Origin of the sequence: Streptomyces sp. NPDC001851 (assembly GCF_040297165.1) — a bacterium.
GTDB lineage: Bacteria > Actinomycetota > Actinomycetes > Streptomycetales > Streptomycetaceae > Streptomyces.
In genome coordinates, this window is the sequence record NZ_JBEOYR010000012.1 from 172386 (window position 1) to 230056 (window position 57671).

Sequence of the window (57671 nt, forward strand, 5' to 3'; positions counted from 1 at the left end):
AGCGACGTTCCGGCGCCCCGGCGAACCGCAGCAGCCCGAAGACCACGCCGGCCACACAGGAACCGGCCGCGTACAGCGCCAGCACGACACTCGCGGCGCCCTTGTGGCCGCGCTCGTCGGCGAAGGCGACGGTGACCACGTCCACGGAGCCGAAGATCGCGCCGGTCGCGGCGAAGGTCGCCACCAGGACCTGGAGCCCGCCCGAGCGCAGGGCCGTACCACCGCCGTGCTTCTCGCGCGGGTGCGGCTCCGGCTCCGTGGCGCGCTGGGCGGTGAGCCAGAAGACACCGGCGGCCAGGAAGCAGGCGGCGAGCAGCGGCCCGGCCTCCGGGAACCAGGCCGTGGACAGCCCGATGGAGATGATCGGGCCGAAGATGAAGCAGACCTCGTCGACGACCGACTCGAACGAGTACGCGGTGTGCAGCTTGTCGGTGCCCCGGTACAGCGCCGCCCAACGGGACCGGATCATCGCGCCCAGGCTCGGCACCGAACCGATCCCGGCCGCGCACACGAACAGCACCCAGTCCGGCCCCTTCAGGTGCGCGGCGAGCAGCAGCCCGGCCGCCGCCGAGAGCGCCACCAGGGTGGCCGGGCGCAGCACCCGGCGCTGCCCGTGCCGGTCGACCAGCCGGGAGATCTGCGGGCCGATCACCGCGGCGGACAGCGCCATGGTGGCCGACAGCGCGCCCGCGAGCCCGTACCGCCCGGTCAGCTGGGAGATCATCGTGACCACGCCGATGCCCATCATCGACAGCGGCATCCGGCCGAGGAGTCCCGCGGCGGAGAACGCCTTGGTGCCGGGTTCGGCGAACAGGGCGCTGTAGGGGCTGGGCACGTGGTCTCCGAAGCGGCTCGGTAAGGCGCGAATGCGGCGGATACAGATTACGAGTTAGGGGACCCTAATTGCACCTCGTTTGACCGCGGGAAAAACCGGCATAAACCGACTGGAACCCGACTCGTCACCCTGCTGTTGCCCGGCTGTCAGTACCGGGTGGCAGGATCGAGACATGCCAGACGCGCTCGATGCCACCCCGTACGACGCCCTGCTCCTGCTCTCCTTCGGCGGCCCCGAAGGCCCGGACGACGTGGTCCCGTTCCTGGAGAACGTCACGCGCGGGCGTGGCATCCCGAACGAACGCCTGAAGGAAGTCGGGCAGCACTACTTCCTGTTCGGCGGGGTCAGCCCCATCAACGCCCAGAACCGCGCCCTGCTGGACGCCCTGCGCAAGGACTTCGCCGAGCACGGCCTGGATCTGCCGGTCTACTGGGGCAACCGCAACTGGGCGCCGTATCTGACCGACACCCTGCGCGAGATGGTGGCCGACGGCCGCCGCCGCATCCTGGTGCTCACCACCAGCGCCTACGCCTCCTACTCGGGCTGCCGCCAGTACCGCGAGAACCTCGCCGACGCGCTGGCCGCCCTCCAGGCCGAGGGCCTGGAGCTGCCCAGGATCGACAAGCTGCGGCACTACTTCAACCACCCCGGCTTCGTCGAGCCCATGACCGACGGCGTGCTGCGCTCCCTCGAAGACCTCCCCGAGGAGGTCCGCGCAGGCGCCCACATCGCCTTCACCACGCACTCCATCCCGACCGCCGCCGCCGACACCTCCGGGCCCGTCGAGGCCCACGGCGAGGGCGGCGCCTACGTCGAGCAGCACCTGGACGTGGCCCAGCTGATCGCCGACGCCGTCCGCGAGCGCACGGGTGTGGACCACCCCTGGCGGCTGGTCTACCAGTCCCGGTCCGGCGCCCCGCACATCCCGTGGCTGGAGCCGGACATCTGCGACCACCTGGAGGAGCAGCACGCGGCGGGCGTCCCGGCCGTCGTGATGGCCCCGATCGGCTTCGTCTCCGACCACATGGAGGTCCTGTACGACCTCGACACCGAGGCCACGGCCACGGCCGGGGAACTGGGCCTGCCGGTGCGCCGCTCGGCCACCGTGGGCGCCGACCCGCGGTTCGCCGCCGCCGTCCGCGAGCTGATCACCGAGCGCGCCGCCGTCGAGCGCGGCCGGCAGGTCACCCCCTGCGCCCTGGGCGCCCTCGGCGCGAGCCACGACATCTGCCCGGTCGGCTGCTGCCCGTCCCGTACCCCCCGCCCGGCCGCCGCCGGCGCCGACAGCCCCTACGCGTGAGGAGCCCCGTGACCGACGCCCTGCACCGGGAACTGCTGGAGCTGGCCCAGGAGGCCGCCCGCCGGGCCGGAGAGCTGCTGCGCGACGGCCGCCCGGCCGATCTGGCCGTGGCGCGGACCAAGTCCAGCCCGATCGACGTCGTCACCGAGATGGACATCGCCGCGGAGAAGCTGATCACCGGTCTGATCTCCGGCCGGCGCCCCGACGACGGCTTCCTCGGCGAGGAGGGCGCCTCCAGCGACGGCACCAGCGGCATCCGCTGGGTGATCGACCCGCTCGACGGGACGGTGAACTACCTGTACGGGCTGCCGACCTGGGCGGTGTCCATCGCGGCCGAGCAGGACGGCGAGACGGTCGCCGGGGTCGTCGCGGCCCCGATGCGCGGCGAGACGTACCACGCCGTGCGCGGGGGCGGAGCATGGGCGACCGGCGCGTGGGAGGGCGAGCGGGCGCTCGCCTGCCGTCCCGCGCCCCCACTGGACCAGGCGCTCGTCTCCACCGGCTTCAACTACGTCACCGAGGTCCGCGCGCACCAGGCCGAGGTCGCCGGCCGGCTCGTCCCGCTGCTGCGGGACATCCGGCGCAGCGGCTCGGCGGCCGTCGATCTGTGCGATGTGGCCTGCGGCCGGCTTGACGGGTACTACGAGCGAGGGCTGAACGCGTGGGACTTCGCGGCGGGTGACCTGATCGCCCGCGAGGCCGGTGCCCTGGTCGGCGGGCGGCCGGGGGAGCGTCCTTCGCGGGACCTGACCGTCGCCGGCTCACCGGGCGTCTTCGAGCCGCTGCAGGGCCTGCTGGAGGACTTCGGGGCGTGGCACGACTGACCGGGAGCTGACGCCCCCGGACACGCAAAGGGGCCCCGGCGCTGGATTCGCCGGGGCCCCTTCTTGCGCTTTCGGGCCGATCAGACGCGTGACGCGCCGACCTCCACACCGTGTTCGGCGGCGAGGCGTCGCAGGTCGTCGAGCTCAGCCTGCTCCACTTCGACGAGGAAGTCGTCACCCTCGTCACGAGCCCGCGACAGGTCGGACTCGGTCGCCCTTATGCGCTGCAGAAGTCCTGCGGTGAAAGCGTCCATGCTGCGCCCCCTCGTCCTGGGTCGTGGGTCGGTGGCACGGGGGTGTGCCGGTTGGGAAAGGGGCGATCACGTCTCTCGCGGGTGCCCAGCGCTGCCCTGCCGGGCGGCGACGGTGCCGGACACCCGCGCCCGCTCTGCGAAGCGGGTCGCGGAGTACCGCATGGTGCTGCGGCACATGCAGAGCGTGATCGCGGGGTGTAAAGCCGTCCTCCCCCCGCTCCCCCGCCCGGAAACCTCAACCGGGGGAGAAAATCTCGTATTCCCGCCCTCGGCGCCGGTCTGCGTCGTCCGCAACCCGCCTTACAGCCGACTTACGGCCGAAAAGGGCAGGATGGAGGTCACACCCCACGAACACCCCTGCCCGCACGCGCCCACGGTGCGCCGTGCGGGTGGACAGAGGAAGGACTTGCGACGTGCGCGTACTCGTCGTCGAGGACGAGCAGCTGCTCGCCGATGCGGTGGCCACCGGACTGCGCCGGGAGGCCATGGCCGTCGACGTCGTGTACGACGGTGCGGCCGCCCTGGAGCGCATCGGCGTCAACGACTACGACGTGGTCGTCCTCGACCGCGACCTCCCGCTCGTGCACGGCGACGACGTCTGCCGCAAGATCGTGGAGCTGGGCATGCCCACGCGCGTGCTCATGCTCACCGCCGCCGGTGACGTCAGCGACCGGGTCGAGGGCCTGGAGATCGGCGCCGACGACTATCTGCCCAAGCCGTTCGCGTTCAGCGAGCTCATCGCGCGCGTGCGCGCCCTCGGCCGCCGTACGAGCGTGCCGCTGCCGCCGGTCCTGGAGCGCGCCGGCATCAAGCTCGACCCCAACCGCCGCGAGGTGTTCCGCGAGGGCAGGGAGATCCAGCTCGCGCCCAAGGAGTTCGCGGTGCTGGAGGTGCTCATGCGCAGCGAGGGCGCGGTCGTCTCGGCCGAGCAGCTGCTGGAGAAGGCCTGGGACGAGAACACCGACCCGTTCACCAACGTGGTGCGGGTCACCGTGATGACCCTGCGCCGCAAGCTCGGCGAGCCGCCGGTCATCGTCACCGTCCCCGGCTCCGGCTACCGGATCTGATCCGCCATGGCCGCCACCCCCGCACCGCCCCAGGCGCCGCCCAAGCCCACCTGGGACCCCAGGAGACCGCAGCCGCCCTTCCCGTGGCTGCGCCCGACCATCCGGATACGCCTCACGCTGCTGTACGGCGGCATGTTCCTGATCGCCGGCATCCTGCTGCTGTCCATCATCTATCTGCTGGCCGCACAGGCGATCAGCACCGGCAACCAGCCGCTGTTCAAGATCGTCAGCGGTTCGCAGATCCGGGTCTCCAGCGACAACTGCCCCGCGATCACCGCGATCAACTCCAGCCCGCTGCCGCTGTCCGACTTCAACGACGCGATCGCGCACTGCGTGGACCAGCAGCGCCAGACGGCCCTGGACGATCTGCTCAGCCGCTCGCTGCTGGCCCTGCTCGGCCTCGCCGTGATCGCGTTCGCGTTCGGTTACGCGATGGCCGGCCGCGTGCTGTCCCCGCTCGGCCGGATCACCCGCACCGCCCGCCAGGTGGCCGGATCCGATCTGTCCCGCCGGATCGAGCTGGACGGCCCGGACGACGAGCTGAAGGAGCTGGCGGACACCTTCGACGACATGCTGGAGCGGCTGCAGCGGGCCTTCACCGCCCAGCAGCGCTTCGTCGGCAACGCCTCGCACGAGCTGCGCACCCCGCTCGCGATCAACAGAACGCTGCTGGAGGTCCATCTGTCGGACCCGAACGCCCCGGTGGAGCTGCAGCAGCTCGGCAAGACGCTGCTGGCGACCAACGAGCGCAGCGAACAGCTGGTCGAGGGCCTGCTGCTGCTCGCCCGCAGCGACAACCAGATCGTCGAGCGGAAGCCCGTCGACCTGGCCGAGGTCGCCGCCCAGGCCATCGACCAGGTGCACGCCGAGGCCGACGCCAAGGGCGTCAAGATCCGCGGCGAGCGCAGGCCCGCCGTGGTGCAGGGCAACGGCGTGCTGCTGGAGCGGATCGCGCTCAACCTGGTGCAGAACGCCGTTCGGTACAACGTGCCCGAGGACGCTTGGGTCGAGGTGAACACCGAGGTCGAGCACGGACAGGCGGTGCTGACCGTCACGAACACCGGCCCGGTGGTGCCGGCGTACGAGATCGACAACCTCTTCGAGCCCTTCCGGCGGCTCCGCACCGAGCGCACGGGCAGCGACAAGGGCGTCGGCCTCGGTCTGTCCATCGTCCGGTCGGTGGCGCGCGCGCACGGTGGCCACATCGTGGCGCAGCCCCGTGAGGGCGGCGGCCTGGTGATGCGGGTCACCCTGCCGCTGTGATCCGGACCGACACACGCGGGGGATGTTCGCTTTGCGCGGAATTTTCGGGGCGCCGAACGGGGTTCACATTGTGTGATCAATCACATGGGAGGATTTCCGGTCATGTACGTTCCGTGATCATGACACATGGCAGAAAGCCGGGAAAGTCCTGGTTTTCAGGGCTCTTGATCACGGGAAGTACACGGTGAGGCGCCTTTGAGGTGCGGCATTCCAACCGTGTACGGTCCTCACCGCCAGCCAAGCCGATCACTCTTGAGGGGTCGGGTTGGGTGTCGATTGAGTAACAGACCTTGATGTGAGGCAAAATCTCCGCCTCAGGTCGGGCACAAGTCCGGCCTCTCACGCGTTACGTGCGCTGGAGACACCGCAGACACCCAGAGGGGGAGAGCGATATGGCAACCGATTACGACACTCCACGCAAGACCGACGACGACGTCGACTCGGACAGCCTTGAAGAACTGAAGGCCCGGCGGAACGACAAGTCCACCTCGTCGGTGGACGTCGACGAGTTCGAGGCCGCCGAAGGCCTCGAACTGCCCGGCGCCGACCTTTCGAACGAGGAACTGGCCGTCCGGGTGCTGCCGAAGCAGCAGGACGAGTTCACCTGCATGAGCTGCTTCCTGGTGCACCACCGCAGCCAGCTGGCCCGTGAGAAGAACGGTCAGCCGATCTGCCGCGACTGCGACTGAGGTCGGGTCGGCCGTGACTGGCTCGACCCCTCCACGGAAGCGCCGCTTCCCCCTCGGGAAAGCGGACGAAGGGCCGTCCGACGGCCCGCACGGCGCGCGTGACGACGAGTGGGGCTCACCCGACGAGGTGGCCCCGCTCGCACCGGCGACCGACCGGGCGGACCACCCGGCGCCGGTGCGGCAGCCCGCGCCCGTCGCACGGCGACGGGCCGCGGTGATGGGTGACAAGGCCCGGGAGCTGGCCCGGGAAGGGGCCCGCAGGGGCGGCAGCCGCGCTCGCGCGGGACTGGCGTACCTCGCGGACCGGATCATCGAGATCGCCCCGCGTATCCCCGTACGCGACCTCGCGACCCTGCGTCGGCAGTTCCCGGAGCTCGGCCCCGAAGGGCTCGCCGACAAGCTCGTGGCGGGCGCGGCGGCCGGCACCTCGGCGATCGGGGCCGGGATCGGAGCGGCGGCGATGCTGCCGGTGCCGCCGGCCATGCCGACCGAGCTGGCCGCGGAGATCACCGGGGTCGCCGCGATCGAGCTGAAGCTCATCGCCGAACTGCACGAGGTCTACGGCGTACGGCCGCCGGGGAACCTCAGGACCCGCAGTACCGCGTATCTCTCCTCCTGGTCGGAGGAGCGCGGCATCGACGTGGCGAAGCCGTCGACGTACGACGCGGCCCTCGGCGGCCGTATGAAGCGCGAACTGCGCCAGCAGATCATGAAGCGGATGGTCCGTGACCTGCCCCACCTCATGCCGTTCATGGTGGGCGCGGCGGTCGGGGCGGTCCTGAACCGCAGGGACACCAGGAGACTCGCCACCCGCGTCCGGGCCGACCTGCGCAAGATCCAGGTCCCCTGGGACGACCTGCCGGAGCTTCCCGCACTGGAGCAGCCGGCGGACCCGCTGAAGCTGCGCGATCTCCCGGAAGAGCTCTAGCGGAAGAGCCCTGGCGGAAGAGTCCTAGGGCCTGTCTGACAATTCCCGTCTGCCGCGCGACGCCATGCACGCTCCCCCGCTGCCTCAAGGGCGCGGGAGGTGCCCCCACTCGCCGCACCGGCCCCAGACCCAAGTACGTCCAGTACGCGGGTCTGGGCCCGGCACTCCTCCAGCCTTCGGCCGGGGGGACCCCCAGAGCACGCACCTGACCCCGCGCGGCCGCCCTTCGGGCGACGACGCGAATTGTCAGACAGGCCCTAGGCGTGGGCCTTCCGGGCCGCCTCGATCGCCGCCGCCAGCTTCTCCGGCTCCCGCGTCGACAGGTACAGGTACGGCGTCGGGTCCTCCGGGTCGGTGACCTCGACGCGCAGCGCCCCGGGGATGTAGGCGCGCAGCAGCAGGAAGGCACGGGTGTCGGCCTTGTACGTCCGCCAGGCGCGGGCCTCCTCGGCGTCCAGCACCTCCGACTCGCCCAGCGCCGACACCGGGATCTTCGCCTCGCCCGCGATCAGCGAGTCGCCCACCACACGGATCCGCGGGGAGCCGTACGCGCTGGCCACCACCGCCGCGGCCGCCGTACCGCCGACCAGACCGCCGAGCAGCGGCAGGGTGCCGAACGGGAGCAGGACCAGGGCGAACGAGACACCCACGAGAAAGCTGATCAGCCACCACGACCGGGGGGCGGTGAGGCGTTCTTCGTAGGGGGTGGCGGAGAGCTGCATGGGGCCAAGCTTGGCACGGGATCCTGATACGGCGGACGCGCGGGTAAGGTCTGCGGCTGTGAGTGGTAGTTCCGCAAGCCTTCAGCCTCCCGCCGACGTGGTGAAACCGGTACGGCACCCCGACGCGCCCGCGGCCGGGGAACTCCTCGGTGCCCACTACGAACACTGTTTCGGGTGCGGCCCCGGTCAGCCGCACGGCCTGCACCTGGAGGCACGTGCCGGCGACGGTGTCTCGCTGACCGCCGAGTTCACCGTCCAGCCCGCCCACCAGGGCGCCCCCGGCCTCGCGCACGGCGGCGTGCTGGCCACGGCCCTGGACGAGACCCTCGGCTCGCTGAACTGGCTGCTGCGGACCATCGCCGTCACCGGCCGGCTGGAGACCGACTTCGTACGGCCGGTCCCGGTCGGCACCACGCTGTACCTGGAGGCCGAGGTCACCGCCGTCGCCGGACGGAAGATCTACTCCACCGCCACCGGACGCCTCGGCGGCCCCGACGGGCCCGTCGCCGTCCGCGCCGACGCCCTCTTCATCGAGGTCAAGGTCGACCACTTCATCGACCACGGCCGCGAGGAGGAGATCCAGGCCGCCATGAGCGACCCCGACCAGCTCCGGCGCGCCCGCGCCTTCGAGGTGAACCCGTGAGCCGCGATCCCCTGAACGTGCTGCTCCGGCGTATCGATCCGGACGTACCGCTTCCGGCGTACGAGCACCCGGGCGACGCCGGCGCCGATCTGCGCACCACCGAGCCGTGCGAGCTTGGGCCGGGGGAGCGGGCCGTGCTGCCCACGGGCGTGTCGATCGCCCTGCCCGAGGGGTACGCGGCCTTCGTGCATCCGCGCTCCGGCCTCGCCGCCCGCTGCGGTGTCGCCCTCGTGAATGCCCCGGGGACGGTTGATGCCGGGTACCGTGGGGAGATCAAGGTGATCGTGGTGAACCTCGATCCGCGCGCGAGCGTGCGGTTCGAGCGCTTCGACCGGATTGCCCAACTGGTCGTCCAGCAGGTCGAGAGGGTCCGCTTCCAGGAGGTGGCGGAACTTCCCGGCTCGGCGCGGGCCGAAGGGGGCTTCGGGTCCACCGGTGGCCATGCCGCGGTGGGCGGCGAGAGCGGCGCAAGCGGTCAGGCCGCCGAGGGCGGTCCGACGGGTGGGAATCGATACGCTTCGGTCGTATCCGACCGGGAAGGACAGTGACGTGTTCGGACGTCGCAAGAAGAAGGGTGCCGCCGAGGACGCGGCCGGCGAGGCCGAGCAGGTCGTCGACAACGTCGACACCGAGGCGGACGAGGAAGTCGAGGCCGGGCGCGAGCGCGTCCGGCTGGAGCCCGGGCCGCGGCCCGACGGGCCATGGGACAGCGACGAGGTGCGCGACCCGGGTGAGGGCCGTGTGGACCTCGGCGGGCTGTTCATCCCGGGCGTCGACGGCATGGAGCTGCGCGTCGAGGTCGCCGGTGACGCGATCGTCGCCGCGACCGTCGTGCTGCGCGACAGCGCCATCCAGCTCCAGGCCTTCGCCGCGCCCAAGCGCGAGGGCATCTGGGGCGAGGTCCGCGAGGAGATCGCGGGCGGCATCACCCAGCAGGGCGGCATCGTCGACGAGGTCGAGGGACCGCTGGGGTGGGAGCTGCGGGCGCAGGTGCCGGTGCAGCTGCCGGACGGCACGGGTGGTTTCCAGGTCGTACGGTTCGTCGGTGTGGACGGTCCGCGGTGGTTCCTGCGCGGTGTGATCTCCGGGCAGGGCGCGGTGCAGCCGCAGGCCGCGGGGCTGCTGGAGCAGATCTTCCGGGACACGGTCGTGGTCCGCGGTGAGGGGCCGATGGCACCCCGCGACCCGATCGTCCTCAAGCTGCCGAACGATGCCCAGATGGTGCCCGAGGGCGTTCAGCAGGAGGAGTCCTCGCGGTTCTCCGGGGGGATGGGACAGCTGCAGCGGGGTCCGGAGATCACCGAGGTCCGCTGACGGCTTCAGCAGCGGTACACGGGCCGTGCCCCTTGAGGGTGCGGCCCGTCTTTGCGCGGTCGCGCCATCAGGGTTGCGTCAAAGTTGCCCCGGGCCCGCCTCCCTGTCCCGTTTGCCGTGATTGCTGGCCGTAAGGTCGACGCTGCGTAGGCAGCAGTCACCGGAAGACAATGGAGCCATGGCACGCGGCAAGCTTCGGATCTACCTCGGCGCGGCACCGGGTGTGGGCAAGACCTACGCCATGCTCTCCGAGGCCCACCGCCGCGTGGAGCGGGGCACCGACTGTGTCGTGGGCTTCGTCGAGCACCACGGCAGGCCGCGCACCGAGGTGATGCTGCACGGCCTGGAACAGGTGCCGCGCAGGCAGCTGGAGTACCGGGACGCCGTCTTCGGCGAGATGGACGTCGACGCCGTGCTGCGCCGGGCGCCCGCCGTCGCCCTGGTCGACGAACTCGCCCACACCAACATCCCGGGCTCCCGCAACGCCAAGCGCTGGCAGGACGTCGAGGAACTGCTCGCCGCCGGCATCGACGTCGTCTCCACCGTCAACATCCAGCACCTGGAGTCACTCGGCGACGTCGTGGAGTCGATCACCGGCGTGCGGCAGCGCGAGACCGTCCCGGACGAGGTGGTACGGCGCGCCGACCAGATCGAGCTGGTCGACATGTCGCCCCAGGCCCTGCGCCGGCGCATGGCGCACGGCAACATCTACCAGCCGGACAAGGTCGACGCGGCCCTGTCCAACTACTTCCGGCCCGGCAACCTCACCGCCCTGCGCGAGCTGGCGCTGCTGTGGGTGGCCGACCGGGTCGACGAGTACCTGAACGAGTACCGCAGCGAACACCGGGTCTCCCGGATCTGGGGGTCGCGCGAGCGGATCGTGGTCGGGCTGACCGGCGGCCCCGAGGGCCGCACCCTGATCCGCCGGGCCGCGCGGCTCGCCGAGAAGGGTGCCGGCGGCGAGGTGCTCGCCGTCTACATAGCCCGCAGCGACGGCCTGACCTCGGCCTCACCGAAGGAGCTGGCCGTCCAGCGCACCCTCGTGGAGGACCTGGGCGGAACGTTCCACCATGTGGTCGGCGACGACATACCGGCCGCGCTGCTGGCCTTCGCGCGCGGCGTCAACGCCACCCAGATCGTGCTGGGCTCCTCGCGCCGCAAGGTCTGGCAGTACGTCTTCGGACCCGGCGTCGGCGCCACGGTCGCCCGGGACTCGGGCCCCGACCTCGACGTCCACATCGTCACCCACGAGGAGGTCGCCAAGGGCCGCGGACTGCCCGTGGCCCGGGGCGCACGGCTCGGGCGGGCCCGGATCATCTGGGGCTGGGCGGTGGGTCTGGTGGGGCCGGCCGTCCTCGCGGTGCTGCTGAACACGATCGAGCTCGGCCTCGCCAACGACATGCTGCTGTTCCTGGCCGTCACCGTCGCGGCGGCGCTGCTCGGCGGCCTGCTGCCCGCGCTGGCCTCGGCGGCCTTCGGCTCGCTGCTGCTGAACTACTTCTACACCCCGCCGCTGCACCGGCTGACCATCGCCGATCCCAAGAACATCGTCGCCATCGCGATCTTCTTCGGGGTCGGCATGTCGGTCGCCTCGGTGGTCGACCTCGCGGCCCGGCGCACCCACCAGGCCGCCCGGCTGCGCGCCGAGTCGGAGATCCTCTCCTTCCTCGCCGGGAACGTGCTGCGCGGCGAGACCAGCCTGGAGGAACTGCTGGAGCGGGTCCGGGAGACCTTCGCGATGGAGTCGGCCGCGCTGCTGGAACGGGCGGGCGACGTCGAGCCGTGGACGTGCGCCGGGCGCGCCGGATTCGGGCGGGCGCTGGAGCGGCCCGAGGACGCCGACGTCGACATGCCCGTCGGCGACCACATGGCGCTCGCGCTCACCGGCCGGGTGCTGCCCGCCGAGGACCGCCGGGTGCTCGCCGCCTTCGCCGCGCAGGCCGCCGTCGTCCTGGACCGCAGGCGGCTGCAGGAGGAGGCCGACCAGGCCCGCACCCTCGCCGAGGGCAACCGCATCCGCACCGCCCTGCTGGCCGCCGTCAGCCACGACCTGCGCACGCCCCTGGCCGGCATCAAGGCCGCGGTGTCGAGTCTGCGCTCCGACGACGTGGCCTGGTCCGAGGAGGACCGGGCGGAGCTGCTGAAGGGCATCGAGGAGGGCGCCGACCGGCTCGACCACCTCGTCGGCAACCTCCTCGACATGTCCCGTCTGCAGACCGGTACGGTCACCCCGCTGATCCGCGAGATCGACGTGGACGAGGTCGTCCCGATGGCCCTGGGGGGCGTGCCCGAGGACAGCGTCGAGCTGGACGTGCCCGAGACCCTGCCGATGGTCGAGGTCGACCCCGGGCTGCTGGAGCGGTCCGTGGCCAACCTGGTCGAGAACGCCGTCAAGTACAGCACGCGCGGGCGGCCGGTGCTGGTCTCCGCGAGCGCCATAGCGGACCGGGTGGAGGTGCGGGTGGTGGACCGCGGGCCGGGCGTCCCGGACGAGGCCAAGGACCGTATCTTCGAGCCCTTCCAGCGGTACGGTGACGCCCCGCGCGGCGCCGGGGTCGGGCTCGGTCTCGCGGTCGCCCGGGGCTTCGCGGAGGCCATGGGCGGCACCCTCAACGCCGAGGACACGCCGGGCGGGGGCCTCACCATGGTGCTCAGCCTCCGCGCGGCAGGATCGCGTCCCGAGTCCCCCGGAGCGGGCCGGGACCTCGCAGAACCAGAAAGGCAGACGACTCTATGACCCGGGTGCTCGTGGTCGACGACGAGCCGCAGATCGTGCGCGCCCTCGTGATCAACCTCAAGGCGCGCAAGTACGAGGTCGACGCGGCCCCCGACGGCCGTACGGCCCTCGAACTCGCCGCCTCGCGCCACCCCGACGTGGTCGTGCTCGACCTGGGTCTGCCCGACCTGGACGGCGTCGAGGTGATCAAGGGCCTGCGCGGCTGGACCCGCGTGCCGATCCTGGTGCTGTCCGCCCGGCACTCCTCCGACGAGAAGGTCGAGGCGCTGGACGCGGGCGCCGACGACTACGTCACCAAGCCCTTCGGCATGGACGAGCTGCTGGCCCGGCTGCGGGCCGCCGTGCGCCGGGCCGAGCCGGTCGGACCCGGCGAGGACGACCTGACGACCGTGGAGACCGAGGGCTTCACCGTCGACCTGGCCGCCAAGAAGGTCAATCGCGCCGGCAAGGACGTCCGGCTCACCCCGACCGAGTGGCACCTGCTGGAGGTGCTGGTCCGCAACACCGGGCGCCTGGTCAGCCAGAAGCAGCTGCTGCAGGAGGTGTGGGGGCCGTCGTACGGGACCGAGACGAACTACCTGCGCGTCTACATGGCCCAGCTGCGCAGGAAGCTGGAGACGGACCCGTCGCACCCGAAGCACTTCATCACGGAGCCGGGGATGGGGTACCGGTTCGAGAAGTGAGCCGGGGCGCGGAGTGAGCTGGGCTACGGTGCCGTCGGCGGGCCCCGGTACGCTTCAGGTATGAGTGCTGTTCCTCGTTCCGAAAAGCCGGCCGGCCGGTTCCGGCGCATGCTCGACCGGCTTTCGTCCTCGCAGGAGGACCTGGAGTCGGAGGAGCTGCGGGAAGACGCCGAGACGGCGGGCTGTACGAAGATCGGTGACTGCCACGACCGGCAGATCGTCACCGTAACTGGTACCTTGCGCACGGTTACCTTGCGACCGCGCGCCGGGGTCCCGGCCCTGGAGGCCGAGCTGTTCGACGGCTCCGCCGCGCTGGACGTGGTGTGGCTCGGCAGGCGTTCCATCGTGGGCATAGAACCGGGACGCAAGCTGATCGCATCGGGCCGGATCTCGATGAGCCGGGGCCGCCGGGTGCTCTTCAACCCGAAGTACGAACTGCGACCCCTCGGACGGGAGTAGCCGGTGACGTCCCTCGACAAGCCGACCGAAAGCACCGACCAGAATCCCCCCGACGAGCCCGGCGACGCCCGCGCGGTGACCGAGGCCGCGTTGTTCGAGGCGTTCGGCGGTGTCCGCGGCATGGTCGAGACGGTCGTGCCGGGCCTGCTCTTCGTCGCGATCTTCACGGTCGACAAGGACCTGCATGTGTCGGCGATCGCGGCGCTGGTCGTCTCCCTGGTCCTGGTCGTGGTCCGGCTCGTGATGAAGGACACCGTCAAGCACGCCTTCAGCGGTGTGTTCGGCGTGGCCTTCGGTGTGGTCTTCGCGATGTTCACCGGCAACGCCAAGGACTTCTACCTGCCCGGCATGCTCTACACGCTGGGCCTGGCGCTGGCGTACATCGTCACGACCCTCGCCGGGGTGCCGCTGATCGGCCTCATCCTCGGCCCGGTCTTCAAGGAGAACCTCTCCTGGCGCACCCGCAACCCCGGCCGCAAGAAGGCCTACGCGAAGGCCAGTTGGGCCTGGGGCCTGATCCTGCTCGCCAAGTGCGCGATCCTCTTCCCGCTCTACTGGTGGTCCGACACCGCCAGGCTGGGCTGGGTCCTGGTCGCCCTGAAGATCCCGCCGTTCCTGCTGGCGGTCTGGCTGACCTGGGTCTTCCTCGCGAAGGCGCCGGCCCCCATCGACGTGTTCGCGGAGATGGAGGCGGAGGAGAAGGCGGCCGAGGAGAGGAAGGCCGCCGCCGAGGCCGCCGCCGAGGCAGCCGGCGAGGCAGCCGGCGAGGCCGCGGGCGGCAGGCACCGCCGAGAGGCGTAGACGGCCGTCGTACGACGAAGAAGGGCGCCCTTGCTGCCAAGGGCGCCCTTCTCGCGGTGACCGGTCAGGCGTCCCCGCGCCGCACCGACAGCAGCTCCTCAAGCTGCTCCTCGCGGGCCTGGGCGGCCACGAAGAGGAGCTCGTCGCCCGCCTCCAGGGAGTCCTCCTTGGACGGGGTGAGCACACGGGTACCGCGGATGATCGTGACCAGGGAGGTGTCCTCCGGCCACTCGACGTCGCCGACCTGGGTGCCGGCCAGGGCCGACTCCTCGGGCAGGGTCAGCTCGACGAGGTTGGCGTCGCCGTGGCTGAAGCGGAGCAGGCGGACCAGGTCGCCGACTGAGACCGCCTCCTCGACCAGGGCGGACATCAGGCGCGGGGTGGAGACGGCCACGTCCACACCCCAGGCCTCGTTGAACAGCCACTCGTTCTTCGGATTGTTGACACGGGCGACGACGCGCGGGACGCCGTACTCCGTCTTGGCGAGCAGCGACACGACCAGGTTGACCTTGTCGTCGCCGGTCGCGGCGATGACGACGTTGCAGCGCTGCAGCGCCGCCTCGTCCAGGGACGTGATCTCGCAGGCGTCGGCCAGCAGCCACTCCGCCTGGGGCACCCGCTCCACCGAGATGGCGGTCGGGGCCTTGTCGATCAGCAGGACCTCGTGGCCGTTCTCCAGCAGCTCGCCCGCGATCGAGCGGCCGACGGCGCCGGCTCCGGCAATGGCGACCCTCATCAGTGACCGCTCTCCTCTTCCGGGCCCTGGGCGAACGCCGCCTCGACCTTGTCGACCTCGTCCGTCCGCATCATCACGTGCACGAGGTCGCCCTCCTGCAGCACCGTCTGCGAGGACGGCAGGATCGCCTCGCCCAGGCGGGTCAGGAACGCCACCCGGACGCCCGTCTCCTCCTGCAGCTTGCTGATCTTGTGACCGACCCACTTCGCGGAGGCGTGCACCTCCGCGAGCTGGACGCCACCGGTGGGGTCGCGCCACAGCGGCTCCGCGCCCGAGGGCAGCAGGCGGCGCAGCATCTGGTCGGCGGTCCAGCGGACCGTCGCCACGGTGGGGATGCCCAGGCGCTGGTAGACCTCGGCGCGGCGCGGGTCGTAGATGCGCGCGGCCACGTTCTCCACGCCGAACATCTCGCGGGCCACGCGCGCGGAGATGATGTTGGAGTTGTCACCGCTGGAGACGGCGGCGAAGGCGCCGGCCTCCTCGATGCCCGCCTCGCGCAGCGTGTCCTGGTCGAAGCCGACCCCGGTGACCCTGCGGCCCCCGAACCCCGGGCCCAGCCGGCGGAAGGCGGTGGGGTCCTGGTCGATCACGGCGACCGTGTGGCCCTGCTGCTCCAGGGTCTGGGCCAGAGCGGAACCCACTCGTCCGCAGCCCATGATGACAATGTGCATCGCCTCACACCGCACTTTCGGCAGGCCGTCCGACCTGTCCCAACGTCGTTTTCATGTTCCTCTCTCGGCTCGGCAGGCGCTACCTTGCGGGCCGTTCGCGGCCCACCAGGCAACATCATGCCGGGGAATGCCGCCGTCATCCGCCCGTGGGAGACACCTGTCACAGACGTGTGAGGTGTGACCAGTGGTTGCGGTGGTTACATTTGAAGACAGCAATGATCGTGGACAACGTTGCCGTATCTCGGGGGAATCGTGACGGAACGGGGCGAGCCGAGGGCCGCGCGGAGCACGGGATTACTGGATCCGGAGGACATCGAGGTCTACATCTCGCTGCTGCCCCGGCTGCCCGGGCCGGCCGACGGAGCGCCGCCGGAAGCGGTGCGCAGGCTGGTCAGGAGCGGGCTGCTGCACGAGAGCGGCGAGGCCGGTGAGGGCCGCGACCGCGTCACCTACGCGGCCGCGAACCCCGCCCTCGTCTGCGGCCGGCGGGCGAAGGGCATCCTCGACGAGGCACAGGAGATGATCCTGCGCCTGCTGCGCAACCAGGAGACACTGGCCCCGGCGGTGGACGCCTACCTGAGCCAGCGGGACCCGGGCGGGTACAAGGTGCACTCGGGGATGCCCCACATCAACGCCGCCATCGAAATGGCCACCCGCGAGTGCCGCGAGGAGATCCTCACCTCCCAGCCGGGCGGACCGCGCTCCGCCGAGGTCCTGGCCACCGCACTGCCGCCGACGCTCGACATGCTCAGGCGCGGCGCCCGGATGAAGACGATCTACCAGCACAACGCGCGCTCCGGCCCCGCCACGCAGGCGTACGTACGGGCCATCGAGGAGCACGGCGCGGAAGTGCGCACCCTGGACGAGAACTTCGACCGGCTGATCATCTTCGACCGCAAGGTGGCCTTCATCCCGGGCACCGAGGACCGCTCGGTGGCCGTCGAGGTGCGCATCCCGGCGGTCGTCTCCTTCCTCGCGGTGGTCTTCGAACGGTCCTGGCTGCGCGCCGTCCCCTTCACCCCGCCGGGCCGGGACCGGGCGACGGCGCGCATCACCGACGAGATGGAGCTGGCGATCCTGCGGCATGTGGTCGCCGGCGACAAGGACGCCGTGACCGCCCAGCAGCTCGGGATCAGCGTCCGGCGCTGCCAGACCTACATCGCCCGGCTCTCGGACCGGCTCGGCAGCCGCAGCCGGGCACAGCTCGGCTACCTGATCGCCAAGTCGGGCCTGCTGGAGGCGAACGTGCCGGACGAGCCCCCGAAGGACCCGGAGCACACCCCGGTTCACGCCGCCTCGCTGTCCACCGTCGGCTGACCCGCCCGCGCCCGTGCCGCGTACACCGCGTAGAGCACCACCACCCCGGCCCCGAGCACCAGGCACGCCGTCCACAGCGTGTCCCCGCCATAGGCCTGACGCACCGTCATGCCCAGCGGCGCGCCGAGCACCAGGCCGAGGTTCCACACGAACTGGTACGCGCCCTGGTAGGCCCCCGCCCGGCCCTCGGGCGCGTGCCGGACCAGGAACGCCGACGCCTGCGGCACCAGCAGGATCTCGCCCAGCGTCCACACGGTGAGCGCGGCGGCGTACGACCACGCGGCCCCGGCCACGGCGTTGGCGCCGAACCCGAGCGCCACGAGCAGTCCGGCGAGGACGAACTGGGCGTCCATGCCGATCCGTCCGGCCAGCCGGGACACGACGGGCTGCAGGACGATGATCAGCAGCCCGTTGAGGGAGACGACCAGGCCGTAGGCGTGCGGGCTCAGCCCGTGCGCCGCCATCTCCAGCGGCAGCGTCGACTGCTTCTGCAGGTAGATCAGGGCCAGGCAGAAGGACAGGCACAGGAAGCGCGCCACGGGTCCGGAACGGAAGGGGGACAGCAGGCCGCGTACGGCACCGCGGCCGTCCGGGCCGTCCGGGCCGCCCGGCCCCCGCCCGGGCAGGCGCAGCGCCACCGCGCTGTAGCACAGGGCGGTCGTGATGTTGAGCACGATCAGCCAGCCGGCACCGCGTTCGAGCAGGACGCCGGAGACCGCGGGCGAGATCGCGGCGCCGATGTTGGAGGCCCAGTAGAGCAGTCCGAAGGCGCGCACATGGCCCGACGCGGGCAGCGCCCGGGCGACCACGACCGCACCGGCCGGCTTGTGCAGCGTGGACGCGCAGCCGGACAGCAGCACGACCGCGGCCAGGACAGCGGCGCGACGGGTGCCGGCCAGGGCGAGGGAGGCGGCCAGCGAGACCGCCTGCGAGCACAGCACCGCCGCCCGGGGCCCGATCCGGTCGGCCAGCGCACCCCCCGCGAGCGACCCCGCCACGGATCCCGCACCCCACAGGCCGACCAGCACCCCGATGGTGCCGGCGGACAGCCCCGCCGCGGCGGCCAGGTACAGGGAGAGGAACGCCGGGACGAGGATGCCCAGCCGGTTCAGCAGCGTTCCGGCGAACAGCAGCCGGAACACGGGCGGGAGCGGCCGCCGTACGACGGCCGCTCCCGGGTGCGGTGCCCTCACGCCGACTCCAGCTCCTGCCAGTCGGCCAGCCGCTGCAGCGAGAAGATGTCCTTCACGGAGGCGATGCGGTCCTCCAGTTCGGTGGTCGCGCCCCGGTCGAGGATGGTGCCGTAGGTCTCGCGCAGCGCCCGGATGGTGGCGCGCAGGCCCTGGTTGGCGTAGATCACCGTGGACACGCCGGCCTTGACTGCGTCGTCGATGTGCCAGTCGGGGTACGTGGTCGGGACGACCACCACCGGCGCGCGGTCCCGCCACTCGGCGAGGAAGGCGAGCACCTGCTCGTTGGTCGGCCTCTTGGAGTGCACCAGCACGGCGTCGGCGCCCGCGTCGACGTAGGCGTGGCAGCGCTCCAGGGCGACCTCGACGCCGAGCCCGTCGATCAGCGCCTCGGTGCGGGCGATGACGAAGAAGTCCTCGGTGCGCCGGGCCTGCTTGGCCACGCGGAGCTTGGAGCAGAACGTCTCGGTGTCCACGAGGGTGTGGGAGGTGGCGACGAAGCTGTTCATCTTCGGGAACTGCTTGTCCTCGATGGCGACCGCGGTGATGCCGGCCGCCTCGTACTCGCGGACCATGTGCGCCACGTTCAGGTTGTTGCCGTAGCCGGTGTCGACGTCGGCGACGACGGGGATGCCGATGGCCTTCTGGGTGTTCGCCGCGGCCTGGAGGTACTCGGTCATCGTCAGCACGCTGGCGTCCGGCAGGCAGCGCGCCGCGGACACCTCCAGGCTGGACGCCCAGACGGCGTCGAAGCCGGCGGACTCGGCGAGCCGGCCGCCCAGCGCGTCATGCGCGCCGGCGACCCGCACCGCGCCCCCGGCGGCACGGCGTGCGGCGAGGACCGAGCGGAAGGAGGGATGGCGGGGGGATTCGAGCATGGCGGTGCTCCTCGGTGTGCGGGGGTCGGTGTGCGGGTGGTGGGGGAGAACAGGACGTCAGGCCCGGGCGGTGGTCACCGTCACGGTGTCCGCCGCCGCCCGCGCCCGCCGCAGCGCCTCCGGGCCGGTCGGGGCGACGGCGACCACGTGCCCGTAGCGGGCGGTGTTGTTGGGCAGGGGCCGCACCCGGGCGCCGGGCTCGACGTAGACGCCGACGTCCAGGACCCCGGGCAGCCGGGCCGCCTCGTCGGCGCCCGTGACCGCCGTGACCACGCCCTCGACCGCGGGGAGGAAGGCGATGGCGGCGGCCCGGTGGTGCCCGGGCGCGGGCAGCGGGTCCGCGTCCCCGGGAGCCAGGTACATCGCGACCAGCTCGGCGGGGATGTCCACGCCCGTGGCGAGCGCCACGAGCCGGGTGATCCGGTCGCCCGCGGGACGGCAGTTGATCTCGATGAGGCGCGGGCCGCCGGCGGCCAGCCGCAGTTCGACGTGGGCGGCGCCGAAGTCGAAGCCGACGGCGCGCAGCGCGGCGGCGGCCACGTCCGCGCACGCCTCGTCGAGGCCGGAGCCGAGCGCGGCCGGCACCTGGTGGCCGGTCTCGCAGAAGTACGGCAGCTCGCCCAGCTCCTTGCGGGTGACGGCCAGCACGGACACCTCGCCGCCGCGCACCAGCGCCTCGACGCTGACCTCGGGTCCGTCGACGTACTCCTCGACGAGCGCCGCCGGGATCTTGCGCTGGCCGCGCTCGTTGTGGGTCTCCTTCAGCAGCAGCCGCACATGGTCGGCGGCCTCGTCCGCGTCGCGGCACAGGCGTACGCCGTTGCTGCCGCCGTCGTCGAGCGGCTTGACCACGCAGGGGTACGCGAGGTCCGCGCCGTACACCTCCTCCGGCCTCTCGACACGGGCGAACCCCGGCACCGGCACGCCCGCGTCCGCGCACAGCCGGCGGGTGAGTGACTTGTCGCGGGCCGCGCGGACCCCCGCGGGGCCGGGGCCGGGCAGTCCGAGCGTGCGCGAGGCCTCGGCGCCGCTGATCATGTGCCACTCGCCGACGGCCACGATCGCGTCCGCCGGGTGCGCCAGGCCCCGTACGGCGGCCACGACGGCGGCCGGATCGTTGGTCTCGCAGGTGACGACCTCGTCGACCGGACCGAGGTCCAGGCGTTCATGGCCCGGAGCCAGGTACAGCGACAGATCACGGGTGAGGAAGGTGACCCGGTGGCCGGCGCGGCGCGCGGCGGCGATGGCCTCGTACCCGCTGCCGGTGAGGTTGCTCTCCAGGAAGACGACGTGCCGGCCGCTCACCGCGCCGCCCCGGCAGCCGCCGGTTCCACCACGAACAGGTCCTCGCTCAGAGCCGTCAACCGGTCCAGGTCCGCCAGCAGCAGCTCGGGCGAGCCGGCGCGCAGCTCGATCCGCAGCGGGGATGCGGCACCCTCGTGGCGGGGCTGGACCAGGTCGCCGGGGTGTTTGTACACATCGACCTGGGCGGTGGCGGGCAGCGCGCGGATCCGGTCCAGGCCGTGATAGGCGACCAGCGTCCCGGCCCGCTCCGGGTACGGGGTGACGACCGCGGCGGCCCCGTCGCGCACCGGCTCCACGTCCGGTGCCACGCCGCGCAGCACGTCCCGGTAGCCGGCGATCAGATTGATGCCGTACGCCTCGCGCAGCAGCGGGGCACGGTTGGCGCCGGGGCGGCCGGCCGCCTCGATCAGCCGGGGCCCGTCGGGGCCGTGCACGAACTCGACATGGGCGAGACCGCGCCGGATGCCGAGGGCACGGACCGCGTCGGCGGCCAGGGCGCGCATCCGGTCGCGTTCGCCGGGCGTGAGGCGGGTGGCGGTGACGCGGGCGAAGTGATGGAAGTCGGTGCCGCCCAGGTCGGTGCCGGTGACGACGTCCACGACGGGTGTCGTCCACACCTGTTCGCCGAGCACCAGGCACTCCACGGAGTGGTTGGTGCCGGTCAGGAACTCCTCGACCAGGATCTCCACCGGCGTGTCCCCGATGCGCTGTCCCGCACTGAACTCCGGGAGCGCGGCGGCCAGTTCACGGTAGGCGGCGGTCAGCTCGGCCGGGTTCTCGCACCGCGAGACGAAGTAACTGCCCCACAGGTTGCCGGGTTTGAGGACCACCGGATAGCCGGTGCCGGCGGCGAAGGCCAGCGCCTGCTCCTCGCTCGTCACCACGGCCGAGCGGGCGGAGGCGTGCTCCCCGATGTGCTCGGCGAACCTGCGCCGCATCTCACTCTTGCTGCGCACCGCGGCCGCCGCCTCGCGGCTCATCGCGGGCAGCCCGAGCCGCGCGCACACCTCCGCCCACAGCGGCACCAGCGTCTCGTCGACGTTCAGCACCGAGTCGATCCGCCGGCTCCGGCCGATCTCCTCGATCCGGCGTACGACCGCGTCCGCGCCGTCGGCGAACCGCAGGTGCTCGACGACCTCGAACTCCTCGGGCTCCAGCGTGTGCACGCTGTCGGTGTCCCGCAGCACACCCAGCGCCACCCCCGTCTCCAGCAGGCCGGCGTAGAACTCGGGGCGCTGCACGGCGCCGAAGTACAGGACCAGCGGACGGCGGCCGTCCTCGGCGGGCTCACTCGACACCGCTCATCACCTCCCGCAGCGCGGCGAGGCCCGCGGCGATACGGTCCTCGGCGATCGCGTACGACATCCGCACGAAGCCCTCGCTGCCGAAGGCCGTGCCCGGGGTCAGCGCGATGTGCGCCTGTTCCATGAGGACACCGGTGAGGGTGTCGGTGTCCGGGACGGGGACACCGCCGAGCTTGCGGCCGATCACGTCGCGGACGTCCAGGAAGTAGTAGAAGGCGCCCTGGGGGGTGGTGGCGGGCCGGACGTGGTCGATGGTGGTGAGGGCGTCACCGACCAGTGCGTGCCGCCGGGCCAGCACCTGGCGGACGTGCTCGGTGAAGCCGTCCAGCTCGCCCCGGGCCGCCGGCAGCAGAGCGTGCTGGACGACACTGGTGACGTTCGACGCGGTGTGGCTCTGCAGGTTCTTCAGTGTGTCGATCAGCGGACGCGGGCCGTGCACATGGCCCGCGCGCCAGCCGGTGACCGCGAAGCTCTTGGAGAACGAGCCGATGCCGACGGTGAGTTCGCGGGCCTCGGGCACCAGTGCCGCGGGGTGGGCGTGGGCCGCGCCGGGCAGGACGAGTTCGCCGTAGCACTCGTCGAAGACGATCCACACGCGGTGGGCGACCGCCCAGGCGGCGATGCGGGCCAGCTGCTCGGGCGGGCAGACCGCGCCGGTCGGATTGTTCGGGGTGTTGAGGACCAGCAGCCGGGTGCGCGGCGTCCGCAGGGCCTCCAGCCGGTCCACGTCCGGCACGAAGCCGGTGTCGGACGTCTCCACCGGCACGGGTTCGCCGCCCGCGATGCGGATCTGCGCGGCGAAGGTGCCCCAGCCCGGGTTGGGCACCAGCGCCTGGTCGCCCGGGTCGAGCAGGGCGAGCGCGGCGAGGTGCAGGCCGTGCTTGGCACCGGTGGTCACGATCACCTCCCGCGCCTCGTACGGCACCCCGGACAGCCGGGTGATCCGCTCGGCCAGGGCGGTGCGCAGGGCGGGCAGTCCCGCGGTGTCGGTGTAGCGGTGGGTGTCCGCGTCCGTGGCCGCGTGCAGGGCGCGCAGGACGTCGGCGGGCGGGGCGAAGTCCAGCTCCCCCGCGGCGAAGTTGACGATCTCGACGCCCTGGGCCCGGAGGGCTTCGGCCTTGTTGCGCGTGCCGGAGGTCTTGGATCCGGATACGGAGTGCGCGCGTGCGGCGAGGCGCATGCGAGGGCTCCCATCTGTCGTTCGGGAAAAGACGCGGGGGAAGGCGGGGGACGGGCGGGGGAAGGGGTGGCAGGGGTGGTCAGCCCGAGACCACGCCGGCGATCACCGACACCGAACTGAGGACGAGCAGCCCCAGGACGGCCTGCCGGAAGCGTTCGGAGTCGAAGCGGGCGAAGATGCGCTCGCCGACGACGATGCCGATGAACAGCGCCGGCACCCCGGCGAGCAGCGCCCACCCGACCTGGGCGGTGAGCCGCCCGCTGAGCGCGTAACCGCTCAGCGACGCCAGGCTCGTACCGGAGAACACCACGCCCAGCGTGGCGCGCTGCACCCGCGGCGGCAGCCGCAGGCTCTGCATGGCGGCCACCATCGGCGGGCCGTCGATGCCGGTGGAGGCGAAGGAGGCGCCGGAGAACACGCTGATGCAGGCGACCGCGGCCAGCCCGCCGCGCACGGTGACCCGGCGCCACACCATCAGCGTGCACAGCAGCACCACGACCGCGATGACCAGCGACAGCGCCCGTCCGGGCAGCACATGCAGCAGCCACACCCCGAACGGCACGCCCAGCAGGCCCGCGCCGAGCGCCACGGCGGTGATCCGCCGGTCCACGTGCCGCCAGTCCTTCACGGCGATCCACAGGCTGAGCGGCGCCGCCATGATCGCGGCGACGACGACGGCCGTGACCGGGTCGAGCAGCAGTGTCAGCGGGGGCACGGCGACCAGCGAGAAGCCGAACCCCGCGGTGGTGCGGATGACGGAGGCCAGGGTGAGGACGAGGAAGACCCCGGCGACGACGGCTGCGGTCATGAGGCCCGCACCACCGTGTTGGTCAGCTCGCCCAGGCCCTCGACGGCGACGGTGACCGTGTCACCGGGGTACATCCGCGAGACGCCCGCCGGGGTGCCGGTGAGGATCACGTCGCCGGGCAGCAGCGTCATCGCCGCACTGATGTGCGCGATCAGCTCGTCGACGGGCCGGACCATCTGCTGGGTGCCGCCCTCCTGCCGCAGTTCGCCGTTGACGGTGGCGGTGACCCGCAGTGCGGCCGGGTCCAGGTCGGTCTCCACCCAGGGGCCGAGCGGGCAGAAGGTGTCCGAGCCCTTGGCCCGCCACCACTGGCCGTCGGGCTTTTGCAGGTCGCGAGCGGTGACGTCGTTGGCGCAGGTGTAGCCGAGCAGCACGCCCGGTACGTCCTCGGGCGCCAGGTCGCGGCACCGGACGCCGACGACCGCCGCCAGCTCCGCCTCGTGGTGGAGTTCCTCGGTGTACTCCGGGAAGACGATGTCCGCTCCCGGACCGATGACGCTGGTGGACGGCTTGAGGAAGATCAGCGGCCGCTCCGGTACCCGGTTGCCCAGCTCCGCGGCGTGGGCGGCGAAGTTGCGGCCGACCGCGACCACCTTCGAGGGCTCCACCGGGGCGAGCAGCGTCACCTCGTCCAGCGGGCGGGGCGGGCGGTCCCCGGCAGGGGCGCGGGTGCCGTACGGGTCCCCGGCCAACGGCGTGATCAGCCCGTCGGCGCCGAGGAGGCCGTACACCCCCTCGGTCCCCGCCGCTTCCCGGTACCTCACGATGCGCATACGTCATCCGTTCTTTCGCTGTGCTGGTACATCACCCGAACCGCCGCCGCTGCCCAGCGCCCTGCGCAGCAGTGCGGCGAGGTGGGTGGCCGTGCGCTCGGTGCCCTGGGAGATCTGCGTACGGCACGAGAAGCCGTCGGCGACGATCGCCGTGCCCTCGTCCGCCGCGCGCACCTTCGGGTACAGCTCACGCTCCGCCGAGGACTGGGAGACCTCCCAGTGCCCGGGCTCGTAGCCGAAGTTGCCGGCCAGCCCGCAGCACCCCGCGGTGACCACGTCGGTGTCCACGCCGAGCCGCTTCAAGACCTCCAGCTCGGCCCGGTGGCCGGGGCCCGCCTCCTGGTGGCAGTGCGGCTGGAGCACCGCGTCGGTGTCGAGGGCGCCGAAGGGCCAGGGGCCCTCGTGCCCGGCGACGAGTTCGGCCAGCGTGGTCGTCTGCGCCGCGAGCAGGCGCGCGGCCGGCGATTCGGGCAGCAGCTCGACGGACTCCTCGCGCAGCGCCTGGGTGCAGGACGGTTCCACGCCGACGACCGTGTGCCCGGCCGCGAGGTGCTTCTCCAGGGACTTCAGGGACCGCGCGAGGACCTTGCGGGCCACTCCCAACTGCCCCGTGGAGTACCAGGTCAGGCCGCAGCAGACCGGGCCGTCCGGCAGGACGACGCGGTACCCGAGCGCCTCCAGCACCTCGACGGTGTCCTGTGCGCCGGACGGGTCGAGGAAGTTGGAGAAGGTGTCCGGCCAGAGCACGACGGTCCGCCGTCCCTGCGCGGGCGCCGCCCGCCGGGCCGCGAACCACTGCCGGAAGGTGCGCGGAGCGACCCCCAGCAGGCCCCGCCGGGTCTCCAGACCGGCCAGCCGCGACAGCCTCCGGGCGATCCCCGGCCGCCGGGCCAGCGCGTTGACCGCGCCCGGCGCCAGGGAGCCGAGCCGGCCGAGCAGGGGCAGCCAGCCGAGCACGTAGTGCGCCCGGGGACGCAACCGCCCCTTGTAGTGCTGGTGCAGGAACTCCGCCTTGTACGCGGCCATGTCGACGTTGACCGGGCACTCGCTCTTGCACGCCTTGCACGACAGGCACAGGTCGAGCGCCTCGCGGACCTCCTCGGACCGCCAGGCGTCCGGCAGCGTCTCGCCGCGCAGCATCTCGCCGAGCACCCGGGTCCGGCCGCGCGTGGAGTGCACCTCGTCCCCGGTGGCCTGGAACGACGGGCACATGGCGCCGGTGGCGTTGCGGCAGCTGCCGACGCCGATGCAGCGGCGTACCGCACCCGCCATCGAGCCCTTGTCGGCGGACAGGGTGAGCAGCGGCAGCGCGTGCCGGTCGTGCCCGGGGCCGGGCCGCACATCGGCGTCCAGGGGAGCCGGGTCGACCAGGATGCCGGGGTTGAGCAGCCCCGCGGGGTCCCAGATCTCCTTGAACTCCCGGAACGCGCCGAGGAGTCCGGGCGAGTAGGTGCGGGTCAGCAGCTCGGAGCGGGCCCGCCCGTCGCCGTGCTCGCCGGAGGCACAGCCGCCGTGCGAGACGGCGATGTCGGCAGCGGTCTCGATGAAGGCGCGGTAGTCGGCGATGCCCGCCTCGCTGGTGAGGTCCCAGTCGACGCGCAGGTGCAGACAGCCCTCGCCGAAGTGGCCGGTGATGGTGCCCTGCCGCCGCCGCTCGGCCATCAGGGCGTGCAGGTCCTTCAGGTAGCCGGCGAGGTTCTCGGCGGGTACCGCGGAGTCCTCCCAGCCCGGCCAGGCCTCCCGGCCGTCGGCCATGCGGGTGGCGATGCCGGCGCCGTTGCGCCGGATGCTCCACAGGGCGTCGGTGCGGTCGGCGTCCGTGAAGACCTCCCAGCGGGCGCCGCTCTCCTTCCCGATCCGCCGGGCCCGCTCCTCGGCGTCCGCCGGGTCGGTGCCCTCGATCTCGCAGTACAGCCAGGCCCCGCCGGGCGGCAGCAGATCGACGCCCGCCGCCTGCCCGGGCCGCGCGCGCAGCGCGTCCACCAGGGCGGCGTCCATGCCCTCGACGGTGAGGGCGCCGGACCGCGCCAGGCCGGGGGCCGCGCCGGCCGCGTCGTAGACGTCCGGGAAGCCGAGCACCAGCAGGACCCGGGCGGCGGGCAGCGGCACCAGGTTGATCGTCGCGCCCAGGACGAGGCCACAGGTGCCCTCGGAGCCCACCAGCGAGCGCGCCACGTGGAAGCCGTGCTCCGGCAGCAGCCGGCCCAGCCCGTAGCCGGAGACCTGGCGGCTGAAGCGGCCCAGTTCGGTACGGATGCCGGCCAGGTGCGCGTCCCGCAGCCCCCGGAGCCGTTCGTCGAGGTCCCGGTCGCCGCTGGTGCCGGGGCCCACGCTGAGCAGCCGTCCGTCGGCGCGCAGCAGTTCGATGCGCTCGGTGATGTCGGCGGTGGTGCCCCAGGCCACGGAGTGCGGTCCGCAGGCATGGTTGCCGATCATGCCGCCGATGGTGCAGCGCGAGTAGGTGGACGGGTCGGGGCCGACGGTCAGCCCGTGCTCGGCGGCGCGCGCCCGGACGGTGCCCAGGACCGCGCCGGGCTGCACGGTGGCCGTACCGGCGTCCGGGTCGATGGCGAGGACCTTGTTCATGTGCCGGGAGAAGTCCAGCACCAGGCCGGCGCCGATGGCGTTGCCGGCGATGGAGGTGCCGCCGCCGCGGGCGGTGACGCCGACCCCGTGCGCCGCGGCGACCGCCACGGCGGTGGCGGCCTCCTCGGCGTCCCGGGGTTCGACGACGGCACGCGGTACGACGCGGTAGATCGACGCGTCGGAGGTGTAGGCGGACCGGGTCAGGGCGTCGGTGCGGGCGGTGGGCAGCCGCTCGGCCAGCTCGCGCAGGAAGCCGTCCGGGACGGTGGCGCGGCCCGGCACCGCGGAAGCGCGGTCAGCCATCGGCGCGCGGGAAGAAGTCGACGAGCAGCATGTCCCGGACACCGGTGCGGCGGCCGTCGGCGGGCTCGATGGCGTCGACGCCGTGGAAGACCCGCCGGTCGTCGATGATGATCGTCTCGAACGGTTCGGTGAGCGTGGTGCGCAGCAGCGGCCGCATCTCGCGGTCGTAGATCTGCGAGGCACCGCCCTGGACGCCGTCGCGGCCCATGAAGACCTGGGCGACGAAGTGGTGGCCGTCCTCGTGGACGCCCTCGGGGGCGGGCAGGCCGTTCGTGCCGCGGGTGGCGGTGATGCGTATCTGGTGGATGCCGACGCCGCCGTGCTCCCGGTCGAACTCACCGGGCAGCCGGTCGGCGAGCGCGGCCACCAGAGTGCGCAGGACCCCGGAGGCCGCCACCTCGCCGGCGAGCGGCGGGAAGATCCGGTCGACGCCGCCGTGCAGGGCGTTGACCTCGACGGACTGGTGGAAGGCGCCGTGCGCGTCGGGCTCCATGCGGTCCACGCCGCGGAAGGAGCCGTAGCGGCGGCGCCGGTAGTCGGCACCGTCCTTCATGTACGCGTCGACGGGCAGGTCCTCCCAGCTCTCCCGGAAGGACTTCAGCTCGTCGTCGGAGTGCGCGGCCAGCGCCCGCAGCGTGTCGGCGGCCGGCACATGCAGGTAGGGCGGGACGTCGGTCATGGGTTTCCCTCCTCAGGCGGCGGCGGCCGGCGCGGCGGGGCGGGAGACGTCCCAGCCGATGTCGGTGGCCGACGCCGCGGGCAGGAGGGCGGCGCCGATGAGCATGGCGGGTATCGCGGGTATGAGCAGACGGCGAAGCACGGTCGTACAGCCTCTCTGGACGCGGGTGGGGCAGAGCTGGTCATCGCTCCGTGCGCTGTCGTTCACAGCGGGTTCGCGTGGCCTTCGCCAGCCTTTCCCAGCCGCTCGGACCCCTTCAAGATCGAAAAGGGTGCCTGAACCCGCAGTGCGGAAACACGACGGGTTCGAGGAGGCGGGTGCGCCGCCGGGCGTTCCGGCTCAGCGGCGGCTGATGCTCAGGACGCTGAAGAGGGTGAGGATTCCGAGGCCGACGAGGGCGCAGGCGGCGCCGATCAGCTCTGCGGGCGCGGGCATGGGACCTCCGGACGTCGGCAAGACGGGGTGCGGCACACGGACATGGAGATCTAGACACGAAGATCGTCGGGGCTGCGGAATCCGTTGCCCCGACCGGCGCCGATTTCACCCGTCAGGCAGATGTGCGACCGCAGGTGGAAGCACAAGGTTCGAAGCCGTACGATCCTCTGTCGTGTCCAAACTGACCGACGTGCCCAAACGGATCCTGATCGGGCGCGCACTGCGCAGTGACCGGCTGGGCGAAACGCTCCTGCCGAAGCGCATCGCACTCCCCGTCTTCGCCTCCGACCCGCTGTCCTCTGTCGCCTACGCGCCGGGGGAGGTCCTGCTGGTCCTGTCCATCGCGGGCGTGTCGGCGTACCACTTCAGCCCCTGGATCGCCGTCGCGGTCGTCGTGCTGATGTTCACCGTCGTCGCCTCCTACCGCCAGAACGTGCACGCCTACCCGAGCGGCGGCGGCGACTACGAGGTCGCCACCACCAACCTCGGGCCCAAGGCGGGCCTCACCGTCGCCAGCGCCCTCCTCGTCGACTACGTCCTCACCGTCGCCGTCTCCATCGCCTCCGGCATCGAGAACCTCGGCTCGGCGATCCCCTTCGTGGTCGAGCACAAGGTGCTGTGCGCGGTCGCCGTGATCGTCCTGCTGACGCTGATGAACCTGCGCGGCGTGAAGGAGTCCGGCAAACTCTTCGCGATCCCGACCTATGTGTTCGTCGGCGGCGTCTTCATCATGATCGCATGGGGTGCCGTCCGCGGTCTGCTCCTCGGCGACACCATGCGGGCACCCACCGCCGACTTCCACATCAGGGCCGAACACCAGGGCCTGGCGGGCTTCGCCCTGGTCTTCCTCCTCCTGCGGGCCTTCTCCTCCGGCTGTGCCGCGCTCACCGGTGTGGAGGCCATCTCCAACGGCGTCCCGGCCTTCCGCAAGCCCAAGTCGAAGAACGCGGCGACCACGCTGGCGCTGATGGGCGGCCTCGCCGTCACCATGTTCTGCGGCATCATCGCCCTCGCCATGACGACCAAGGTCCGCATGGCCGAGAACCCGGCCACCGACCTGCTCCGGGGCGGCCACCCGCTCGGCTCCGGCTATGTCCAGAACCCGGTGATCTCCCAGGTCGCCGAGGCGGTCTTCGGCAAGGGCAGCTTCCTGTTCATCGTCCTCGCGGCGGCCACGGCCCTCGTGCTGTTCCTGGCGGCGAACACGGCGTACAACGGCTTCCCGCTGCTCGGCTCGATCCTCGCCCAGGACCGCTACCTCCCGCGCCAGCTGCACACCCGTGGCGACCGCCTCGCCTTCTCCAACGGAATCGTGCTGCTCGCGGGCGCCGCGACCCTGCTGACCGTCATCTACGGCGCCGACTCCACCCGGCTGATCCAGCTGTACATCGTCGGCGTGTTCGTGTCCTTCACGCTCAGCCAGACCGGCATGGTCAAGCACTGGAACCGCCACCTGGCGGTCGAGCAGGACCCGGCCAAGCGCCGCCACATGGTGCGCTCCCGCGCGATCAACGCGTTCGGTGCCTTCTTCACCGGCCTGGTGCTGGTCGTCGTCCTCGTCACGAAGTTCACGCACGGCGCCTGGGTGGCGCTCCTGGGCATGTGCATCTTCTACGCGACGATGACCGCGATCCGTAAGCACTACGACGGTGTCGCCGAGGAGCTCACGGCCCCCGAGGAGCCGGACGACGACATGATCCGCCCGTCCCGGGTGCACTCGGTCGTCCTGATCTCCAAGATCCACCGGCCCACCCTGCGCGCCCTGGCCTACGCCAAGCTGATGCGCTCGGACACGCTGGAGGCCCTGACGGTCAACGTCGACCCGGCCGAGACCAAGGCGCTGCGCGAGGAGTGGGAGCGGCGCGGCATCGACGTACCGCTGAAGGTCCTGGACTCGCCGTACCGCGAGGTCACCCGGCCGGTCATCGAGTACGTCAAGGGCCTGCGCAAGGAGTCCCCGCGCGACGCGGTCTCCGTGATCATCCCCGAGTACGTGGTCGGCCACTGGTACGAGCACCTGCTGCACAACCAGAGCGCCCTGCGCCTGAAGGGCCGCCTGCTCTTCACGCCCGGCGTGATGGTCACCTCCGTGCCCTACCAGCTGGCGTCCTCCGAGGCGGCCAAGGTGCGGGCCCGCAAGCGGCAGGAGTGGAGCGCACCAGGCGCCGTACGACGGGGTCCGGCGGCGGAGCGGCCCAAGGAGCCGTCGGCGGCCAAGGAGTGAGCCCGGGGCGCTGAGCCCCGCGGTGCCGAGTCCGGGGCGCTGAGCCCCGCGGTGCCGAGCCCGGGGCGCTGAGCCCGGGATCACCGAGCCCGGGGTTCGGCCGGGCCTGTGGTGAGCGGCCGGACGACAGCCACGTAAACTGGTGGGCTGTTGTCCGGCCGTTCCCCCTTTCCGATCTGGAGTCACCCCGCCATGCAGGCAGAACCGAAGAAGTCGCTGGTCGGGGAGGAGTACGAGGTCGAGATCGGCCCCGTCGCCCACGGCGGCCACTGCATCGCACGTACCGCCGAGGGCCAGGTGCTGTTCGTCCGGCACGCGCTGCCGGGCGAGCGGGTGGTGGCGAGGGTGACCGAGGGCGAGGAGGGAGCCCGCTTCCTCCGCGCGGACGCGGTGGAGATCCTGGAGGCGTCCAAGGACCGCGTCGAGGCCCCCTGCCCCTTCGCCGGCCCCGGCCGCTGCGGCGGCTGCGACTGGCAGCACGCCAAGCCCGGCGCCCAGCGCCGCCTCAAGGGCGAGGTGATCGCCGAACAGCTCAAGCGGCTCGCCGGCCTCACGCCCGAGGAGGCCGGCTGGGACGGCACGGTGATGCCGGCCGAGGGCGACAAACTGCCCGCGGGCCAGGTCCCGCAGTGGCGCACACGCGTCCAGTACGCCGTCGACGCCGAGGGCCACGCTGGCCTGCGCCGCCACCGCTCGCACGAGATCGAGCGCATCGACCACTGCATGATCGCGGCGGAGGGCGTCAGCGAGCTGGGCATCGAACGGCGGGACTGGACCGGCATGGAGTCGGTCGAGGCGATCGCGGCGACGGGCTCGCAGGACCGCCAGGTGATCCTGACCCCGCGCCCGGGCGCCCGCCTCCCCCTGGTCGAACTGGACAAGCCGGTCTCCGTCCTCCGCGTCGACGAGAAGTCCGGCGGGGTCCACCGCGTCCACGGCCGCCCCTTCGTCCGCGAACGCGCGGACGGCCGTACCCACCGCGTCGCGGCCGGCGGCTTCTGGCAGGTCCACCCGAAGGCGGCCGACACCCTGGTGACGGCGGTGATGCAGGGCCTGCTGCCGCGCAAGGGCGAGACGGCCCTCGACCTCTACTGCGGGGTGGGACTGTTCGCGGGGGCGTTGGCCGACCGGCTCGGCGAGAAGGGCGCGGTCCTCGGCATCGAGTCCGGCAAGCGGGCGGTGGAGGACGCGCGGCACAACCTCGCCGACTTCCCGCGGGTCCGCATCGAACAGGGCAAGGTCGAGTCGGTCCTGCCGCGCACGGGCATCACGGAGGTCGACCTGATCGTCCTGGACCCGCCGCGCGCCGGCGCCGGCCGCAACACGGTCGCCCACCTCACCTCCCTGGGCGCCCGCCGCATCGCCTACGTCGCCTGCGATCCCGCTGCGCTGGCCCGCGACCTGGGGTACTTCCGCGAGGGCGGTTACCGGGTGCGGACGCTTCGGGCGTTCGATCTGTTTCCGATGACGCATCACGTGGAGTGCGTGGCGATCCTTGAGCCCGCCGAGAAGGGCGTTTGACCTGCCGTTTTGCATTTCAGGGGGTCAGCTCGACCTGTTTTCGCTCGCGGAATGCGTCGACTGAGGTTCGCTTGTGCAGAACGCTCTGAGCTGCAGGTTCAAGGGCCGGCGTGGGTCTCGCGGCGACGTGGCGATGCGCAATGCAGAATTTTTGACGCTCGGATGACGCTCGAATATCGGAAGCCTCAACCTCGGACCTCTCCGGCCCTGGGCCGCAGACCGGGGCCGTCGGCGGGGGGCAAGGACTTCGGTTCGGGGGCCGACTGCACCTCGCCAGCGGCGGCGCGTGCTGCTACCTCGTCGCACGCACCTCGGAACCGAGACCGCGGCCCGACCGGGCCACGAAGGACGGCATCGTGGGCCGAGGTCTTGAGTGGCTGGTATCACCTCGCCACCCAGATACCAGTCCGGTATCATTCCAGTATGGCGATGACACTCCGACTCCCCGAAGACCTTGACGCGAAGCTCACCGAGCGGGCTCGCCGGGAGGGTCGCAGCAAGCAGGAACTTGCCATCGAGGCCATCCGTGACGCCCAGCACCGGGCCGAGCTGAAGGTCGATGACGTCCTGGCCGAGCTGATGGACAGCGATGCGGAGATCCTGGACTACCTGAAGTGACCCAAGTGCGCTACCTCCATATCGACGAGATCCTGGCCATCGCTCGCACGGTCAACGGGACCGAGCACAGCGTGCGTGACATGGGACTTTTGGTGTCGGCGATCGAACGGCCCCGGACGAACGTGTTCGGGGTCGAGTTGTATCCCACGCTGCACGAGAAGGCGGCGGCGCTGCTGCACTCCGTCGCTCGCAATCACGCGCTGATCGACGGAAACAAGCGCACCGCCTGGCTTGCCATGCGTGTCTTCCTGCGGTTCAACGGCGTCAGCGCCGGTACGGTCCCGCCGCCCGTCTCCGTGGCTGGCCCGTTCGTCGAGGAAGTCGCGCAGGACAATATTGATGTACCGGCTATTGCCAAGCGCCTGTCGGCCTGGTTCCCCGTTTCCTGACGTTCGACGTCGTGGGTACGGGACGGAATGAGGTTCTGGGAGCGGTGCTGGCTCCTGCCAGTCCGCCGGGGGACTGACCCGTTCGTTCAGCGGGTGGATTCGTATGCTTTCGCGAGACGGGGCAGCGGGTCCGCTCGGCGCGAGAATGGCGTCCCACGCGTCTTCCCGTTTGGGCGGCAGGCAAGGTCCACATCGGCTACGGCGGTCTCTCCCCAACCAACACCCGCCCCTGCTTTCTCAGCGGTCACGGAACGCGCTGTCCGTGCCCCTCGCGCGCACTGAGCCGGTCCTCTCGCCTCCAACAAGCTGTGTCTGCGGTATCCACCGTCCACGTCCACAGCTTGGAGGGTGGACAAGGTGCCGGAGGAATGGATACGGGCTCTCGTGACGGACTTTGGGATCCGAGTGCAGGGAGCGTCTGCGGGGCAGCGACACGGAGGCGTTCATCAGCCTGCCGGTGGCGAAGCTGGTGGACACATTCGGGGCGCGCTGGAAGCTGAGTCCTCGCCTTCATCCTGAGTATCCCTTGCCCGAGGCCTGGGTGCGTCCGGACTACGCGGTGGAGGCATCGGGGCGCATCACCGGCTTCCTGGAACTGAAGGCGCCAGGGCCCGACGTCGCGCCCGACGGCTTCACGAAGCGGGACCGGGAGCAGTGGGAGCTGATGCGCGGACCGCGGCGGCCCAGTACCAGTCCGGTTCCTGCGGGCACAACGCGGGCGCGCAGGTGCGCCCGGACGAGGGCTCGTGCGGCGGTGACGCGGTCGGGGTTCTCGTCCGGTGGCCTCGGCAGCGTCGAAGGCCGGGACGCCGCCCAGCCCGCGCTCCGCGTCGTCGAAGTTGTCCAACCCGGTCTTCGGTGCGGGAGACGCCGTTTAGGCGTCGCTTCCCCAGTCCTGCCGGTCGGAGAAGATTGGGTGGGTGCCAGTCCTTCGTGCCCATGACGATGAGGACCTTCGGGGTCATCCCCTCGAAGGCGGTCGTGGCGAGCGGTGCGTAGGGCTGGGCCGCGCCAGGCCGTTCAGATCCGCGCCCCGGCCGGGCGCGGCGATCATGACGCGGGCGCCGAAGCGTGCGTCGACGGCTCACCGGCAGGTTCAGGGTTGACGGGCGTGCTCGCCGTAGCTCGGTCGGTGATCGCCGGCGGGTTCACGAACTGGCCGACGCGCGCGGGCTGTCGGCCGCCGAACCGCTCGGCGAAGAACGAAGGCAGCCCTTCGCCCTCCGATTGCCGAGCAGCCGTGGAGAACCGTGCGGCTCCGTGGCCGATGCCACCGAGCCGCACGGTGGTTACCGTCAGAAGCCGACGCTCGGATCGTCTGTGTCCTCTTCCGGGTCCACGCTGTAGAGCGGGCGGTCCTCGATCCCCAGGGCGCGCATCAGCTCGTTGGTCGGGATCCTGTACCTACGTCCGATGCGGAGGACGGGGCAGGGGAACTCGTGCTCGCGGATCAGCCGGTACGCGGTCGTCGAGCCGATTCCGAGTGCTCGGGCCGCCGTGCGCAGGTCCACTGCGACGGGCAGGTCGAACATCTCTGTGAAACTGAGGCGGCCCTCTGCCGGGTCCTTCACCCTCGCCTCCCCGCAGGGCGGACCGGCCGGGTGTCCGCGCGGCGCCCGGGCCGTCGCCTCTTCCCGGGGCTGTGACCCGCCGAACGGTCCTGCGACCCGTCGTCGGTGTCGATGAAGATTCCCTGTCGGCGCAGATGCTCCGGGCGCACCCGGAAACGCAGCGGTGCGCACAGCCCGTCCGGGCCGTCCGGACGGTCGACCCGTACGTCCAGGCTCTCCGCCGCCGGAGCGTCCGCCTCCTCGCCGGACGCAGAGAGAGCGTGCTCCTCGGTGATGCCTTCGATCTGTGTGGAGGGAAGCTCACGCAGCCCTTCCCGGGCGAGATACCACGCCCTGGCGCGCGCCGCGTGCAGCAGGGAGGAGTCGGTGAGACAGCTCGCGCCGTCCCGGTCCGCCAGCTTCTCCAGGAGAGCCAGGACCATCTCGGCCTCCACGTCCGACCGGTCGGCCCGCAGGCGCGTGCAGACCCGGCGGACCGTCCCGGTCAACCGGGGCAGGGCCAGCCAGATCGCCAGGAGTTTCCCCGTGCTGTCTGGAGTCAGGTCGCTCTGCGCCGTGCGGATGACCTCCTTCCAGACCGCGGTGGCGAACTGCGGGTCGGAGCCGGGGCCGTACAAGGCCCCGTGCGTCTCGGCGGCGGTCAGCCGGACCGGATCAGCCTCGTCGGCGTCCGTGGGGACGAGCACGAAGACCGCGTCACTGGTCCGGGGATCGTCGAAGTGCCGCCTCACCGAGGTGAACGCACTGCTGTGCGGTGGATACATCATGAAATGTCCTCTCTTCGGACTGCGGAAACCTGAGTCCGGAGGCGCTGGAGATACCGAGGTGGGTCCTGTGGTGGGACGTACCGCCTCATATCCGCGTCAAGCGGATATGAGTCCCACCAGCCTCACTTTGATGCGTGAGTATGCGGTAGTGGTCTTCTCGACCAGGTAACGCCGCCTTTGACCACGAGCGTGTAACAAGCGCGGCAGCCAGGCCGCGAGCTCGCCGGTGACGGAATTCGCGAGGCGGGTGGGTGCCCGTTCAGAACGGGCACCCACGAACTGTTGCGCTCAGGCGGTCTCGGAGGACGAGGTGTCCGGCGTCTCGTTGGGCGGGGTCGCCGGGGTGGTGTCCTCGGTCCGGACGGCCGCCCGTCGGCGGCGGCTCGGCGGCCAGTCGGGGGACTGGCGCAGACGGGCTGCCCGGCGGTTGCGCTGACGGCTGTTCATCGGGTTCGCGGTTCCTCTCTGATGAGTCGATGGATGACTAAGCCGCCGTTTCGTGCTTCTGAGAACGGCTGGTGCCATCGTGCCCGGGGGTGAAGCGGGGCCGCAGAGCGAAAACTGAGGGATAACTGAGTCCCCGGGGGGCGTGAAGAAGCAAGCGCGTGTGAAGCGGCACAGCGCGGCGCACAGATGAAGGAGCGCCGGCGAGGGGCCGGATCACTGACTGCGGCGCGGTGAGGGGGAGGGCGATGGAGGGGTACGTGCTGGGCCCGGTGCGAGCCGAAGGGGACGGCGGCAGGAGGGTGGTCGAAGGGTCGAAGGTGGCGGCCCTGTTCGCGCTCCTGGTGACCTCGCCAGACTGCCGATGTAAGAGGAAGGACATAGCCGAAGTCCTCTGGGAGGGCGTCGAGGACGTCGGCGATCTGGTTAACCGCGTCGTCGCCGACCTGCGGAAGCGGCTGGGCCAGGAGTCCGTGCCCCATAGCGGCAAGTCGGGTTACTGCACGCTCCGCGTCCCGGTGGGAGACGTCGACCTGCTCCGTTTTCGCGAAAAGGTGAAGCAGGCCGAGGGACTGACCTGTAAAGCGCAGTTCGAGCTGCTCGGCGCGGCCTTGGAGGAGTGGAACGGCGAGGACGAACCGCTGCACGGACTGTCCGAGACCGGCTTCCACTTGCGTCGGGAGGAGCTACGGGCCGAGTTGATGGCCGCCGTGTACGCGCGGCTGGACGCAGCCTACAAGTCCAGGGAGGTCAAATGGCTGCGCGAGGAGACGGAGAAATGGTTCGAGCGCGCGCCGGAACTGCCCCAGATCTTCCGATTCTACCTGCTCGCCCACGCAGACCTGCCGGGGTCCCAACGTGAGCGGCTCATCAAGAAGTGGGAGAAGCGCAACGGAAAAGCGGATGTCGATGTACAGAGCGCCATCGACCAGGTCCGGGGAGAGAGCCGCCGGCCGGGCGGGGTGCTCCTGCCCCCCGTTCCCGACCAGTTGCCCGGCGGCAGGCCCAAGCCGATCGGGCAGGACGAACTGATCGGCGACCTCTTCGACGCCGTGTGCGAGGAACAGGATGCCGGCAATCTGGCGCTGGTCCTGATCAGCGGCATGGCGGGTGTCGGGAAGACCACGGTGGCCGAGAACCTCGCCGGTCGGCTGCGGGAGCGGTTTCCCGACGGGGTGCTGCGCGGTGAACTGAACGGATTCGCCGACGGAGACGTGCGGCCCGCCGAACCGGACGAGGTCCTGGACGGCTTTCTGGCCGCGCTGCCGCCCTACACCACGGTGACCGGAACGGAGAGCAAGAGCAACGCGCTGCGGTCGGCGCTGGCCCACCGGTCGGTGCTCATCGTCCTCGACGACGCGCTCAGCGCCCAGCAGGTGCTGCCGCTGCTTCCCGGAGACGGTACCTGCGCCGTGATCGTCACCAGTCGTAACGACCTCTTGCGGCTGCAGTCCGAGAGAAAGGTGCTGTTCCGCAAGATGGAGCCGCTGAACGAGGCGGACGCGCTGGAGGTGCTCCAGGAGAAAGTGTCGGCCGAGGACCGGGCCAAGCACGCCATGGCCTTCAGCGAACTTGTCGACCTCTGTGGCCGACTGCCGCTGGCCCTTGTGGTGGTGGCCCGGCTCCTGGAAGGTGGTGCGCGTCCGCTGCACACCCTCCCTCTCCTGGTGCAAGAGATGAAGGAGGAGCGGAAGCTGGCGATGTTGGACACCCTGGACCTGCCCGAGCACGAACTGTCGGTCCGCGCAGCGCTCAACTGCTCCGTGCGCGTGTTGAATGAGGAAGCCCGACTGCTGCTGTGGCAGCTCGCCGTCCACCCCGGGCCCAGCGCTTCCTGGGAGGCGGTGATGGATCTGGGACGGGCAGTGGACGAAGGGACGCGTACCGACCGGGCCCTGGTGGACCTCGTGGCGGCGAACCTCGTGGAACATCACGGCGACCGCTACGGGCTGCACGACCTCGTGCGGGCCTTCGCCCTTCGGCACGTGCGGCCGGTGTCGGACGGAGAGAACGCGGAGATCGAGCGGGCGACCGTACGGCAGGTGCTGGAACACCAGTTGCACAACGTCCGAGCCTGCGACCGGGTGCTCGACCGCGAACGCACCCTGCCCACCGGCGAGCCCGGAGCGGTCAGGGTCACAGACCCCGCGGACCTCGCGGAGGCGATGGTGTTCCTGGACGAGGAGTACCCCGCCGTCCAGCGAGGCATTCGCTTAGCGATCAATCGACGTATCGACCGGTACGTGTGGCTGCTTCCGATGGCCCTGGTCATATACCAGTGGCGCCGTTGCCTGCTCGATCATGCGCGGCAGAACCTCCGGTACGCCGCCGAGGCGGCGGAAACCGTCGCCGGCCCGGTCGATTGCGCCATGGTCTACCGGTCGCTGGCAGGGACCCACTGGCGGCTCGGTGAATACGACTTGGCTGTGGGCAACCTGCGTAGGGCCGTCCGGCTCAGCGAGGAGGACCGCAGCACGGAAGGCCGGCTGAGTCTGGCCCGTACGCTGCACCGGCTTGGACTCACCCTGCGCAAGCAGGGCGACCGGACGGGAGCGGAGGAAGCGCTCGGCCGCGCACTGGAGTTGTGCCGGGAGGTGTCCGACCGGGTCGGGGAGGCGGCTGTTCTGAACGTCCTCGGCGCGATCGACCTCGACCGGGGCGAGCACGAGCAGGCGCTCCGTCGGTGCGCCGACGCCCTGGGCGTGGTGGAGCGCACGACGGAGCGCAGCGGCCTGGCCGATGTGCTGTTCACCCTGGCCAAGGTGCACCTGGCCCGTTCCGAACGGGACGAGGCCATCACCCTGTACCGGCAGGCCTCCGACATCTACCGCGAACAGGAGAACTGGCCCAACGAGGACAAGGTACGGATGCTCTTCGCTGATGTCCTGGTGTCCGCCGGCGACACCGACGCGGCGGTGCGGGAGCTGGAGAGAGTCGTCGTGCTGCGTGAGTTGATGGACGGTGAGGGGGTGCGGGAGGTCCGAGAGCGGCTGGAAGGGCTGAGGTGACCCGCCCGGTCGGTGGCCGTCGGCTCACCGTCAAAGGCGGGGCGGATGCGTGCGGTAGTACTCGGTCGGGTCCGGGCGCAGGGGCTTCGATGGCCGTTGCGAGCCGAGCTGGGGTAGGTAGCAGCGGAGCCGATCGAACACTTCACGGACATCCGCGGGGCGCTCCGTCGCCTTCCACCGGACCATCCACAGCGCCAGGGAGGCGAACTCCGGGGGCAGTTTGGCGAGCCGATCGGCCGGCAGCACCTGGGTGCCCTCTTCCGCCCGCTCGTCCTGTCCGCCGTAGGGCAGGCGCATCACGGTCATCTCCAGCAGGATGCAGCCGAGTGCGAAGATGTCCGCTTGCCGCGTCAGACCTGACGGGCACGCGTCGGACTGCTCGGGGGAGGCCCAGCCGCGCGTGCCGCGTGCGTATTCCGTCTCCTGATCTGCCACGACCGCGTGGCCCATGTCAATGAGCCGGAGACGGCCGTCCGGCTGCACGATGACGTTCTCGGGCTTGAGATCGCAGTGCACCAGATTCCGGTCGTGGACTTCTGCCAGAATTTCGCACAGTTGGCCGATGACGGCCGCAACGGTCGCAGGATCTTTAACGGGCAGGGCCGCCGACAGGACCTTCTGCAGTTGGTGCCCTTCGACAAATTCCATGACCAGGCACCGGCGTCGCCGGTGTGTCCCCGTGGCGATGACTTCGGGAATCGCCTGCATTCCCGTCAGCATCATCATGCGTGATCCCTCTTTGAGGAGTTCATCGCCGGCCCAGTGGAAATCGCTCTCGGGTCCGAGGTCCCGGGCCTTCTGAAGCTTCAACGCCACCTTCTGCCCGCTGTTGCGGTCACGCCCGAGGAAAAGGTCGCCTTGGCCGCCGTCGCCGACCATGTCCAGCACTTCGTAGCGCCTCTCCACATCGCCGACCTCCTCGATCTCCCTCACGGCCATCCACCTTTCCTCCGTACGGAAATGGAGCATGAAATGTCACAGCCATGGCTTCCCCCCGACGGGGTGACCCGCACGTCCGACGTCATCACGGTATCCGCCGGAATGTTCAAGGGGGGAGAGTTCCGATGCCCCGCCGCTGACGCTCTCAAGACCCGCGGTTACCACACCACCGACCCCGTACCGCGGTGCCGTGAGCGGTTGGAGCACTTCGCTCTGGGCCCCTTCATGGCTGCCTGCGACATCCGTTCGGGGCCTGCCGGCCATCCGCCCCGGACACGTACCGGGCCCTTGCACGACGGTCTGCGGACCTGGTCGGAGCACGGCGTGACGTTGTACGAGGCGGCCTTCCCCCTCGACCCGGAACGCCCCCTGCACGAGGTGCCCGAGCCGTGGACGTACCGCTACCGGCCGTCCGGTCCCGACCCGCGCGACGCCCAGGAGTACCGCCTCACCGTGTGGGGCCGCTGCCTGGCCTCCCCCGACGGTGCCTACCGCGAGCTTCGTCTGCCCGTGCACCGCCTGCGGGACCTGCCGCCCGACGGCTTCACCGCGGCCGTCGCCCTGGTGCTGGCCGAGGGCGCCCCCGGACCACCGCCGGAGCACGTACGGATCGTGGAGTTCGCGCTCTTCGACGGCCGTACGCGGGAACTCTTCGCGGGAAGCCGGGAAGAGGCGCGCGCCCGGTACCGCGAACACGGCCCCGCTGCCCTGGCCAGCGTACTGGACGGACGGGAATACCGCCCGGGGTCCGCCTGTGGCGGATGCCCCTACCTGTCGGTGTGCCCGGCCCTGCGCACAGCGCCCGGACTGCTGGGCATCGAGGCGCACGACCGGCCCCGCCGCACCTGGTCGGTCACCAACGGGCGGGCCTACCGAGCCTGCCCGGCGCGTGACCATATGCGCCGGCTGCACCTGCCCACGGCGGATTCCGTCGAACGCGAGGTGACGGCCGAGCGCGGCCGGGCGCTGCACGCCTACCTCGCCGAACGGCACGCCCACGGATCGCCTCGGCCCTGCACGGTCGAGGTCCCCGAGGACTGGGTACCGGAGGGATTCGACCTGCCCACACACGAACGCGCACTCGGCGCCCTGCTGTTGCGGCGGCACGCCGCGGTCTGTCCGCTGCGGTACGTCGGGGACGGTACGGATGTGCGGACCGAGCCCCGGGTGGTGCGGCACGACACAGCCGCCGACGTGGTGGTCCTGGCCGCGCCCGACCTGCTCTACCGGGATGCCGGGTCATGGGTGTGGCGCGAGACCAAGACCTCAGTCACCGATCGGCGGTCCGGCCGCCCCCTGCTGGAGCGTTATCCGCAGTTGGCCCTGGCCGTCGTGCTGATCGCCCGCGGTGACCTGGGCGGTGATCCGTTCCGTGCGCGGGTCGAGCTGGAGGTGCTGCGCCCCGGCGGCGCCGACCTGGAGATCATCGATCCCTTCGCCCCGGCCAATCGGGTCACCGCCGAGAAGGTACTGCGGGCGATGGTGGCCGACTGGCACGGGGACGACCAGTACGCGGCCCGGCCCGGACGCTCCTGCGAGCGGTGCGAAGTGGCCCGCTGGTGCACGGCGTCGTCCGTCAGCGAGGCCGCCGCATGAGGGCGAGGTCGGCCGGCCGGACCGATCGGCCGGAGGCCGGCGAGGCTCCCGAGGGCGTGGGCAGCGACCTCTTCGGCGAACTCGCCCGCATGGTGGCGGCTCTCTCCGAGGTCCAAGGGCTCCGCTCCTTCACCCTGCCCTATCCCGGCCTCGCCCAGCGGGCGCTGGATCACACGGTGATGCGCTGCCTCGATGCGGGGGAGGCGCCGCCAAGGAGTCTTCCGGAGCTGTGGGAGTGGTGCCGGACCAGGCCGTCCGACGACCCACTCTTCGCGGTCCCCTCCTCCCTGGTCTCGCCGGGCACCACGCTGGTGCACCGGGTCGGCCGGATGCCGACCCGGTCGTGTCTCGAGGTGGCCTCGCACGGACCGGACGGAGGCGTGGCGGGCCACGCCCGCGCGCTCCTCGGCGACCTGCACGCGCGGAGTGGAACGGAGGAGCGCTACCGGCAGTGCCGGGCGTTCCTGGCGCGTCACCCGGTCGTCCACCAGCAGGACCGCTTCGCGCCGGGTTGGAACAGGGCCGTCTGGAGCCGGGTCAAGAGTCTCTACGGTCCGTTGCCCGAGTTCCTGCTCGTCGACGGAGACTTCCTGTACTGCCCCTCGTGCAGGCTCCCTGCGCTGCCCCGGGACAGTGCTGTGCCCGTACCCGGACCGTCCGGCACCGGCGCGGAAGTCTGGTGCGAGGGGGAGGACTGCCCGCGCGATGCCCCTCCGCGGCTCATCCGTGAGCCGGACCAGGCGTGGATCCTGCAGCGCTCGCTGCGGTGGTACCTCGTACTGCCGCACCGCACCGACGAAGCCGCCCGGGAGGCACTGGAGCGCGCCGAAGTCGCGTACGAGCCCCTGCCCGGTCTTCTGCCCGCCTACCGGCTCAGGGACACCAGCCCCCGCAGCGTGGACATCCAGGTGTACGACCGCCTGCAGCCGGCGCTCCTCGCAGCCCATCTCACCGACAACACACCCCTCGCGGACCGCACCCTCGTCGTGGTCCCCGACGCGCTCGCCGGACGGGACGGCTACCGGCAGGCCTTCACCGATGCGCTTCCCGCGCTCCTGCGGGACCGGCTGGTGCTCACCACCCCCATGGACCTCGTGCCCGACCTGGGACAGGTCCGGCGAGAGAAGGACGATGCGTAGTATCACACCGCCCTTGACCGACGTGTTCAACGCGCTCAAAGCATTTCTGGGGATCTCCGTGCCCCAGCCCGCGCTGGAAGCCCTCTGCCAGGTCGAACTCGGCCTGTACCTCCAGCAGAAGATGATGCCGGGCAGCCCCGCGGGCAGCGCCTGGGTGCTGTTCAGCGGGTACGGGTTCGCCGAGGCGCACCGGGCACCGCTGCCATCCGATGCGGCGAAGACCCTGCGTATCGCCAGGTACTCGCTGTGGACGCTGCGCCGGAGCCGTACCTGGCTCGAGGCGCTGGACACCTACCAGAGGTTCGACCCCAGGGTGCGCGCCTACGACGTACCGGACGCCGAGACACCTGCTGCCCGCCGCGACCTCTCCGTCGCCGACGACCGCTTCTCCGTCTACGAGCAACTGCTGCGTGCCGCACCGCCGCTGGCGGGCAGGCGCCTGCCGGTCGCGGGTCAGGGCCCGCACGCTTTCCCCGTCAGTCGCACCATGGCCGTCGTCGACCTGCCGCCGGTCCCCCGCATCCCCCTCGTCGCCCACGACATGGACCTGGAACCGGCCGGCGGCGGCGAGCCCTTGATCTTCACCAGGGAGGACCTGGAGCGCACGGCGGCGGAGATGGACGCCCAGCACGCTCGCTCCGGCAAGGGCCGGGCACCACGGTGGCTGGAGCGGCTACGGTCGTTCGACCTGTCCACCAAGGAGAACGGAACCTTCCACAAGGCGAGGAAGGACGAGGACTTCGCCTTCACGGTCGATGGCATCCAGCACCTGCTCGGCATCGTCGGCGCCGGCAAGAGCACACTGCGCGACATCATCGCCGTCCATCTCGCCAAGCTGGGCAAGCGCACCACCATCGTCGTCACCGATGTCGCGGAGGTGCTGAAGCTGGTCCGGCTCTACGACCTCTACACCGACGGCGCCGCCGCACCCGTGCTCGGCTCCTCGGGCCGTGAGCGGCACGCCCAGCGGTTGCACCGTCGGCTGGCGGGCCGGGGCGAGCACCGACTGCTCGCCCACGACGACCCCGCCTTCGCCTACCTCGGCACGTCCTGCCTGCTCAACGTCAGACGGCAGGGCGCCACGTCGACGACCGAACCACTCGCCTACGGTGAGGCACCCTGCTCCCGGCTCCGACCTCCCTCGGCCCTGCGGCGTGACCCGAGCGACGGACGGCACTCCGCGTGGCAGAAGAGGGTGACGAGCTGCCCGTACTGGTCCGCCTGTCCCCGTCACCACGGAGCTCGGACCCTGGTCGGCGCCTTGATCTGGGTGGCCACGCCGGCCGGGCTGATCGACGCCTCGCCGCCCCGCCCTCAGAACGGCGAGCGCATCCGCTTCCTCGAACTCGCCTGCCGCCGTAGTGACCTCGTGATCATCGACGAGGCCGACCGGGTCCAGATGCAGCTCGACCGGACTTTCGCACCCGCCGTGGTCCTCGCCAGCGACGAGGACAAGGGCCTCATCGACCAGCTGAGCCGGCACAAGATCCGGGAACTCGCGGCCGGCGGACGCACCCAGCTCTCCGAACGGGACGTCGAGACCTTCGCCGCCGCCCTCAACACCGCAGGCGCGGCCACCGACCGGCTGTACGCGATGCTCGTCGCCGGGTACGAGCTGCGCAAGTGGGTGCGGACGGGCTACTTCAGCGCCTGGACGCTCCAGCTGGGGCTCCTCGACGAACGCTACGAACTCCCCGACGACAGCGGTCCGGACCACCCTCATCACGCCCCCCGCGAGGCTCTCGGGAAACTGCTCGACGCGTTCCGGGACAACCCCTTCGGTGACCGTCACCGCAGGACGGAGGAGGACTTCAGCCGGCTGACCGCCCTCCTCAACGAACTGCTCCACACCGGAAACCCGGAGAACACCCGGCGCCGCCTCACCGAGGTCATGGACGAGGTCTTCGCCATCGACCCGAAGTACATGGCTGCCCGGCAGCGGAAGTACCAAGAGGCGTACGACAAGTGGCGGCGCGAGGAGGAGGAACAGGAGAAGAAGCGCGGGCGCCGCAGGAAGCCCAAGCCTCCGCCCCAGACTCCCGAGGAATGGCGGAAGCAACTCGCGGAGCGCTTCGAGTTCACACTGTTGCTCAGCGCCCTGGAACCACGGCTCGCCATGATCAACGCCATGTGGCCCCGCGTCGAGGCCGCCCTCAGCCTGGGCTTCAACACGATGTACCGTCGGCCGCTCGACTACGGCCCGCTGGTGCCCGAGGCCCCGATGGGCAATGTGCTCGGCTTCCAGTTCCGGGTCCCGGGTGAGGACAAGGGCGGAGTCCGCAGCGGCGAACTGACCTTCTTCCGGTGCAGCGGCGTCGGACGTGAGCTGCTGCGCGCCATCCCCGATCTCACCTCCGTAGACGGCAGGCCCGGTGCCCACTTGCTGCTCATGTCGGGCAGCAGCTGGGCGGGCGCGTCCAGCCGCTACCACGTCTGCGTACCGGTCGGTGTGGTCATCGAACCGCCGGCCGAGGTGACCGAACGCATCGCCAACGAGAGCTCCATGCGCTTCGAGTTCATCGACGACGGCGACGAGAAACTGCGCATGTCGGGAACCCACCCGGACGACCGCCCGGAGAAGCTGCGCCGCATCGCGTGCCATCTAGGTGAGGGCGGAGACGAGTACGAGGTCACTGGCGGTGGTCCGCTCCAGCAGGAGTTGCTCTCTCTTCCTCCAGGGCGCGACCAGATCCTTCTGCTGGTCGGCAGCTATGCCGAGGCACGTGTGGTGGCCGACACGCTGCACAATCTCAACGTCCGCTGGCGCAACAAGGTGCTGTGCCTGGTGTCGGACGACGAGGAGATCACCGCGGAGGACGAGGCGCCGTCCGCCTACCACGCCCGATCACTGCGCCGGGGCGACGTCGAGCACCTGAAGGACCTCGAGGCGGACATCCTGGTGGCGCCCCTACTCGCGCTGGAACGCGGCCACAACATCCTCAACGAGGACGACGAGGCGGCCATCGGCACGGTCTACTTCCTGGCACGGCCCCATCCGCACCCAGAGGACCTCCACCTGGCCGTCAACGCCGTCAACGACTGGGTCGTCCGCGCCGTCACCGGTGGTGACTTTGCCACCCTGGTGCAGGGAAAACCCACCGTCGAGGAAGGAGCGGAGGAGTTCCGCCGCCTCGCCCGTTCGTACTGGTACCAGGTACTCGCCCGTTCTATGGCGTGGAGCCGTCTCGACGACGAGGTACGGGAGCAGGTCACCTGGGACATGCTGGTCCTGTTGTGGCAGGTGATCGGGCGACTGGTACGCGGTGGCGTACCGGCCCGGGTGGTCTTCGTCGACGCCGCCTTCGCCCCCAACCGCGGCGCCGTACCGGCGCGGCCCGACACCCCCGAATCCAGTCTGCTGCACAGCGTCCTCGCCGTCCTGGACCCGTATTTCGACGGCGGCACGACGACCGCGGAGGAGCAGTTCATCGTCCGCGCCCTGTACGCGCCCCTGCGCAGCATGCTCACCCGCCTGCTCGCCGCCGTACCCGCCCACCCGTAAGCACCGAACCCCTGTCCCAGGAGGTAACTCCGTGTACCACCACATTCGCGTCGCGGCCTACGAACCCGACCCGCTCCACGGACCTTGGCGGGAGGAGATGAAAGTGCTGCGGCTCGGCGAGGATCTGCACGCCGAGCTCTCCGGGATGCATGCCGAGGCGGACAAGAACTCCGTCCACCTCCACCGGCTCCCCGTGCGCAGCCTCAACTCCCTGCTCCAGGCGATGGCGCCAGGAGTCATCGCGACCGGCCGCAACGCCGGGACGGACGGCCGTCTGCCGTGGCTCTATGCGCGGGAAGCCGTCCCGCTGGACGTGCTGGCCCCGGTGGTAGGAGCTTGGGCGGCGGGCATGCACCGGGAGGACGACGACTCGGAGGGCGCCGATCTCGAAGAGAGGCTCCGCTCCGGTGCCCCGGCCGAGACGGTACGTCTGTCCCACTGGGAGACGGAACCGGTCGACCTCGCCGAGAGCGTGCTCTCGGCGGGCGGAACCGCCGAACCCGCCGCGCGGCTCTACAGCCTGCTGCCCGAGTGGATCGCCTTCCGGCTGGCCGCCCGGACGTTCCGCACGGGCGGCACCTCGCTCCACTTCCGCGTCGAGAGCTCGGGTGACGGCGCGCGACTCGTCTCCTGGCCGCCTCAGCGATACGAGCGCCGCCGTCAGACCTGGTATTACTCGGCTTGTCTCACCATCACCGTCCACACCGTGCCGTTCGCCCCGCGGTTCCGCGTCCATGTGTCCACCCAGGTACGCCGGTGGGCCACCCGACTGGACGTACGCCCCCACCAGCTCGGCGGTACGACCGTCCTGCTCGACGCTCCACTGCCATGGCCGGAAGGGCCGGACCGGGGCCACCGGCTGATGGTGAACACGCTGGGCTACGACCGGCGGTCGAAGGAACTGGCCTGGCGTCGGCACAGCCCCGCACCGTTCGTGCCCGAGCTGGACATCGTGCGCAACTATCCCCTGCCCGAAGCGCTCTTCTCCGACCCCGAACGCTGGATCAACGGTTCCGGGGACGTGGCCGCCGGCATCGTCTACCACCCGTCGATCGGCCCGCACGAGGTCGGACCCGGGCTGATGCCACGGGAGCGGGCGGATCTGGACGCCTGGGTCGAGGAAGGGCTGCGCCCTCTGCTGACCCGGGCCCCCGACCTCACGCGCGTCTCCCGGAGCAACACACCCTCCTTGCTGCCCCGTTCCGGCGCCGGACGCGTCCCAGGCGTCCGCGACGCCCAGCTGGCTCTGCAACGGCGGGCGGCGCTGACACGCGCACTGAACGGCCGCCCCCTGGAGATCGATGTCTTCTGGCAGTCCCCGGAAACCCGTGCGGCGCTGCTCGCCGAGCTGCCCAAGCTCATTGGTCTTCCCGCCGGGCAGCAAGTGCCGTCGGACGACGGGGAGACCTGGCAGTGGCAGTGCGAGGGGGTCGACATCCGCGTCCGGGCCCGGCCCGCGGGACCCTTGGCCGACGCCCTGCCGACCACCCGAGCCCGCGGGCGCCTCAGGGCCGTCCGGCTGGCCGAGGCCATCGAAGGGCGCTGCGGGTTCGTGGCGGACCGGGCGGACCCGATCCTCGGCGGGGCCGGAGTCGTGATCACGGAGATCGCCGGCAAGGAGCGCTTCGCCGCCGTCCCGGACTCCGACCCCAAGCACGCGCTGCGCATCGCCTGGGCACGGCAGGGACGGCTGACCCAGTTCGTGAACTCGCCCGACGACACCGACAGCGCTCTGGAACACCGGGCCAGGTGGACCTGGCTGGACGCCTTCCGGCAGCTGGGCGCGATCAGCCCGCCCGCCCATCGGGTGGGAGCCGGCATTCCGGGCGACCTTCAGTACGCGGCGCTCTGGCTCGTACGCCACACCAGGAAGGGGCCCACGCGATGCCCCGTCCACCGGCTGGTGGCGGTGCGGGTGCGCCCCGGGGACGGACCGGGCGTCATCGAGGGGTGGGACGCAGAACGAGCCGAATGGGTACCGTATCCGAAGCTGTTGCTGCTGCTCTCCCAGGCACGGGAACCGGCGGCGAGCGGCGGGAAGGAGACCGGCACGGGGAAGCTCGTCGATGACTCGGCAGCCCCGGGAGGATCCCGGCCCGCTGCCCGCCCGGGCGTGGAGCAGGGCAGGCAGCGGGAGACCGAGCGGCAGATCCGGGCACTGCTCTTCCAGCTCCGCGACCGCCCGACGCTGCTGCTGGCGGACGCCGGAAATCTGCGCCAGTGCTGGCCTGGCCTGCGCAACGGTGCACTGGACCGCGACATGCTCGGCTTCGGGGCCGAACCCGCCCAGCGGCACACGCTCTACGGCCACGACTTGCGGGTGCTGCTCGTACGGGACGCCAACGCCCGGGGTGAAGTGGCGGAGTGGTACGCCCACGACACCGAGGACGGGGTCGGCTTCGCCGAGGGTGTGTGGGGGACGGCGGATACGGAGGGCCGTGTCTTCGCGAGTACGACCTCGAAGCCGCACACGGTGGCGAAACTGCCGAAGGGGCTCATGAAGCTGGTGCCCACGGCACAGGGCCGGACAGCGCCCGGGAAGACCGCGTGGAACCCCGGGCAACTGGAGATCACCGTGCTCGGCTGTCTGTCGGAGAAGGCGCTGACGGACTCGGGGCGTGCGGGTGACCCGCCCGACCGGCCGGCGGAGTGGGCGACGCTCGCGCACCAGCTGCGTTACCACGACGACTACCCGCCGCTCGCCCGGCCTCTCCCGCTGCACTTGGCGCGTCTCGCCGGTGAGTACGTGCTTCCGATGGCCGGAACGGAGTAAGCGGGGAGTACGTCATCCGCTTCCTGAGCGAGATGCCGCCTGAATGGGGCGTCCCAAACGATCGACGCTGATAAGGATCAATGCTTCCCTCGTGTGAGCGCCGAAGCCTGAACCTGACCACGGGGACGGCGTCTGGTGCACTCCTTGCTGGGATCACTGGGCGTCCGCCATGACGCTCGTTTGACGCTCTTCGCACCTGGTGGCCCCAAGACGGAGACGAAGGACGGACCTGACCTGCGGTTTTCCCTGAGTGCACCCGGGTGACATGCTTCCGATGACGCATCACGTGGAGTGCGTGGCGATTCTGGAGCCTGCCGTGAAGAGCCTCTGACCTGCGAATTCTCTGATTTATGAGGTTCCGGGCGGGTCGGCCCGACCTGTTTTCATGGGTCCACCACTGACCGGCGGAGCCGGAACGACCGGACGCGGCGAGCAGCGACATCGCACGACCTCCGCGGGCCGTCGGCGGCGAGCGGTCCGTCACGCTCATCGCAGTGGGCGCGGCCGTGATGGCGACGCCGGCGTCGTGCGGCGCGCCCAACTGGGCGGGGCGGTCTCGGGCATCGGCTCATTCATCAGGGCCGCACTCACGTTCCGCCCGAGACCTCACCTCGCGGCGCGCGAAGATCACCCCCGAGACCCTCACCGTCTCCACCGCCGAACCAGGATCACCCTCCGAGGAGGGCCTGCGTCTGCTCGCCTCCTGGGCCGCCACTCAGCACGCCGCCGCTCCCGCGGAGCAGAGAGCCGACTGACCGTCACCGGACGGAGGGCACGCCCGCGCGCGACAATGCGCCCCGGACGTGCGGCGAGGGGTCTGTCCACCGACCCGGGAGCAAGTGCCCCGCGCCGTGGCGCTCGACGAGCGGGGACGGCGTGTGAAGCCGGCCTCCCGCCCCGGTCGCCGCGCTCGTCGAGGCCGAGCAGAACGACGAGGTGAGCAGCGTGGCTCGGGGCGGTAGCCCGCTGCCCCAGCGCGCCCTCACTTCCGCCGCCATTCGTCGCGGAGTCGCCGAGCGGCAGTAATGGCACGCACTGCCTTGTCTGCAAGGGCGGGCACTTGGTCGAGGACGTAGCCCAGCACCAGGACGCACCCACCGATTCAGGCTATCGACGCCGTAGCCCAGCCGACCGTTTCCATGCGGACCAATTCGCCTTCCGTGAAGGGTGATCGGTCCGGCGGCATGGCTGCTCGAACCGATCACTGTGCTCTCAGTGATCAGGTCGAGAACCAAGCCCGCACGCTGTACTCGGGTATTCCGTTGTCGGCCAGCTGGCCTTTTCCTCTGACGAGGAAGGACACCCCCGGGTTTACACAGTGCGGTGGTCTCGCCCGGGTGCCGTAGCCAACGGTGTACGAACGGGCCGAGCCCCGCCCCGGAATCACATACCCCGTTATTCTTTCGTGACGTTGTGTTGCCGCGCCTTGGGCGTGCCAAAGATCCCTCGTCCCTTACTCGTGCCCCACCGCGACTGACTCCATGGGACGGGGCATGCGCATGCCCCCGTCTGAAGGTGAGAGCATGGCTGAGTCGATCGGGAAAGTGGCCTCTGAGCTGGTCTTTCTTCCTCCTGTGCATGACGCGACAGCCAAAGACTGAGGAACGGCGAGTGCCGTTCCCCGGTCTTCGCAGAGCCGACGCAAGACAGCCGTGTTCGCGGGTCGGCTCACGGCGTCAGCGGTCTCCAAGCGAATGCGTGAACATGCTGTGCCACCTCCACGGTCTTGTTTGCGGCGTTCTGTGCGACGAGCCTCCCCTCGAAGTACCCGCCCGTGGGCGCCGCCGGAGGGGTGCCCAGCAGTGACGCCGTCCTTCCGCCGCGGTGGGTCTCCCTGGCCAGAACCGGCGGCTCGGACGTCTCGACCCAGCGGTTTCCGGAGAGTTGGTAGACATGTGCAGCACCCCAGCGAAGGACGCGCCGGCCGTTCGCGTCGAACGGCCCGCCCCCTCCACAGCCCTGATCCGACCTGAACGCCGCGTGCACCCGCCCCCGGCTGTCGAACCACGAGGACAGCAGCCATGTGTTGCCGGGCAGCTGGGGCAGGTCCGGCTCGGTCACCTTGCCGGTCCTCGGATCCAGCACCGAGAGACCGGAGAACTCCTCGCAGGCGCTCGCGTGGCCGAACCAGGGAATCGTGATCTTGTCCAGCGCGGGGCTGACCTGTTCGCCGCCGAGGCGGCCACTGCCACTGACCGTTCCCAGCGGGACCGCACGTCCCCGGGCGTCGATGCGGTAGGGCTTGCCGACACCGGTGAAGTTCCCGAGGCCGGAATCGAAGTAGGCCGCGGTGACTGTGCCGTCGGGACCGGGGCCGAGGAGATCGAGACGCCCGCAGGAGGGACTGTCAAAGCAGTCCTCGGCGGCCGGCAGCGACCTAACGGGCACAGCCCGGCGGTCGCCTCCCGACGACGGGTAGCTCCACAGCGCCGGCTGCTTCGGCGTGGAGGCACCGTCCGAGACCAGCCCCTCACCGCGGAATGCGATCGCGGAGCAGCCGTCGCAGTCCCAGCTGTGCACGCGCGGGCTGACCGGTGGCTCACCGCGTCCTCGGCGTACCAGGTAGACCCTGAACCCTGATCCGTCGGGCTTCGCGACAGTCCAGCCGATGGAGAGCCCGCTGGCAGACCATACGATCCGCTGTACGCGGTAGCCGCTCGGGATCGTGGCGAGAGCCTTGGCCCTGCCATCCGTCCACAATGTGACGGCGCGGCCGTCGGCGTACGCGAGTTCAGGGGCGCGGAGCCCGGTCTGCTCGCGCTGAACGCGATTGATCTGCTTGATCACCGTGGCGACGACGGTGGGCTGTGTCTTCACGTTCACGTGGTTGCAGTCGCTCGCCAGCACCCGAAGGGGGACCTGATTGTTCCTGCAGGTGAGCACATGGGGCGCGCCCGTGTGGTGGGAGTACGCCGTCGCGGAGCCCAGCGAGACCGCGATGTCGCCCACGGACGATTCCGGCAACGAGGTCACCCCGAACACCGAGTTGAAGCTGAGCCTGACGTCCCCGGCGATTGCCATGACCGGTAGTTCCTTCGGCCACGGCGGCAGTTTCCTGATCTCGGGTGAGTCGTACATGAGGGCTTTCCCCTGAGGTGCTCGGAGCGCGTCGACGACGCCGCACACACTGTCGTCGTGCTCCAGCCCGTACTCCGCGCAGAGGCCGAAGACGGCTTCGAGCTGCCAGAGGGCCGGATAGCGCAGAGCGGAGACGGACAGCCCCTGCAGCACGGAGGCCGCGATCGAACCACGGGTGGGCGTGCCGATGGTGACGACCTCGGCGACGTCCTGCCAAGTCCGTCCTCCGGGGCGGCCATTGGGAAGCGACACCGCGTACCGCGCGGCGAGACCGCCCATCGAATGGGCCACGATCACGACCTTGTAGCCGGATGCCCGGGCCAGGCAGCCGACGGCGTCGCTCAATGCGGGGCCGATACGTGGATCCGTCACCCACTCCGGCTGGGCCGGCTCGTAGTCGAACGTCCACGCCGTGACCTTCGTCAACGCCGCGACCTTGCGGGGGAAGGAGTTCTTCCTCTTGCTCGGATCGGTCTCGTACCATGTGCTGGCGCCGGAGGCGATGCCGTGCACGAACAGTACGGGCATCGTGTTCGCCACGGGCTTGGTCGTGTCGTCGGGCCCTGCCACCTGCTGGAGGCTCCGGCTCGCGCAGGTTTCTGTCGCCGAGGCCGCGGAGCCGGCCATGAGAAGGGCGGCCAGCATGAGCAGAGCCGTGCACGGCGCCAGGAGGCGGGCTCTGTAACGGGGGAGACTCACTTGACCTCCTCCACGAGGGTGATCCGCCACGCCTTGTCCTTCTGGGCGAAGGCCAGTACGACGTGCCGGGCCGGCTCACCGGGCTTGCCCAGCGTTGCCTGGGCGTTGGCGTAACCGCCCTCCTCGTGCCAGCTGTTCGGCCACAGCCGCAATCGCGTGCCCTTCGGCAGAAGTCGGCCGGCCGAAAGTGTGTGTTCCAACTCCGGTACGAGCGCCGCTCGTTGGGTCCGTTCGTCCTCGGCCGTCAAGTCCTGTGCTGTGCGCTCCGCCTGGGCCGGGACCGGGTCACCCGGCGGGTACGGCAGCTCCTGCCGCTGCGCGGGCTTCGCATCGGGCTCTGAGAACACCTCTCTCTCGACGACGAGGTAGCCACCCAGGGCCACGACGAGCAATCCACCGCACACGCCGATGATCGACCTACGCATGTTTGTGCATCTCCCAAAAGACAGGAAGCGGTTCAATGTTCCGAGGCGTCGCGGGGACCGGCGGAAGCGCTCGGGCCGGGTCTGTGCCAGGGCGGGCGGACGAGCCGCCGGTCACGCCTCGAAGGGCCACGCCGGGGTTCAGGGGTGTATCTGCTCGATGAGACGCAGGTTGCAGGACACGTTCCCCTTGCCGCTCTTCGGCAGCACCCAGAAGGAACCGTCGCTGTCGAGGCCCACCAGTTTCGGTGTGCCTTTCAGCAGGTCGGGGGTGTACCTCCTGGCCACGTTGCGCAGTTCGACGAGCGCCTCCTCGCGTGTCTTGTTGCCACGCACCTGCTGTATGACCTTGACCTGGCGATGAGTCGGCGCCGCATCGGCCGCGACGGTCTCCTCCACGACGATCAACCACTTGGACATGGATCGGCCTCGATTTCACGGTGGTCGGGAACTCGCTCGGCGTGAGCGATCGGGGTGGGGCTCCTGGTCGGAGAAGCGCTCTCCTGTTCGGCGGGCCCGGGCGGGATTCCGCGGCGAGGATCAGCCGGCCTCGATGAGACAGTTGCTGTCTCCCTCGCCGGTGACATAGATGCGGCTGAGAGCCTGCGGGTCGGTCGGGCACTCGTGGAAGTGCCGGTAGAGGAAGCGCCCGGAGATCCGCCACCGGTCGGAGAACCGTTCCATGTACGTGTGGCCCGGGTCCGCGGAGGTGTCACCCGGTGTGCGCAGTTCGAGTTCGGCCTCTCCGCCGTTCACGACGATCCCGGAGACCTTGACCTTCTTGCCGCTTGCGAGTGCTTGGAGCGTGCCGGAGTCGGCGCTGTCGAAGGCCTCTTTGAAGTAGCCCTCGCACTTGCCCTGCTTCTTCTCCATATCGGTCCGTGCTTCAAGGGTGTACAAGGCGCACGCCGTCCTCGCGTCCCTGCCGGAGACGGCCTGGGCGTAGGCCATCCACGTCTGGCGCACGCCGTCCTCTCCGGGGGCGGCGCCGACCGAGGCGACGCCGCCGGCCGAGCCGAACGCGCCGAACCCGGGGCCGCCGCTGCCCTCCGAACCGGCGTACACCACCCCGCCGATGCCCCCGCCCAGCAGCAGAAGCGCGCCGATCGCGCCCCCGAACCTGAACTTGTTCGACCGCTTCGAGCTGTCGATGTTCCCACCGGCCACCTGGGCGCCCTTGCCGGTGATGCCTCCGCCGTTGACGTTGACCTGATGGTGAGGCGAACCGGACGTCGCGGCACCCTGGTTCGCGGCCTGGAGACAGGCGCTCACTGCTTCCTTCAGGGCCTGGGCGCACGCGGAGTCGTTCTGGGCGGCGGTGGCGAGCGCGCTCGCGGCCCGCATTCTGCGCTCGGGATCCCGGGGGGACTCCTCGAGTCGCCCGAGTACCCGGTTGCCTTCGTCGGTCGTGCGCAGACACCGTCCGACCAGATCGGTCACGGCGTCGGCCGCCACGTTCTGGACGGCACCGGCCAGGACATCACCGGCGATGCCGATCGCTGTTCCCGCCAGGATCCCGAACTCGACCATGTTCTGTTCCTTTCCTCTCCAGGGACGGAGGTCAGTAGTGCTTGACCGGCCCCCAGCCCCTGCCGTGGGAGGTGAGGTAGGTCTTGATGTAGTAGGTCGGGCTCAGTCCGGCGCCGTTGGCCCGGCCTCCGATGCCGCCCGGCAGCTGCCGGGCGGTCATGGCCGGACTGTAGGCACGGAAGATCTCACCGGCCCCGGTCAGGCAGTTGTTCACGCGGATGTCGTAGTTCGAGCGGGCGACCGCCCGGTACTTCTGCTGGGCCTCGGCGATGTCGCCTGTGGCCGTGTTCTGGCATCGGTAGAAGTCGTACTTCGCCGGGGACAGGATGCTCTTGCCGGCCGTCAGGTCCCGCCACGTGCCGCCGGCGATGCGGGCGCCCATGGCGAACGGGTGACGGAGTGCCGGTCCCTCGAAGGAGCCCCAGATGTAGTGGTCGGAACGGGAGGTGTCCTTGATGGACCAGGCGGCGTGGCCGACTCCGCCGGGGCCGCGGTCGACGTCGAGGAAGAAACAGACCTGGCCCAGGGTGGCGGCGTGAGCCTCGGGTGCGGTGACGACCGGGAGCGTGACGAGTGCCGCAGCGGCCAGCGCGCTGACGAGGCGGGGGGCGACGGACAGGCGGCCGGAGGTGGAGGCGGACATGCGTGCGGACATGGCTGACCCCTTCGGGTGATGGTGGATTCGATCGCGTCGAGGACGGCCCACCGGGCGGTTGCCGGTGGCCTGCGACCCGTCACCACCGTAGAGGCGTTCTGGGCTCGTTTCCGCATGTCCGGGTGGTGAAGAGCACCCATGACCAACTGTGACCAAGATCGTTCCAGGCCGGCGTGGGGTGCGGGTCAGTCGAGCAGCCCCAGCTGACACGCCTTGACGACGAGCTGGGTACGGCCGGTCACTTCGAACGCGCGGCACAGGTCTTTGATGCGCCGGCGCGCCGTCGACCGTGACACTCCGAGCCGACGAGCGATCGCCTCGTCCTTCACCTCGTCGGCGAGTAGGACGACGAGGTCCAGGTGCTGTTCCATCAGGGCGCGGCGGGAGTCCTGCCCGGCGGAGCCGAAGGGGGTGGCTCCGCGCCAGTGCCGCTTGAAGAGGTCTGCGGCCGCCGCGACCGCTCCCGGCGTGCGCACCGTCATGATCCCTGCCTGGTTGTCGGCCGGATCCAGGGCCGTGGCCACGTAGGCGTTGTCCACGATGAAGACCCATACGGGCAGGGTGGGGACGGTACGGACCTCCACGCCCGCGTCCGCCATGGCCTGGGCCCCCTGCATCAGGCTCGGGAGGATGTCGATGCTGTCCAGGAGCAGGACCCGCACCCGCGTTCCGCGGCGCGCGGCGAACCTGGCCAGGTCGACGATGGCCGTGTAGTCGGTGGTGTCCCCGACGCCTGGCGCCGCACCCGCGGCCGCCATGCACTGAACGGAGGAGGCGGACGTGGCCGCGATCCGCTCCAGGCAGGACCATGCCCGGTCGCTCCCGCGGTACACCTGCGTCTCGTCGTACGACGACGTCGGGGCCGTGCCGAACTCGGCGGTCAGCTCACTGATCGCCAACCGTGCGAGTTCGAGCTCCTGTTGGCGGCGCGCCAGGCTCAGCCGCGCCCGCTCCAGCAGCGGGGTGCAGGCGAGCTCGGGATGCACTGCGCGAAGCTCCCCGGTCGTGGAGCCGGTGAGCAGGCCGAGGCCCAGCAGCCGGTCGGCGGTCGTCCGCGCGGCCTCGACGGAGAGCCCCATCACGGCTCCGATCTCCTCGACGCCCGCTGTCGTTCGTCTCAGAACCTCGCGGTAGAAGTCCGATTCGCTGGCGTCCATGCCCAGGCTGGTCAGCAATCTCCCACTCCTTGCGCTGTCGCGAAGTCGACGATCGGCGCCGGTCGCCGCCGGCCATGAGAGATCTTCCCGGGCTCAGTGCGCGAGCCACCTTGCGACAATCGCGATCAAGTCACAGTCGATCAAGCCCACTGGCTGCGGCCGATCTGATCCATACGGCCGGCGACCTGCGGTTGTGCCCCTGGGGTGTGTGAGGTACAGGGAAGGCCAGGGAATCCTGACGCCCGTCCGACGCTGCTTCTGATGCGGCGTCACGGAGTTCATCGTGGCACTCGGTCCCAGTCGCCACCTTATGGGGATTCGCCGGACATCGCGCCCCTCGACCGTGTTGGATGGCACTCGCCCGGCCTTTTGTCAGCCAGGCGCACAGCACGACGCGTGCATGAACGGGGGGAACGCCATCACAGCGATGGGGAATGTCTCGGGCGGCGATGAGTTCCGAGCGGCGGTGATCGCCCGTACCAGGCGGCGAATCGAGATCTACAGGGACGCCGGGGAGACGTGGAGGTTCGCCCAGAGCCTGAAGTCGGTCAGTGAGGACACCGCTCAGGAGTACGAGGGCCGCACGATCCTCGAACTCGTCCAGAACGGGCATGATGCGCTGGGCAGCCTCAGCCCGGGAAGGATCGCCGTCCTGGCCGTCCAGCAGGAGGGCAGCCGCGTTCTGTACGTGGCCAACGAGGGCGCGGGGTTCGCCGCGGAGAACTTCCGCGCCATCACCGAGCTGGCGTTGTCGAGCAAGGCGGCCGGCGAGGGAATCGGCAACAAGGGGCTCGGCTTCCGCAGTGTGCTCCAACTGACGGACTGGCCCGAGATCTACTCGAAGGCCGCTCCCGAGTCCCCCGGCTTCGACGGCTACTGCTTCCGTTTCGCCAGGCCGGAAGACGTGCGCAGCCTGGTGGACGACCCCGTGCTCGCGACCCGGGTGATCGAGGAC

The 57671-nt window shown here is 70.9% G+C and carries 49 protein-coding genes and 1 pseudogene (2 of these 50 cut by a window edge); 25 read left to right on the forward strand and 25 right to left on the reverse strand.

Annotated features, from left to right (window positions below; all coding sequences use genetic code 11):
• A protein-coding gene (locus ABT171_RS19780) for an MFS transporter (protein WP_351245449.1) crosses the window boundary here: on the reverse strand, positions 1 to 835 show its 5' portion. Its footprint begins 404 nt before the window's first position; only the first 835 of its 1239 coding nucleotides appear in the window; the start codon lies at positions 833 to 835; the stop codon falls past the left edge of the window.
• A gap of 172 nt (positions 836 to 1007) precedes the next feature.
• Between ABT171_RS19780 and ABT171_RS19785 the strand changes: the two genes are divergently transcribed.
• Together ABT171_RS19785 and ABT171_RS19790 are read left to right on the forward strand one after the other, a co-directional pair.
• On the forward strand, positions 1008 to 2135 hold the full coding sequence (locus ABT171_RS19785; RefSeq protein WP_351245451.1) for a ferrochelatase: 1128 nt from the start codon (positions 1008 to 1010) through the stop codon (positions 2133 to 2135).
• An 8-nt stretch (positions 2136 to 2143) separates the two neighbouring features.
• Complete coding sequence (locus ABT171_RS19790; RefSeq protein ID WP_351245453.1) at positions 2144 to 2959, forward strand: inositol monophosphatase family protein; 816 nt, start codon at positions 2144 to 2146, stop codon at positions 2957 to 2959.
• 80 nt (positions 2960 to 3039) lie between these two features.
• Here the strand turns inward: ABT171_RS19790 and ABT171_RS19795 are convergent, their stop codons facing one another.
• Positions 3040 to 3213: a hypothetical protein gene (locus ABT171_RS19795; RefSeq protein WP_023546087.1), complete on the reverse strand. Its 174-nt coding sequence runs from the start codon at positions 3211 to 3213 to the stop codon at positions 3040 to 3042.
• A gap of 413 nt (positions 3214 to 3626) precedes the next feature.
• Here ABT171_RS19795 and ABT171_RS19800 point away from each other — a divergent pair, with 413 nt between their 5' ends.
• The 4 genes from ABT171_RS19800 (at position 3627) to ABT171_RS19815 (ending at position 7160) form a co-directional block, all read left to right on the forward strand.
• Positions 3627 to 4280: a response regulator transcription factor gene (locus tag ABT171_RS19800; protein ID WP_351245455.1), complete on the forward strand. Its 654-nt coding sequence runs from the start codon at positions 3627 to 3629 to the stop codon at positions 4278 to 4280.
• A 6-nt stretch (positions 4281 to 4286) separates the two neighbouring features.
• Positions 4287 to 5543 (forward strand): sensor histidine kinase, encoded by a 1257-nt coding sequence (locus tag ABT171_RS19805; protein ID WP_351245457.1) that lies wholly within the window; start codon positions 4287 to 4289, stop codon positions 5541 to 5543.
• 392 nt (positions 5544 to 5935) lie between these two features.
• Positions 5936 to 6232: a DUF4193 domain-containing protein gene (locus ABT171_RS19810; protein WP_003997302.1), complete on the forward strand. Its 297-nt coding sequence runs from the start codon at positions 5936 to 5938 to the stop codon at positions 6230 to 6232.
• 13 nt (positions 6233 to 6245) lie between these two features.
• Entirely contained in the window at positions 6246 to 7160 is a 915-nt protein-coding gene (locus ABT171_RS19815; protein WP_351245459.1) for a hypothetical protein, read from the forward strand.
• A gap of 257 nt (positions 7161 to 7417) precedes the next feature.
• Here the strand turns inward: ABT171_RS19815 and ABT171_RS19820 are convergent, their stop codons facing one another.
• Positions 7418 to 7882 carry a DUF3093 domain-containing protein gene (locus ABT171_RS19820; RefSeq protein WP_351245461.1) on the reverse strand — a complete coding sequence of 155 codons (465 nt, stop codon included), beginning with the start codon at positions 7880 to 7882 and terminating at the stop codon, positions 7418 to 7420.
• A gap of 58 nt (positions 7883 to 7940) precedes the next feature.
• On the opposite strand from ABT171_RS19820, the gene ABT171_RS19825 reads away from it, so the two are divergent.
• The 7 genes from ABT171_RS19825 (at position 7941) to ABT171_RS19855 (ending at position 14519) form a co-directional block, all read left to right on the forward strand.
• Complete coding sequence (locus ABT171_RS19825; RefSeq protein ID WP_351245463.1) at positions 7941 to 8525, forward strand: PaaI family thioesterase; 585 nt, start codon at positions 7941 to 7943, stop codon at positions 8523 to 8525.
• Entirely contained in the window at positions 8522 to 9073 is a 552-nt protein-coding gene (gene dut, locus ABT171_RS19830) for a dUTP diphosphatase (RefSeq protein WP_351245465.1), read from the forward strand. Before ABT171_RS19825 ends, dut begins: the two co-directional genes overlap by 4 nt.
• Before the next feature lies 1 nt (position 9074).
• On the forward strand, positions 9075 to 9839 hold the full coding sequence (locus ABT171_RS19835) for a DUF3710 domain-containing protein (RefSeq protein ID WP_351245467.1): 765 nt from the start codon (positions 9075 to 9077) through the stop codon (positions 9837 to 9839).
• A 178-nt stretch (positions 9840 to 10017) separates the two neighbouring features.
• Positions 10018 to 12576, forward strand: coding sequence for an ATP-binding protein (locus tag ABT171_RS19840; RefSeq protein ID WP_351245469.1), 2559 nt, complete (start codon positions 10018 to 10020; stop codon positions 12574 to 12576).
• On the forward strand, positions 12573 to 13259 hold the full coding sequence (locus tag ABT171_RS19845; RefSeq protein ID WP_351245471.1) for a response regulator: 687 nt from the start codon (positions 12573 to 12575) through the stop codon (positions 13257 to 13259). The genes ABT171_RS19840 and ABT171_RS19845 overlap by 4 nt, the downstream gene beginning before the upstream one ends.
• 60 nt (positions 13260 to 13319) lie before the next feature.
• Positions 13320 to 13718 (forward strand): OB-fold nucleic acid binding domain-containing protein, encoded by a 399-nt coding sequence (locus tag ABT171_RS19850; RefSeq protein ID WP_076095565.1) that lies wholly within the window; start codon positions 13320 to 13322, stop codon positions 13716 to 13718.
• A 3-nt stretch (positions 13719 to 13721) separates the two neighbouring features.
• The gene (locus ABT171_RS19855) at positions 13722 to 14519 is read left to right on the forward strand and encodes a DUF3159 domain-containing protein (RefSeq protein WP_351245473.1); all 798 of its coding nucleotides are present in this window, start codon (positions 13722 to 13724) and stop codon (positions 14517 to 14519) included.
• Between the two features lie 64 nt (positions 14520 to 14583).
• Here ABT171_RS19855 and ABT171_RS19860 read toward each other — a convergent pair whose 3' ends face one another.
• Together ABT171_RS19860 and ABT171_RS19865 are read right to left on the reverse strand one after the other, a co-directional pair.
• The gene (locus tag ABT171_RS19860) at positions 14584 to 15255 is read right to left on the reverse strand and encodes a potassium channel family protein (RefSeq protein ID WP_351245475.1); all 672 of its coding nucleotides are present in this window, start codon (positions 15253 to 15255) and stop codon (positions 14584 to 14586) included.
• Complete coding sequence (locus ABT171_RS19865) at positions 15255 to 15926, reverse strand: potassium channel family protein (RefSeq protein ID WP_351245477.1); 672 nt, start codon at positions 15924 to 15926, stop codon at positions 15255 to 15257. The genes ABT171_RS19860 and ABT171_RS19865 overlap by 1 nt, the downstream gene beginning before the upstream one ends.
• A 252-nt stretch (positions 15927 to 16178) precedes the next feature.
• On the opposite strand from ABT171_RS19865, the gene ABT171_RS19870 reads away from it, so the two are divergent.
• Positions 16179 to 17243 carry a hypothetical protein gene (locus ABT171_RS19870; RefSeq protein WP_351245479.1) on the forward strand — a complete coding sequence of 355 codons (1065 nt, stop codon included), beginning with the start codon at positions 16179 to 16181 and terminating at the stop codon, positions 17241 to 17243.
• Here the strand turns inward: ABT171_RS19870 and ABT171_RS19875 are convergent.
• The 10 genes from ABT171_RS19875 to ABT171_RS19920 all read right to left on the reverse strand — a co-directional run bounded on the left by ABT171_RS19875 (position 17213) and on the right by ABT171_RS19920 (position 28390).
• On the reverse strand, positions 17213 to 18436 hold the full coding sequence (locus ABT171_RS19875) for an MFS transporter (protein ID WP_351245481.1): 1224 nt from the start codon (positions 18434 to 18436) through the stop codon (positions 17213 to 17215). The genes ABT171_RS19870 and ABT171_RS19875 overlap by 31 nt on opposite strands.
• Positions 18433 to 19311 carry an isocitrate lyase/phosphoenolpyruvate mutase family protein gene (locus tag ABT171_RS19880; RefSeq protein WP_351245483.1) on the reverse strand — a complete coding sequence of 293 codons (879 nt, stop codon included), beginning with the start codon at positions 19309 to 19311 and terminating at the stop codon, positions 18433 to 18435. Before ABT171_RS19880 ends, ABT171_RS19875 begins: the two co-directional genes overlap by 4 nt.
• A 57-nt stretch (positions 19312 to 19368) precedes the next feature.
• Positions 19369 to 20616: an ATP-grasp domain-containing protein gene (locus tag ABT171_RS19885; protein ID WP_351245485.1), complete on the reverse strand. Its 1248-nt coding sequence runs from the start codon at positions 20614 to 20616 to the stop codon at positions 19369 to 19371.
• Positions 20613 to 21914 (reverse strand): ATP-grasp domain-containing protein, encoded by a 1302-nt coding sequence (locus tag ABT171_RS19890; RefSeq protein WP_351245487.1) that lies wholly within the window; start codon positions 21912 to 21914, stop codon positions 20613 to 20615. Before ABT171_RS19890 ends, ABT171_RS19885 begins: the two co-directional genes overlap by 4 nt.
• The gene (locus ABT171_RS19895) at positions 21904 to 23100 is read right to left on the reverse strand and encodes an aminotransferase class I/II-fold pyridoxal phosphate-dependent enzyme (RefSeq protein WP_351245489.1); all 1197 of its coding nucleotides are present in this window, start codon (positions 23098 to 23100) and stop codon (positions 21904 to 21906) included. Before ABT171_RS19895 ends, ABT171_RS19890 begins: the two co-directional genes overlap by 11 nt.
• A gap of 79 nt (positions 23101 to 23179) precedes the next feature.
• On the reverse strand, positions 23180 to 23908 hold the full coding sequence (locus ABT171_RS19900; RefSeq protein ID WP_351245491.1) for a sulfite exporter TauE/SafE family protein: 729 nt from the start codon (positions 23906 to 23908) through the stop codon (positions 23180 to 23182).
• On the reverse strand, positions 23905 to 24681 hold the full coding sequence (locus tag ABT171_RS19905) for a fumarylacetoacetate hydrolase family protein (RefSeq protein ID WP_351245493.1): 777 nt from the start codon (positions 24679 to 24681) through the stop codon (positions 23905 to 23907). The genes ABT171_RS19900 and ABT171_RS19905 overlap by 4 nt, the downstream gene beginning before the upstream one ends.
• 3 nt (positions 24682 to 24684) lie before the next feature.
• Positions 24685 to 27570 (reverse strand): FAD-binding and (Fe-S)-binding domain-containing protein, encoded by a 2886-nt coding sequence (locus ABT171_RS19910; RefSeq protein WP_351245495.1) that lies wholly within the window; start codon positions 27568 to 27570, stop codon positions 24685 to 24687.
• The gene (locus ABT171_RS19915) at positions 27563 to 28249 is read right to left on the reverse strand and encodes a 2OG-Fe dioxygenase family protein (protein ID WP_351245497.1); all 687 of its coding nucleotides are present in this window, start codon (positions 28247 to 28249) and stop codon (positions 27563 to 27565) included. Before ABT171_RS19915 ends, ABT171_RS19910 begins: the two co-directional genes overlap by 8 nt.
• Positions 28250 to 28261: 12 nt before the next feature.
• On the reverse strand, positions 28262 to 28390 hold the full coding sequence (locus tag ABT171_RS19920; RefSeq protein ID WP_351245499.1) for a hypothetical protein: 129 nt from the start codon (positions 28388 to 28390) through the stop codon (positions 28262 to 28264).
• Between the two features lie 466 nt (positions 28391 to 28856).
• On the opposite strand from ABT171_RS19920, the gene ABT171_RS19925 reads away from it, so the two are divergent.
• The 4 genes from ABT171_RS19925 to ABT171_RS19940 all read left to right on the forward strand — a co-directional run bounded on the left by ABT171_RS19925 (position 28857) and on the right by ABT171_RS19940 (position 33436).
• Entirely contained in the window at positions 28857 to 30908 is a 2052-nt protein-coding gene (locus tag ABT171_RS19925; RefSeq protein WP_351245501.1) for an APC family permease, read from the forward strand.
• 192 nt (positions 30909 to 31100) lie between these two features.
• Positions 31101 to 32429 (forward strand): class I SAM-dependent RNA methyltransferase, encoded by a 1329-nt coding sequence (locus tag ABT171_RS19930; RefSeq protein WP_351245503.1) that lies wholly within the window; start codon positions 31101 to 31103, stop codon positions 32427 to 32429.
• Between the two features lie 423 nt (positions 32430 to 32852).
• Positions 32853 to 33047 carry a ribbon-helix-helix protein, CopG family gene (locus tag ABT171_RS19935; RefSeq protein WP_030566796.1) on the forward strand — a complete coding sequence of 65 codons (195 nt, stop codon included), beginning with the start codon at positions 32853 to 32855 and terminating at the stop codon, positions 33045 to 33047.
• Complete coding sequence (locus ABT171_RS19940; RefSeq protein WP_351245506.1) at positions 33044 to 33436, forward strand: type II toxin-antitoxin system death-on-curing family toxin; 393 nt, start codon at positions 33044 to 33046, stop codon at positions 33434 to 33436. Before ABT171_RS19935 ends, ABT171_RS19940 begins: the two co-directional genes overlap by 4 nt.
• 1295 nt (positions 33437 to 34731) lie before the next feature.
• Here ABT171_RS19940 and ABT171_RS19945 read toward each other — a convergent pair.
• The 3 genes from ABT171_RS19945 to ABT171_RS19955 all read right to left on the reverse strand — a co-directional run bounded on the left by ABT171_RS19945 (position 34732) and on the right by ABT171_RS19955 (position 36221).
• Positions 34732 to 34968, reverse strand: coding sequence for a helix-turn-helix domain-containing protein (locus ABT171_RS19945; protein ID WP_078992515.1), 237 nt, complete (start codon positions 34966 to 34968; stop codon positions 34732 to 34734).
• Between the two features lie 35 nt (positions 34969 to 35003).
• On the reverse strand, positions 35004 to 35774 hold the full coding sequence (locus tag ABT171_RS19950) for a hypothetical protein (RefSeq protein ID WP_351245508.1): 771 nt from the start codon (positions 35772 to 35774) through the stop codon (positions 35004 to 35006).
• Between the two features lie 288 nt (positions 35775 to 36062).
• Positions 36063 to 36221, reverse strand: a complete 159-nt coding sequence (locus ABT171_RS19955) for a hypothetical protein (protein ID WP_351245510.1) — start codon at positions 36219 to 36221, stop codon at positions 36063 to 36065.
• A gap of 245 nt (positions 36222 to 36466) precedes the next feature.
• Here ABT171_RS19955 and ABT171_RS19960 point away from each other — a divergent pair, with 245 nt between their 5' ends.
• Entirely contained in the window at positions 36467 to 39226 is a 2760-nt protein-coding gene (locus ABT171_RS19960; RefSeq protein WP_351245512.1) for an AfsR/SARP family transcriptional regulator, read from the forward strand.
• Between the two features lie 30 nt (positions 39227 to 39256).
• Here ABT171_RS19960 and ABT171_RS19965 read toward each other — a convergent pair whose 3' ends face one another.
• On the reverse strand, positions 39257 to 40159 hold the full coding sequence (locus tag ABT171_RS19965) for a serine/threonine protein kinase (RefSeq protein WP_351245514.1): 903 nt from the start codon (positions 40157 to 40159) through the stop codon (positions 39257 to 39259).
• Positions 40160 to 40489: 330 nt separating this feature from the next.
• Between ABT171_RS19965 and ABT171_RS19970 the strand changes: the two genes are divergently transcribed.
• From ABT171_RS19970 to ABT171_RS19990, 5 genes and pseudogenes are all read left to right on the forward strand, one after another.
• Positions 40490 to 41761, forward strand: a complete 1272-nt coding sequence (locus ABT171_RS19970; protein ID WP_351245516.1) for a PD-(D/E)XK nuclease family protein — start codon at positions 40490 to 40492, stop codon at positions 41759 to 41761.
• Positions 41758 to 42900: a pPIWI_RE_Y domain-containing protein gene (locus ABT171_RS19975; protein WP_351245518.1), complete on the forward strand. Its 1143-nt coding sequence runs from the start codon at positions 41758 to 41760 to the stop codon at positions 42898 to 42900. The genes ABT171_RS19970 and ABT171_RS19975 overlap by 4 nt, the downstream gene beginning before the upstream one ends.
• Positions 42901 to 42922: 22 nt before the next feature.
• Positions 42923 to 46402, forward strand: a complete 3480-nt coding sequence (locus ABT171_RS19980; protein ID WP_351245589.1) for a pPIWI_RE_Z domain-containing protein — start codon at positions 42923 to 42925, stop codon at positions 46400 to 46402.
• Positions 46403 to 46433: 31 nt separating this feature from the next.
• Positions 46434 to 49175 carry a pPIWI_RE module domain-containing protein gene (locus ABT171_RS19985; RefSeq protein ID WP_351245520.1) on the forward strand — a complete coding sequence of 914 codons (2742 nt, stop codon included), beginning with the start codon at positions 46434 to 46436 and terminating at the stop codon, positions 49173 to 49175.
• Between the two features lie 638 nt (positions 49176 to 49813).
• Positions 49814 to 49930: pseudogene (locus tag ABT171_RS19990) on the forward strand (transcriptional regulator); the annotation flags it as partial.
• A gap of 913 nt (positions 49931 to 50843) precedes the next feature.
• Here the strand turns inward: ABT171_RS19990 and ABT171_RS19995 are convergent.
• The 6 genes from ABT171_RS19995 to ABT171_RS20020 all read right to left on the reverse strand — a co-directional run bounded on the left by ABT171_RS19995 (position 50844) and on the right by ABT171_RS20020 (position 56734).
• Positions 50844 to 52952 (reverse strand): esterase/lipase family protein, encoded by a 2109-nt coding sequence (locus ABT171_RS19995; protein WP_351245522.1) that lies wholly within the window; start codon positions 52950 to 52952, stop codon positions 50844 to 50846.
• Complete coding sequence (locus ABT171_RS20000) at positions 52949 to 53377, reverse strand: hypothetical protein (RefSeq protein WP_351245524.1); 429 nt, start codon at positions 53375 to 53377, stop codon at positions 52949 to 52951. Before ABT171_RS20000 ends, ABT171_RS19995 begins: the two co-directional genes overlap by 4 nt.
• Positions 53378 to 53515: 138 nt before the next feature.
• The gene (locus ABT171_RS20005) at positions 53516 to 53794 is read right to left on the reverse strand and encodes a hypothetical protein (protein ID WP_351245526.1); all 279 of its coding nucleotides are present in this window, start codon (positions 53792 to 53794) and stop codon (positions 53516 to 53518) included.
• A 120-nt stretch (positions 53795 to 53914) separates the two neighbouring features.
• Positions 53915 to 54904 (reverse strand): hypothetical protein, encoded by a 990-nt coding sequence (locus ABT171_RS20010; RefSeq protein WP_351245528.1) that lies wholly within the window; start codon positions 54902 to 54904, stop codon positions 53915 to 53917.
• 31 nt (positions 54905 to 54935) lie between these two features.
• On the reverse strand, positions 54936 to 55559 hold the full coding sequence (locus ABT171_RS20015) for a hypothetical protein (protein WP_351245530.1): 624 nt from the start codon (positions 55557 to 55559) through the stop codon (positions 54936 to 54938).
• 185 nt (positions 55560 to 55744) lie between these two features.
• Positions 55745 to 56734, reverse strand: a complete 990-nt coding sequence (locus ABT171_RS20020; protein WP_351245532.1) for a helix-turn-helix domain-containing protein — start codon at positions 56732 to 56734, stop codon at positions 55745 to 55747.
• Between the two features lie 409 nt (positions 56735 to 57143).
• Between ABT171_RS20020 and ABT171_RS20025 the strand changes: the two genes are divergently transcribed.
• Positions 57144 to 57671, forward strand: the 5' end (the start) of a protein-coding gene (locus ABT171_RS20025; protein WP_351245534.1) for a sacsin N-terminal ATP-binding-like domain-containing protein. Its footprint extends 4746 nt past the window's final position; only the first 528 of its 5274 coding nucleotides appear in the window; the start codon lies at positions 57144 to 57146; its stop codon lies off the right edge, out of view.

Coding starts and splice junctions, on each gene's coding strand:
- ABT171_RS19785 (WP_351245451.1), top strand. CDS start 1,008: ATGCCAGACGCGCTCGATGCCACCCCGTACGACGCCCTGCTCCTGCTC.
- ABT171_RS19795 (WP_023546087.1), bottom strand. CDS start 3,213: ATGGACGCTTTCACCGCAGGACTTCTGCAGCGCATAAGGGCGACCGAG.
- ABT171_RS19805 (WP_351245457.1), top strand. CDS start 4,287: ATGGCCGCCACCCCCGCACCGCCCCAGGCGCCGCCCAAGCCCACCTGG.
- ABT171_RS19810 (WP_003997302.1), top strand. CDS start 5,936: ATGGCAACCGATTACGACACTCCACGCAAGACCGACGACGACGTCGAC.
- ABT171_RS19820 (WP_351245461.1), bottom strand. CDS start 7,882: ATGCAGCTCTCCGCCACCCCCTACGAAGAACGCCTCACCGCCCCCCGG.
- ABT171_RS19840 (WP_351245469.1), top strand. CDS start 10,018: ATGGCACGCGGCAAGCTTCGGATCTACCTCGGCGCGGCACCGGGTGTG.
- ABT171_RS19845 (WP_351245471.1), top strand. CDS start 12,573: ATGACCCGGGTGCTCGTGGTCGACGACGAGCCGCAGATCGTGCGCGCC.
- ABT171_RS19850 (WP_076095565.1), top strand. CDS start 13,320: ATGAGTGCTGTTCCTCGTTCCGAAAAGCCGGCCGGCCGGTTCCGGCGC.
- ABT171_RS19860 (WP_351245475.1), bottom strand. CDS start 15,255: ATGAGGGTCGCCATTGCCGGAGCCGGCGCCGTCGGCCGCTCGATCGCG.
- ABT171_RS19865 (WP_351245477.1), bottom strand. CDS start 15,926: ATGCACATTGTCATCATGGGCTGCGGACGAGTGGGTTCCGCTCTGGCC.
- ABT171_RS19880 (WP_351245483.1), bottom strand. CDS start 19,311: ATGCTCGAATCCCCCCGCCATCCCTCCTTCCGCTCGGTCCTCGCCGCA.
- ABT171_RS19895 (WP_351245489.1), bottom strand. CDS start 23,100: ATGCGCCTCGCCGCACGCGCGCACTCCGTATCCGGATCCAAGACCTCC.
- ABT171_RS19900 (WP_351245491.1), bottom strand. CDS start 23,908: ATGACCGCAGCCGTCGTCGCCGGGGTCTTCCTCGTCCTCACCCTGGCC.
- ABT171_RS19905 (WP_351245493.1), bottom strand. CDS start 24,681: ATGCGCATCGTGAGGTACCGGGAAGCGGCGGGGACCGAGGGGGTGTAC.
- ABT171_RS19910 (WP_351245495.1), bottom strand. CDS start 27,570: ATGGCTGACCGCGCTTCCGCGGTGCCGGGCCGCGCCACCGTCCCGGAC.
- ABT171_RS19915 (WP_351245497.1), bottom strand. CDS start 28,249: ATGACCGACGTCCCGCCCTACCTGCATGTGCCGGCCGCCGACACGCTG.
- ABT171_RS19930 (WP_351245503.1), top strand. CDS start 31,101: ATGCAGGCAGAACCGAAGAAGTCGCTGGTCGGGGAGGAGTACGAGGTC.
- ABT171_RS19935 (WP_030566796.1), top strand. CDS start 32,853: ATGGCGATGACACTCCGACTCCCCGAAGACCTTGACGCGAAGCTCACC.
- ABT171_RS19945 (WP_078992515.1), bottom strand. CDS start 34,968: ATGTTCGACCTGCCCGTCGCAGTGGACCTGCGCACGGCGGCCCGAGCA.
- ABT171_RS19950 (WP_351245508.1), bottom strand. CDS start 35,774: ATGATGTATCCACCGCACAGCAGTGCGTTCACCTCGGTGAGGCGGCAC.
- ABT171_RS19955 (WP_351245510.1), bottom strand. CDS start 36,221: ATGAACAGCCGTCAGCGCAACCGCCGGGCAGCCCGTCTGCGCCAGTCC.
- ABT171_RS19960 (WP_351245512.1), top strand. CDS start 36,467: ATGGAGGGGTACGTGCTGGGCCCGGTGCGAGCCGAAGGGGACGGCGGC.
- ABT171_RS19975 (WP_351245518.1), top strand. CDS start 41,758: ATGAGGGCGAGGTCGGCCGGCCGGACCGATCGGCCGGAGGCCGGCGAG.
- ABT171_RS20000 (WP_351245524.1), bottom strand. CDS start 53,377: ATGCGTAGGTCGATCATCGGCGTGTGCGGTGGATTGCTCGTCGTGGCC.
- ABT171_RS20005 (WP_351245526.1), bottom strand. CDS start 53,794: ATGTCCAAGTGGTTGATCGTCGTGGAGGAGACCGTCGCGGCCGATGCG.
- ABT171_RS20010 (WP_351245528.1), bottom strand. CDS start 54,904: ATGGTCGAGTTCGGGATCCTGGCGGGAACAGCGATCGGCATCGCCGGT.
- ABT171_RS20015 (WP_351245530.1), bottom strand. CDS start 55,559: ATGTCCGCACGCATGTCCGCCTCCACCTCCGGCCGCCTGTCCGTCGCC.